This is a genomic window from Solirubrobacter soli DSM 22325 (assembly GCF_000423665.1).
In the GTDB taxonomy this organism is placed as follows: Bacteria; Actinomycetota; Thermoleophilia; order Solirubrobacterales; family Solirubrobacteraceae; genus Solirubrobacter; species Solirubrobacter soli.
In genome coordinates, this window is record NZ_KE384071.1 from 588,431 (window position 1) to 634,764 (window position 46,334).

The following is a 46,334-nucleotide window of genomic DNA, read 5'->3' on the forward strand; positions in this document are numbered from 1 at the left end:
TGGCGATGGCGCGCGACGGGACGGCGTTCGTGGCCGTCGCGCACTTCGACGGCGCGCACACCCGCGTCGGGGTCGCGCAGCACAGCGCCGGCGGTGGGTTCGGGGCGGTGCGCGACCTCTCTCCCGCCGGAGCCGATGCGAGCGATCCGCAGATCGCGGTGGACCGGCAGGGGAACGCGACGCTCGCGTACGTCGACGCGGGCGGCGTCGAGACACGCTTCCGGCCAGTCGGCGGTGACTGGGGCGCGGTGAACGGGCCGCTGTCGCCGGCGAGCGGGTTCGACATCAGCCTGGCCGTCGGCGACAACGGCGCGGCGGTCGTGGCGTGGTGGGCGCATCTCGCCGGGTCCGCGCTGCAGGTCCAGGCCGCCGTCCGCGCGCCGCGGGCGGCGAGCTTCGGCGCGATGCTGCCGCTGTCGATCAATGACGGCAGCACGCGCTGCCCGGGCACCCACGTCGCCATGGACGCGGCGGGCGACGCGGCCGCGATCTGGACGCGACGCACGACCGGCGGCAACTACATCGTCGAGACGGCGACGAAGGCGGCCGGCGCGGCGGCCTTCGCCCCGGTCAACGGCGAGGCGCGCTCGGCGACGAACGCCTTCTCCCCCTGCAACACCGCGATCGCGATGACGCCCGCGGGACGGGTCACCGCGCTGTGGGACGCGTCAGGGCCGGGGAACGACCTGGTCGCGAACGTCGCCTTCGCGGACCGGAGCGCCCCGTTCGCGTCGGGGGTCTGGACCGCGGCCGCGAAGCTGTCGATCGCGACCGACTCCTCCGGGCGGCCGGCGTTCTCGCTCGATGACGCGGGCAACATGGCGGCGACGTGGATCGATCGCGGGACGGGGCAGATCCTCTCCTCGGTCCGCACGGGCCTCGGTGGCTTCTCGGTCCCGAAGCCGTTGTCGGGTTCGACGGACACGGGAGACCATGCGGTCGGCTCGGGCGCCAACGGCGACGCGATCGCCGTGTGGGTCGCCGAGTCCAACGGCAGCGACGCGGTCTTCGCCGCGCGCCGCACGGGCGCGGCCGAGCTCGGCGGCGTGACCCCGGTGGCGACGTCGTCCCCCACCGGCGGGCGCCTCTTCTACCGCTCGCCGAACGTGGCAATCGACGATCAGGGCAACGCCTTCGCGGTCTGGCAGCGCGTCGACTCCGGCGACACGTCGGACACCTACAGCGCGCAGGTCGCCGCGTTCGACCCCGTGCCGCCGATGCTTGACGCGGTCGGCGTTCCCGCCGCCGCCACGGCGACGCAGGCGGTCGGCATGTCCGCGGCCGCGAGCGACCGGATGTCCAGCCCGGCGATCCACTTCGACTTCGGCGACGGCTCCGGCGCGGACGGCCCCACCGTGCAGCACGTCTATGCGGCGCCCGGTACCTACACGGTGACCGTCACCGCCACCGACCAGGCCGGGAACCACACGTCCGCGAGCACGACGATCGCCGTCGGCCCGGCGCCGGTCGTCGTGGTCCCCGGCCCGCCGGCCCCGGCGACACCCGCCACGCCCAGCGGTCCGCAGAACATCCTGGACGTCAGCGGCTTGAGCTGGGACCGCCTCAAGAACGGCGACACGCGGCTGACGAAGCTGGTGATCACGGGGCTGACGGGCCAGGAGACGGTCCGCCTCGCGTGCACGGGCAAGCACAAGGGCTGCCGCAAGTCGGCGACGCGGACGATCGGCAAGCACGGTGCCACGCTCACGCTGACCAAGTACGTGAAGGGCATGGAGCTCAAGCCCAAGGCGGTGCTGACCGTCACCGCCAGCCGGCCGGGCTTCATCACGCGGACGATCAGCTACACGATGATCAAGCACAGAGACCCGCGGAAGAGCACGCGCTGCACCGCCCCTGGAGCCAAGAAGGCGACGGCCTGCTGATCAGCGGACACGCGACGTCGCACGCACGTAGCCCGCCTTGGTCGCCGACGCGCGGCCCGAGTGCCGTGTCGTGATCGTCGCCGTGCCCGCGGCGTCGGTCACCCCATGCCGGCCGGCGAGCGTCACCCGCGCGCCCGCCACCGGGTCGCCGGCGTCGGTGACCGTGAGCTCGACCTTGCCGTGAGCACGCCTGGCCGCGAGCGACAGGCCGGGGCGCAGCCGGCTGTAGAAGGTCTGCACGCCGCGGCCGCCGGTCGGCTCGAAGCCCGCCAGCACGTCGAGGACGCCCGCCTGCGCGTTCGCCGCGAGCTTGTAGACGGTCGCCGTGCCGGGCAGCACGGGGATCGAGGTGGTCGCGCCCCAGCGCGTGTCCGTGCGGTCCGAGCGCCGCGCGAAGACCCGCCCGCGAGCGGTCCAGGTCACCCAGAGGCGACCGTCGGGCGTGGTGCTGATCGCGGGGACACGCAGGCCTTCGACGTCCTTGGCGACGGTCTTCGCGCCCGCGCCGACGCGCCAGACGAGCAGCGTTCTCGCCCCCGGGCCGCCGCCGGGGTACGCCGCGAAGACGCCGGAGGCGGTGGCGGCGAGGCCGATGCGCTGGTCGGGCGCCACGCTGTCGGCCGTGCCGGGCATGCGCATGGCGGAGCCGCTCGGCGCGCCCGTGGCCTGGTCGATCGCCTGCGCCCAGACCCCTTCGCGGCCGCTCGCGTTGCTGTACCAGGCGGCGTCGAGGACACTGCCGCTGAGTGCGAGGCTCGGCTCGTAGCCGCAGCAGTCCGCGCCTTGGAGGTTCGCGGCCGGCGTCGAGGGGTCGGCGCCGCGGTGCACGAACAGGCCGTAGGTCGTGCCCCAGGCGACGTAGGGGGTCGCGCCGTCCGCGCCGACGGCGCCGCCCACCGGGTCGGCGAAGCCCGCGCCGGTCGCGACATCGCCCGGCGTCAGCTCCCAGCTGTCCCCGTCGTCGTCCGAGGTCCAGCGGGCGAGGCTCTGGATCGGGTCCGCGGCGTCGATCGAGCGCTGCGCGGCCGCGTAGAGCTGCAGCTGGCCGCTCGCCGTGCGCACGAGCGTCGGGCTGCCGATGCCCGCCCACCCCTGGGCCAGCAGCTGCCCGCCACCGTCGACGACGCCGCCGGGCGAGATGATCGTGTGGTTGAGCTCGTAGCTCGTCGCGTCGGGTTGGCGACGCCACGCGACGTGCAGGCGGCCGTCGGGCGTGCGGGCGAGCCCGACCTCGTCGGTGTTGGACGCGCCGGCGTCAGTGACGGGCTCCCAACGCGCCTGGGCGGCGGCGGGCAGGACGAGCAGGGCGACGATCGCGGGGAGGAGGAAACGCATGAAGGGACAACCCGCTCGGGGCGTCCCGCATTACGCTCCGACGCGCCGGAACACGTAGACCGCGGCCTCGAGCTCAGGCGGGAGGACGAGGCGGCTGAGCTCCTCGTCGTGCGTCATCGCGAACGTCTCCTGCGCCTCGTACGCGTCCCCGTCGCCCGCGGCGAAGCGGTGCCGGCTGGAGACCACGACGTAGAGCTCGACGCTGTCGGTGCTGAAGACCTCGCGCTCGAAGGCGTTGCCGGCGGGCGGCCAGGAGCACACCACGGCGCGCGGGCGGCGGCGCCGCAGCGACTCGCGCGCGTCCTCCTTGATCACGGCGTCGGGGAACGCGACGTCCTTCCAGCTGTGGTCGTCGGTGGCGACGATGCTCGCTCCGGCCGCGGCGAGGAAGCGCGTGAGCGTCCCGTCGCCGGCGGCGATCTCGACGCACTCGCGGTCGCCGATCAGCGCCGCCATCCGCTCGATCAGCGGCTTGGAGTAGAAGCAGTAGATGCCCTTCGGGGCGACGAGCGGCATCAGGAAGCGGCGTTGCCAGAGCAGCGGCCAGAGCAGGCGGAAGCGGCGGAGCGCCACCGGCTTGCGCACCAGTCCCTGCTCGAACAGCAGCCACTGGGCGATGGTGCCGTTGATGCGGTTCAAGCGCACGTGCCCGTCCGTGACGCCGGTGGCGGCGGCCAGGCTGAGGCTGCGCGCGGCGAGCACCGCCATCCGGTGCCGGACGTCGCTATGCGCGTCGCGGCCGCGGCGTTCGCGTCGATTGGCGGCGCTCGTCGACTGGACGTACTCGCCGAGTGCGCGCGGCCCGCGTGGGACGACGGCCGCGAGGTCGTGCTGGACCGTGGACCAATCCTCCGGAAACGCCTCCTTGAGCGCGTCCAGCGAGGGCTCGCCGGCGAGCCAGGCGCGGACGTCGTCCGGGCGGCGCGTGCTCATGGCGCGGAACGCTAACGGTTTTCATTCGCCAGGACCGTAAGCGAGGGTGACGACGCGGCGCTCGCGCCGGGCTTGCTCGGCGGCGAAGGCGATCCGGTGGGACTCGAGGGTCTCCCGAGGCGTGGTGGGGATCATCGCCGGGTCGCCGGCCGCGACCGCGGCGAGGAAGTCGGCCATGACACCGTCGTCGCCACCGCCGTGGCCCGTGGGGATCTCGCCGTCGGAGTGGATGCCGCTGTGGTGGCGGGTCGTGGACTCGGTGAGGAAGTCGTAGACCTCGACCATGTTGCCGTCGCCGCGAAGTTCCCCGCGGGTGCCGAAGATGCGGGTCTCGCGGTCGCGCATGCGGGTGAAGCCGGTCATCGTGAGCGTCGCGGTGGCGCCGTTCTCGTACTGCAGCGAGACGACCTGGTGGTCGACGACGTCGTTGTCGCACGCCCACACGCAGCGGCCGTACGGTCCGTCGCGAAGCGCGCGGGCGATGTTCTCGCGCGTCGGCGGCCAGGCGACGACGTCGACCGGCCAGTCCGTCACGCCCCGTTCGAGGTAGAGCCGCTTCGCGGAGTACGCGCACGCCGGCTCGATGTCACACGCCACGCAACGGTCTCCCGCTCCCGCCGGGCGCTCCTCGCGGCGGAAGTGCATCAGCCCGCCGAAGGAGGACACGGCGACGCAGCGGCGGCCGACCAGGTACGACAGCCAGTCGAGGTCATGGCAGCACTTGGCCAGCAGCATCGGCGCGGCGTCGGCCTCGCGACGCCAGTTCCCGCGCACGTAGGAGTGCGCCTGATGCCAGAAGCCGACGGGCTCGAGGTGCTCGATGCTGACGATCTCGCCGATCGCGCCGCTGTCGAGGACCCGCTTCACCAAGCGCGTGTAGGCCGTGTAGCGCAACACGTGGGCGACCGCGGCGACGACGCCCGCCCGCTCGACGGCTTCGACGATCCGCGCGCAGTCCTCCTCGCTCGTCGCCAGCGGCTTCTCGATCAGTAGCGCGTAGCCGGCGTCTGCGCACGCGATCGCCGGCTCGGTGTGATCGCGGTCGGGCGTCGCGATGACGACGGCGTCGGCGAGCTTCGGTCGCGCCAGCGCTTCGCGCCAGTCCGCGAAGCGGTGCTCGACGGCGTGCCGCGAGCGGTACGCCTCGCGCGGCTCCGCGACCGCGACCACCTCCGCCTCGTCGGGATGGCGGCGCGCGTAGTCGGCGAACGCGCTCCCGCGCGATCCGGCACCGACGATCAACAGGGTGACGGGCATGGCTACGTGACCGCCGCGCCGATGAAGGCGAGCGTGTCCTGTTCGAGGCGCGTCTTCTCGGCGTCCGGAAGCGATTGCAGTGGACCGCGGAGCAGGACCGCGAGCCCGTGGACGGCGGCCCAGATCGGGTACTCGATGTCCGGGCGCCGGTCCGCCGCGAGGACGCCCGCGTCGACGAGGTGGTCGAGAGCCGCTCGCAGGTACTCCAGCGGCGTCGCGCGCGCCGGATGGTCGGGTGCCGCGAATGCCGTGTCGAAGAGACCCGGCTCGGTGCGCGCGAACTCCAGGTAGGCGTCGCCGACCGCCTGGAGCTCCAGCGGAGCGCCCGCGCGGCTCATACGCTCCGCGAGCATGCCGATCGCCTCGTCGCGGACCGCGGCGAGGAGCGCATCGCGGTCCGCGAAATGGCGGTAGGCGGCGTTCGGGACGACGCCGACCATGCGGGTCACCTCGCGCAGCACGACCGCGTCCGGGCCGCCCGAGCGCGCCAGTTCGACGCCGGCGTCGACCAGCGCGGACCGAACCGTGCCACGCGGCCGCGGACCTTTGCGCCCTTCTCCTGGCATTCGCGCGAAGCATAGTGGACAGCGTCCACATCGGTGCGTATAGTGGACAGTGTCCACAAGGAGACGCACATGACGACCATCCCGTACGCCACCGGCCGCGCCCGCGCCGACATCGAGCGCGCCTTGGGCAACCGGCTCGAGACGCTGCAACCGTCCGACCTCGCCCTGCTCGAGGACTTCCACAGCCTCGGCCGGCTCGCCACGGTCGCGCTCGTCGAGCTCGCGCAGGTCAGCGCGAGCGACCGCGTGCTCGACGCCGGCACGGGCATCGGCGGAACCGCGCGGCTGATCGCCGCCGAGCGCGGCGCCCACGTCACCGCCGTCGACATCACGCCCGAGTACTGCGACGTCGCCGCGTGGCTCAACGACGCGGTCGGCCTCGGCGACAGGATCGACGTCCGCACCGCCGACGTGACCGCACTCCCGTTCGAGGACGCGTCCTTCGACGTGATCTTCAGCCAGCACGTCCAGATGAACATCGCGGACAAGCACCGGCTCTACGCCGAGGCGCGCCGCGTCCTCGCACCCGGTGGGCGGCTCGCGCTCTGGGACGTGACCGCCGGCCCAGGCGGCCCGATCCACCTGCCCGTGCCGTGGGCGACGGCCCCCGAGCAGAGCCACCTCGTCACCCCCGAGCAGCTCAACGCGCTGCTCACCGACGCGGGCTTCGCGCCCACCCACTTCAACGACCTCACCGAACCGGCCGGAGCGGCGATGCGCGAGCTCTTCGCCCGCGACCAACCGCCGCTCGGCCTGCACGTGTTCCTCCCGGACTTCCCGACCAAGGCGGCGAACCTCGGACGCAACCTCGCCGAGAACCGCGCGCGGCTCATCCAGGCCGTGTGTGACGTGGCGCACACGCAACGCTCTGGAATGTGAGGGCCGGGCCGGGCGTCAAACAGGGGGAAACCCCATGACGAGCCCCCGCCGCACCCTCCCGTGACCCCTGACGGAGGGCCTTCCCCCGGGCGGCTCGAGCGACTTCCAGGAGCACGAATGAATCCACGACGTTCGATTGGCCGCGGCATGCTCGCGGGTACGGTGCTGGTCGCCGGCTTCGCGGCGGTCTCGACCGCGTCCGCGAGCGCGGCGGTGACGGCGACGTTCAGCAACGGCACGCTGAGCGTCACCGGCGACGCCCTCGACAACAACATCCAGCTGTCGCGCAACGCGGCGGGCCAGATCCTCGTCAACGGCGGTGCCGTGGCCGTGATCGGCGGCACGCCGACCGTGGCCAACACGACGCTGATGCAGGTCTTCGGGCTCGACGGCAACGACACGCTCTCGCTCAGCGAGGTCAACGGCGCGCTGCCGAAGGCGAACCTCTTCGGTGGAGCCGGCAACGACGTCCTCACCGGCGGCTCCGGTAACGACCAGCTCTTCGGGCAGGCGGGCAATGACACGCTGCTCGGCAAGGGCGGCAACGACTTCCTGTTCGGCGGCAACGACAACGACACGCTGACCGGCGGCGACGCGGACGACCAGGTCTTCGGCCAGAGCGGCAACGACCGGATGATCTGGAACCCGGGCGACGACACCGACCTCAACGAGGGCGGCGACGGTACCGACACGGTCGAGGTCAACGGCGGCAACGGCGCCGAGCAGTTCACGACCACGGCCAACGGGACGCGGGTGCGCTTCGACCGGGTCAACCCGGCGCCGTTCTCGATCGACATCGGCACCTCCGAGCAGCTCACGGTCAACGCCAACGGCGGCGACGACCAGTTCTCGGCGACCGGCAACCTCGCCGCGCTGATCAAGATCACCGTCGACGGTGGTACCGGCAACGACACCCTGCTCGGCTCCAACGGCGTCGACTTCCTGCTCGGCGGCGACGGCAACGACTTCATCGACGGCAACCAGGGCAACGACACCGCCCTGATGGGCGCCGGCGACGACACGTTCCAGTGGGATCCGGGCGACGGCTCAGACATCGTCGAGGGCCAGGACGGCACCGACCGCATGCTGTTCAACGGCGCCAACATCAACGAGCGCTTCGACGTCTCCGCCAACGGCGGCCGCGTGCGCTTCACGCGTGACGTCGCGAACATCGTGATGGACCTCAATGACGTCGAGACCGTCGACGTCAAGGCGCTCGGCGGCGCGGACACGCTCACCGTCAACGACCTCTCCGGCACCGACGTCACGAACGTCGTCTCAGACCTCGGCGGCAATGACGGTGCCGCGGACAACGTGATCACCAACGCCACCAATGGCGACGACGTCGCCGTCGTCGCGGGCAACGCGACCACCACGCAGGTGCTCGGCCTCGCGTCCCTGGTGACCGTCAACGGCGGCATCGCGGGCATCGACCGCGTCACGGTCAACGCCCTCGCCGGCGACGACGTCGTGGACGCCTCCAGCCTCCCGGCGAACGCGCTCCTGCTGACCGTCAACGGCGGGGCGGGCGACGACGTCATCCTCGGCGGCGCCGGCAACGACACGCTCAACGGCAACGACGGCGACGACGTCATCATCGGCGGCGCCGGCCAGGACGTCATCGACGGCGGGGCCGGCGGCAACGTCGTCATCCAGCTCCGCGCCACGACCGACAAGGTCGCGGCGGCCAAGACGGCCGGTCAGTCCTGGCTGAACCAACACGCCAAGACCGTCAACGGCAAGGTCGTGCTGCAGAACTCGGGCGAGACGTTCAAGCTGCCGCGCGCGAAGATGTCGCAGCTGACCCGCGCCGTCTAGGAGCCTGCTGACGAATACCGGTTCGCCCGCTGCGGCACATCCGCAGCGCCTCGCGCCGCCCACGCTGCTCACGGCCTAGAAGGCCGCATCGCGAGCGCGTGCGTCCCGAGCCACTGGCGGCTGCACCACATCGGTCGGACCGACCATTCGTCAACAGACTCCTGAAGTTCGGGGTGCGCTCCCGATTGTCGAATCGGGAGCGCACCCGTAGCGTCGGTGGACGATGCGCACCCTCGTCCAGCGCCGACCCGACGAGCAGACCGTTCCGACGCCGCGCCCGCAGGAGCCGGTGCCGGAGCTCTCGAACGCCGCCCTCGCGCGGCGTTTGCAGCGTGAGGTGGCGGAGGAACAGCCGATCACCGCACCCGGCGTGACGGGGATGCAGCAGTGGCATGAGCGCGGCCTCGCCCACTACAACGCCGGCCGCTTCCAGAAGGCGCTCGAGGCGTTCGCCGAGGCCTACAAGCTGAACCCGATCTCGACGCTCCTCCACGACCAGGCGACGTGCCTGGAGCGGATGGGCCGCAACGACGAGGCCGCCGCGATGTACGAGCGCTACCTCGCCAACGGCCCGCTGACGAGCGACGTCGCCAAGATCAAGGCGCGCATCCGCAAGCTGCGCGGCGAGATGATCCCCGAGGGCGAGGACGACGACGAGCCCGCGATCGTCGCCAAGGGCAGGGACGGCGCGATCGCCTGGTTCGACCGCGGCCAATCGGCGTTCATGGCCAAGCGCTACGCCCGCGCCGCCGAGTGCTTCCGCCGCGCGTTCGCGCTCGAGCCGCTCGCCGCGTTCATCTACAACGAGGGCTCGGCGCTGGAGAAGGGCGGGCACCCCGCGGCCGCTGCCAACGCGTACGAGCACTACCTGATCGAAGACCCTGAGGCCAAGGACGCCGCGGAGGTCATCGCGAAGATCCAGGCGCTCCGCGGGCAGGTTCCCGCGAAGACCGAGGACTCGCTGATGGACCCGGAGGACGAGGCGAGCCAGGCGCCGGGCGCGACGAGTGCGCACGAGTGGTACGACCGGGGCGCGGTCGCCTACCGGCTCGGCGACTTCAAGCGCGCCTACGACTGCTTCGTCCACGCATACGACCACCAGCCGTTCCCGGCGTTCGTCTACAACCAGGCGGCGGCGCTGGACAAGCTCGGCAACGCCGACGCCGCGGTGCAGGCCTACGAGCGCTACCTCGCGCTGGACCCGAAGGCCAAGGACGCGGGGAAGGTGCGCGCGCGGATCCAGCGGTTGCGCGAAGGGCCGGCGGGGACGGAGATCAAGCCGCCCACGTAGCCTTCCGGGCGTATGCCCGCACCGATCGCTCACGGTCGCCGCCGCTTCAGCGGGCGTGACCCCGAGGAGGAGCACCGCGCCTCCACCCCGCTGGAGCTGCTCTTCGACCTGACGATCGTCGTCGCCTTCGGCACCGCGGCCGACGAGCTCGCCCACTTCATCGCCGACGGGCACGCGTGGGAAGGGGTCGGCGGCTTCGCCTTCGCCTGCTTCGCGGTGATCTGGGCGTGGGTGAACTACTCGTGGTTCGCGTCCGCCTATGACACCGACGACTGGCTGTTCCGGCTGGCGACGATGGTGCAGATGGTGGGCGTGATCGTGCTCTCGCTCGGCTTGCCGCAGATGTTCGAGTCGATCGACCACGGGGGGACGCTCGACAACGGCGTGATGGTGTCGGGCTACGTGGTGATGCGGGTGGCGGCGCTGTTCCTTTGGTGGCAGGTGTCGCGTCACGACCCGCCGCACGCGGTCGCCGCGCGGACCTACATGACCACGATCGGTGTGGCGCAGCTCGGGTGGATCGCGCTCGTGTTCGTCGACCTGCCGATCGTGACGACGTTCGCGCTGATGGTCCCGCTGTTCGTGATCGAGCTCGCCGGGCCGTACATCGCCGAGCGCAAGGCCCAGACCCCGTGGCACGTCGAGCACATCGTCGAGCGCTACGGGCTGCTGGTGATCATCACGCTGGGCGAGGTGATCATCGGCACGGTCGCGGCGCTCAACGCGCTCGTGCACGGCGAGCACGGCTGGACGCTCGACGCGGCGCTGCTCGCGGTCGCGGGCGTCGGGCTCGCGTTCGGCTGCTGGTGGGTGTACTTCGCGCTGCCGTGGTACGAGACCGTGCGCAACCGCGACCGCATCTTCCGCTTCGCCCACGGGCACTTCCTGATCTTCGGCTCGCTCGCGGCGCTCGGCGCCGGCGTGCACGTCGCGGCGTTCGCGTTGGAGGGCGAGGCGGAGATCTCCGACGTCGGCGTCGTGCTCAGCGTGACGCTCCCGGTGGCGCTCTACACGCTCGCGCTCTACGTGCTCTATTCCGTGCTCGCGCGGACCGCGGATCCGTTCCACCTGCTCCTGCTCGGCCTGACGGCGGCGGTGTTCGTGCTCACCGTCGTGCTGGCGGCGGCGGGCGCGAGCGTGGCGGTCTGCCTGCTCGTGCTGATGTTGGCGCCCGTGGTGACGATCGTCGGCTATGAGACCGTCGGCCACCGGCACGTCGCCGAGGCGGTCGAACGGCTGTAATTGGGCGTCGTGCCGCGTCCTTTCGCCCAGGTCGACGTCTTCACGTCGACGCCCTATCGGGGGAACCCCGTCGCCGTCGTGCTCGACGCCGACGGGCTCACCACGGAGCAGATGCAGCGCTTCGCGCACTGGACGAACCTGTCCGAGACGACGTTCGTCCTGCCCTCCGAGATCGCCGACTATCGCGTGCGGATCTTCACCCCGGTCAGCGAGCTGCCGTTTGCCGGGCATCCGACCCTCGGCACCTGCCACGCCTGGCTCGGCGGGCGCTCGGCCGACCGCGTCGTGCAGGAGTGCGGCTCGGGGCTGATCGAGATCCGCCGCACCGAGCATGGGCTCGCGTTCGCGGCCCCGCCGCTGCTGCGCAGCGGGCCGGTCGAGGAGCTGCTGATCGAGCACGTGGCGTCGGTGCTGCGGATCGAGCGGGCCGACATCGTCGACGCGTCGTGGGCGGACAACGGACCCGGGTGGGTGGCGGTCCTGCTGCGCTCGGCCGAGGAGGTGCTGGCGCTGCGGCCCGGCTTCGTCGACCTCGACGTGGGCGTCGCCGGGTTCCATGACGACGGCGTGCTCGAGGTGCGGGCGTTCTTCCCGAAGGACGGCTCGACGGTCGAGGACCCGGTCACCGGCTCGCTGAACGCGTCGCTGGCGGGTTGGCTGCTCGAGAGCGGGCGGGTGGCCGCGCCGTACCTCGCCCACCAGGGGACCGCGCTCGGGCGTGCGGGGCGCGTGTTCGTGTCGCAGTCCGACGGCGAGATCTGGGTCGCGGGCGGGACCGTCACCTGCGTCTCGGGCGAGGTCGAGCTCTGACCCGCGTCACGGTGCAGATCCCCAGCTATGCGCGCACGCAATGGCTGGGCGAGACGATCGCGTCCGCGCTCGCGCAGACGTTCACGGACATCGCCGTCGAGGTGCATGACGACGCGACGCCGGACGACTCGGTCGAGCGCGTCGTCGCGCAGTTCGACGACCCGCGGCTGAAGTACGTCCGCTACGAGGACAACGCCGGGATCGTCGGGAACTTCACGCGGTCGCTGCTGGGGGCGCGGACCGAGTACGTGATCCAACTCGGCGACGACGACGTCGCGGCACCGTCGTTGGTCGAACGCACGGTGGCCGCGCTCGACCGCTACCCGAGCGCGGGGATGGTGCACTCGCGGTTCTCGCTGATCGACGCCGCGGGGGACGTGTTGGTGGCGTCCGAGGACTGGCTCGGCACGCCGTCACCGCCGCTCGAGCCCGGCTCGGTGTTCATCGAGCGCTCGATGCTGCACGGCTCGCGCGTCTGCACGTCAACGGCGCTGATCCGGCGCTCGGCGGTGCCGGCCGACGGCTTCCGCCAGCGCGACCACCCGCCGTTCGACTTCGCGTTCTGGCTGCGGATGGCGAAGTCATGGGACATCGCGTGGCTCGACGAGACGCTGTGCGCCTATCGCGTGCATGGCAAGAGCTTCACGTCGGGGCTGAGCGACGTCACCGACCACGGCTACATGCAGGCCGAGCGGATGATGCGCGAGGTGCACCGCGTCAAGGTCGAGCAGGCCGAGGGGCGGCGCGACTGGGTGCGGTTGGCCGACCGCGGGATGCGCATCGAGATGGTCTACCGCGTGCGTGAGCGGACGCTGCCGGAGCGGCACTTCGTCCCCACGTTCCGCGGGCTGGGGAGCGCCGCGCGGCGCGAGCCGTCGCTGCTGCGCGAGCCGACGGCGTGGGGGCTGCTGGCGGGCAGCCTCGTCGGGCAGCGCTGGGTCGACCGGCTAAAAGGTCGCGCGTAGGACCGCGAACGCCTCGGCGTACGTGACGCCGATCTCCGCGCCGCGGATCGTCGCCAGCGCGCGCACGCTGTCGAGGCTGCGGATGTGCGGGGTGGGGCGCAGCATCGTCTTGTAGCGGCGAACGGACTCGAGCTTGATGTCGATGTGGTCCGTGATGTCGGTGAAGGCGGCGAAGCGCGGGAGCGGCTCGGCCGCCCACTGGATCTTCGTCATCTCGTACGCGAGGACGTTCGGCGTGAGGTGATTGCCGAACTGCTGGGCGATCGGCCGCGCGGCGGCGTGCGCGGCGTAGAAGACGGCCTGGTGGTCCTGGTCGTAGTCGGGCAGCGCGGGGAGCAGGAGCAGCTCAGGCTTGTGCTCGATCAGGACCTTCTCGAAGCGGTCGACGAGCTCGCGGCGCGGAAGCGTGTCGAGCTTCTCGATCAGGTCCTGGCCCTTGTAGGCGATCTCGTACGTCGTGTTGACGCCGAACAGGCTGATGACGTCGTCGATCTCGTCGATGCGCTGCTGGAGCGTCGTCTCGCCGTCGACCCCGTAGTGGTGGAACCCGTCGACGGCGAGGTAGACCACGTGGATGCGCGAGCCCTGCTCGGCGAGCTTGGCCATGAGCCCGGAGCAGCCCATGGCCTCATCGTCCGCGTGCGGCGCGAGGACGACCGCGGATTTCGGGAGGTTAGACCCGAACACCCGGGTCGAGCGGAACCGCTTGGGCCTCGCGGGCGTCGTCGCGCACGCGGTAGTAGAGGGCGGTCTCGTCGATCAGCTCGTCGAGGGTGATCGCGGGCGCCCAACCGACCGAGGCGGCCGCGTCCAGGACGGGCAGCTTCTGGATCGACTCGGCCTCCTCGTAGAGCGGGCCGTGGATCAGGCGGGCGTCGGTGTGCTCGATCGCGCTCGCGCTCGCGAGCCGCTGCACGATCCGCTCCGCCAGGTTCCACACGGTGATCGTGTTGAGCGGGTTGCCGACGTTGAAGATGGGCTTCTGCGAGTCGAACGCCGCGTCCGCGTGGTCGGTGATGAAGCGGGCGAGGTCGGACGCGCTGAGGAACGCGCGCTCCTGGCCGCCGCCGGCGAAGACGGTCAGCGGGCGGCCGGCGAGGGCCTGCTGGACGAAGGTCGGCATCACGAAGCCACCCGCGCGCGACTGGCGCGGGCCGACGACGTTGAACGGGCGGATGACGAAACCCCTGAGCCCGCGATGACGGCTGTTGATCGTCGCGGCCTCGGTCAGCGTCTTGGCGATCGCGTACTCGAGGCGGGCGTTGTAGTGGGTGGGGACGATGATGTCGTCGCCCTCGGCGAGCATGCCGCTGCGGCCGTAGACCTCGGCGCTCGAGAACGAGATGAGCGCGACGTCGTGGGCGACGCACTCCTCGATCACTTCCTGGGTGACGGCGACGATGTCCGCGCCGAGCGAGCCCTGGTAGCGGAGGATCCCCGCCGGGCCGACGTGGCTCGCCGCGTGGACGACCAGATCGGTGTCCGCGAACGTCCCGCCCTGCTGGAGGTACTCGTGAATCGACACGCGGTGAACCGCCGCCACGTGCTCGTACTCGCGGCCATCCGTGACCGCGGCGACCATCGAGTCGATGATCGTGACCTGCCGGCCCGCCGCCAGCAAGGCATCCACGACGTGTGAGCCGATGAAGCCCAACCCGCCCGTGACTACCACTCGTTGCATCCGTGCTCCCGCCATTTAGCTATTTCGTAGCACCAACAAGGTGAGAAGGCAATGTGCTCGCATGGCGTTTGGACACTCATTCGAGGTCTCCCCGATGGTCCGCACGCGTACACCCACGTTAGGCCGCAATTCTGACTGACGCCACGATCGACAGGACGTCTGCCAGTGCGCTGACAACGTGCGTTGCGCCGGCGTCGTAGAGCGGGCGGGGATCGCCGTCCCGGTCGATGCCGATCCGCACCGGCACGCCGTGATCCGCTCCGAGCCGCATGTCCTGCGGGCTGTCGCCGACGGTGACCGCGGCGCGCGTCCACTCGTCCTCCGGCGTGGCCTCGTTGAAGCGGTCGTAGTGCGCGTTGCCCTTGCTGCAGGTGTCGTCGGAGCCGAGCACCACGGTGAAGTCCCACCCATGACGGTCGACGACCCGCTTGGCCCGCTCCGGGCTGCTGCCGGTCGAGAGCATCAGCTGCGCGCCCTGCGCCGCGAGCTCGCGCAGCGTCGTGTCCGCGTCCGGGTAGGCGACCGGCGGCGCGTGCAGGTTGAACTCGTCGAGGACCTTCAGGAAGCGCGAGGTGGCGGCGATCGCGGCGCGGGCGTTGAGGCCGAGCGCGTCGAAGATCTCCCGCGCGGGCCGCCCCGGAAGGCCGTCCAGCGTCGCCGCCAGGAGCTCACGCGCGATCCCGTAATGATCCGCGACCACCGTGAACGCCTTGCGCACCGCGTCCGAGTGCACCAGCGTGTCGTCGAGGTCGAAGATGACGTACCGCGCGTCCATCGACCTCTGTAATCGGCCGCGGGCGCCTCGCCTTTGACATCCCCCTCCCCCTTAGGCGTCGACCAGCGCGCTGTAGGTCGCCCCCGGGTCGCCGCCCATCGCGCCGAAGCGCTCGAGCAGTCGCAGCCGGTCCAGCCACGCCGGCTCGCTCCCCTCGAGCGTCGCGCGATGGCTGCTCCACCGCCATTCGTGCGGCTCCCGGCACAAGCCGGCCTCGACGGGATTGCGTGCGATGTACCGCACGACCGTCCACAACTGCTCGTCGTGGGGTGGTTATGGGGCGAGGCGTTTCTCGAACCAGTGGTCCTGGTACTTGGCCGGGGTGTTGGTCGGTGGGGCGAGTTCGGTGAAGCCGCAGGAGGCGTAGAAGGAGCGGGCCTCGACGAGGTCGGTGCGGGTGTCGAGGAACAGGCGTGGGAGGCGCTCTTCGCGTGCCCAGGCCTCGGCGGCGGCGAGCAGCGCGCGGCCGCCGCCGCCGCGGCGGTACTCGGGCGAGACGTAGAAGCGGGTGAGCTCGCCGGTCGGGTAGACGCCGAGGTGGCCGGCGGCGACGCCGTCCGCGCGCAGGACGAGGAAGACGCCGAGGCCGTTCGCCGGGTACTCCGCGAGCGTGAGGTCGATCTCGGCGTCGTCGGTCTCGCGGTGGAAGTAGCGGACGGTGAGCTCGGCGAAGTACTCGCGGATCAACGCGTGAACGTCGGGGGCTTCGGCGGGTTCGGGGCGGACGGTCCACATGGCGGCGTGAGGGTACGGTCTAGGACGTGAGTGAGGCTGAAACCCTTCCCCGCGGCGCACGGAAGGTTCGAACCGCGCTGCTCGAGCTCGGGCTCCCGGGCGACATCCACCGCCTGACCGACTCGACCCGCACGGCGCCGGAGGCGGCGGCCGCGGTCGGCTGCGAGCTGGGCGCGATCGTCAAGTCGCTCGTGATGCGCGGCGTGAACTCCGGGGCGCCCGTGCTGGCGCTCGTCTCCGGCGACAACCGCGCCGACGTGGCGCTGATCGAGGCCGCTGTCGACGAGCCCGTCGAGCGGCCGGACGCCACGTACGTGCGCGAGGTGACCGGGTACGCGATCGGCGGCATCCCGCCCGTCGGGCACCCGGAGCCCGTGCGCACCGTCATGGACGAGGACCTGTATCGCTTCGACACCGTGTGGGCCGCCGCCGGGCACCCGCACGCGGTCTTCCCGATCGCGCCCGCCGACCTGGCGAAGGCGGCCGACGCGCGCGTGCTCCATCTCGCGGAATGAGCGTCGCGCTGGTCACCGGCGGCAACCGCGGCATCGGCCTGGAGGTCTGCCGCCAGCTCGCCGGCCATGGGCACACCGTGATCCTCGGGTCACGGGACCGGGCCAAGGGCGAGGCGGTGGCGGGCGGGCTGCGCGTGGTGGCGCTCGACGTGTCCGACGACGCGAGCGTGCGGGCGGCGGCCGCCGAGATCGAGGAGCTCGACATCCTCGTCAACAACGCCGCGATCCTCTACGACACGTGGGCGCGCGGCGCCACCGCGGATCTCGCTGAGGTGCACGAGGCGCTGGAGACCAACCTCTTCGGCGCGTGGCGGACGACCCAGGCGTTCCTCCCCCACCTGCGCCGCAGCGCCCACCCACGCGTCGTCAACGTCTCCAGCGCGAGCGGCTCGCTGACCTCGATGAGCGGCGGCACGCCCGCCTACAGCGTGAGCAAGGCCGGCCTGAACGCGCTCACCCGCATCCTCGCGAGCGAACTCCCCGGTATGCGCGTCAACGCGGTGTGCCCCGGCTGGACCGACACCGACATGGGCCAGGGAGGACGCCCGGTCGAGCAGGGCGCGGCGAGCGTGGTCTGGGCGGCCGAGCTGCCGGATGACGGGCCGACCGGCGGGTTCTTCCGCGACGGGCGCCCGCTGGCCTGGTGAGAACCACCGGGGGGCTGCCGCTCCCGAGACCCCGCTTTTAGCCCTCGCCGCCGCCGGTGATCGGCGGTGACGGGGTGCTGCGGTTCTGCTGCGGTCGCGGCGTCGGCTCAGGCGCGCAGCGGCGATAGGTGCGGGCGACCGCGAAGCGTTCGCCGCCGGTCGTCTCCCCGCTCACGCTCACTCGGCCCTGGTGCGGGACGCGGACGGTCACGCTCGCCTCCTGCGTGACGCCGGTGAGGTGGACGACCTCGCGCCCGCTCGCTCGCACGTGCACCGGGCTGAGGATGCCGCCGGACGGCGGCACGATCCGCACCGTCACACGCGTGCCGGTGAGGCAGCCGCGCTGCATCTCGATCTGCAGGTCGTCGTCGCCGCCCTGCGCGAGCGCCGTGGCCCCGAGCCCGAGGACTGAGCCAGCTGCCACCAGGATCGCGAGACGCCGACGCACATGAGGACCGTACTCCACTCGGACGACGGTCGTCTAGCCTGGCGTCCGGGGTGTCGGACTCGTTCGCTGTCTATGCCGCCCGGCGAGCGCTGGCGGTCGTCGTGGTGTCGGTGACGCTGTGCGCGGTCACGTTCGTGATGTTGCACCTGCTTACGCCGGAGAGCTTCACGGACCCGCGCCCGCTGCACGTCGAGCTCCTCGCCTACTTGCGCGACGTGTTCCTGAAGGCGGACTTCGGGATCTCGACGCAGCGCCCGTTCCTCCCGGTGCGCTCGATGCTCGAGGACGCGCTGCCGGCCGACCTCTCGCTGCTGATCGGCGCGATGTTCGTCGGCTCCGTGCTGGGGATCGTGAGCGGGACGTTCTGCGCGCGCCACCCCGGAACCGTCCTCGCCCGCGCGCTGCAGGCGCTCGCCGCGCTCGCCCTGTGCGCGCCGGTCTACTTCGTCGGCTTTCTCGTGATCCTGCTGTTCGCCCCGAGCGTCGGCGCGCCCGTCCCGATCCCGCTCGTCACCGTGAACTCCTACCAAGGCCTCGGAGACGACCCGATCGCCTGGCTGCACGCGCTGATCGTCCCGTGGTTCGTCGCCGGCCTCCCGCTCGCCGCCCAGTGCCTGCGGATGGTCCGCGCGACCCTGCCCGACGTGATGACCGAGGACTACGTCCGCACCGCGACCGCGAAGGGCCTGACCCCGCGACGGATCACCTTCATCCACACGCTGCCGGTCGCCCTGCCGCCGACCATCGCGATGATCGGCAGCTACATCCCGATCATGCTCGCCAACGTGATCCTCATCGAGGCCGTGTTCGGGATCCCCGGCATCTACCGGCTGATCCCGAACGCACTCGACGGCCGCAACTTCCCCGTGCTGATGGCGATCGTCATCGTCCCGTCGATCCTCGTCGTCGTCGCGAACGCGATCGCCGACATCGTCCAGGCCGCACTCGACCCCCGGGTGAGGGCCTAAGACTCCGCCTCTTCGCGCGTCGGCTTCGGCGCGTGCATCCCCGTCGGGAGCGCGACGGCCGGGGTGCGAGCGACGGTCAGCGCCGCGATGATGAACCGGCCCGCGAGCGGGAACGGGCGGCCCGGCGGCGGTGGGGCGAGGTGCTCGCGATAGAGGTCGAGGAGCTCAAGGACCGCGGCGCAGACGTCGGCGTGCGGGGCGTCCTCGCCCACGGCGCACGCGAGTCGCGCCAGGGCCAGAGGCTCGTCCGGGTCGCCGCCGCCGAACGCGCGGCCGATCGCCGAGACCAGGTGCGTGACGACGCGGTCCAGCAGGGGATGGAGCGCGGCCTCGGAGGCGCCCGGCGCCTCACCCACCCACAGCGGGTCCTGCCCCGTGACGAGCCGCTCCGTCTGGCCGCCCATGATCGAGTGCAGCGCCTCGACACCCACGCCCGCCTGCAGCGCCGTGCGAGCGTGCGTCCACGCGGCGATCACCGGCAGCCCGTACGGCGAGTCCGACGCCCAGACGATGTGCGACGGATCGACCAAGGAGAACAGCGCGATGTGGTCGGCCGGGTTCCACCAGGCGGTGTCGATGAAGACGTTCGGGTGGTCGGGCAACACGTGCCACAGCCACGCGAGGTCGCTGATCGCGGCGTGGGCGAGGATCAGCCTGGCGTCCGGGAACTCGGTCGCCAGCTCGACCGTGTTCTGCCCCAGGGCGGGAATGCCGCGCCCCGCGTGGATCAGGATCGGCACCTTCCGCTCGTGCGCGACGGCGACGATCTCCCGCACACCCGGCTCGTGCAGCGTGAACCGCTCCGCCCGCGGGTGCAGCTTGATCCCCACCGCGCCCGCGTCCAGGCAGCGCACCGCCTCGGCCGCCGGCGAGTGGCGCGGGTCGAGCCGGCAGAACGACACCAACCGTCCGTCGGACGCGAGCGCCGCCTCGATCGAGGCATCGTTCGGCCCGGGGTAGCCGGACGGCTCGTGCATCGGGAACACGACCGCGCGGGCGTCGGCGCGGGTCATGACCTCGACGAGCTCGGCGGGGGTCTGCTTCATCCCGTCGGGGTCGTTCTGCCCGATGTGGGTGTGGGCGTCGAACAGGTCGAACGGCCCATGCGAGGTCTGGATGCTGTCCCAGTAGGGACGGAGGATCGCGTCGATGTCCAACATATGGGGCTTGGACCCTACCGGCGCCGCGCGATACTGCGCGGATGCCACTCCGCCACGAGCGCGTCCGCATCGAGACGGCGCGTCATGAGATCGAGGGGACGCTGCAGCTGCCGCACGAGGGCTTCCGTTCCCGCATGACCGACTTCCTGAACACGCACAGCGACGACTTCCTCGCGCTGACCGATGCGCAGGTCTCGTACCTGGACGGCAGTCGCGCGTCCGAGCAGCACGAGTACCTCGCCCTGGCCACGCGTCAGGTGATCCTCGTGGTCGAGCTCGGCCAGGTGGGCACCGTCGAGGAGCCGCAACCCGTCATCTTCACGGCGTCAGCGCCGCCGCCAGGCGCCTGACGGCCTCCTCCAGCAGCCCGGGCGTCGTCCCGACGTTCAGCCGGGCGAACCCGCGGCCCGGCTCGCCGAAGTCGATCCCTCGCGAGAGCGCGACCCGCCCACGCTCGAGGAACACGGCGGCCGGGTCGTCGCCCAGTCCCGCCTCGCGGCAGTCGAGCCACGCGAGGAAGCTCGCCTGCGCCGGAACCGCCCGCAACGGCGCCGGCAGCAGCGTCCGCAGCAGCGCGTGGTTGGAGCGCAACACGGCCAGCGTGTCGTCCAGCCACGCGTCGCCGTCGCGGAAGCCCGCCTCGGCACCCACCGCGCCGAGATAGCCGGCGCGCCAGTACATCTCGCCCGGCAACCGTGAGACCTCCTCGCCCACGATCAGCCCGAGCTTCAGCCCCGCCAGGTTGAACGCCTTGGAGGCCGCGGTGACGGTGAACCCGCGCGCGCCCGGCACGGTCAGCCACGGCACATAGCCGTCCCACGCCAGCGGTCCGTGGATCTCGTCCGAGATCACCCACGCGTCATGTGCGTTCGCCACATCGCGCAACCCGGCCAACTCCTCCAGCGGCAGCACCCGTCCCGTCGGGTTGTGCGGGTTGCAGAGCAGCAACGCCCGCGCGCCCGCCGCGAACGCGCGGTCGATCCCGACCAGGTCCAGCGCGCCGTCGGGGAGCAGCGGCACGCGCACCACGGACCGCTCCGCATGCGCGATGTCCGCGTAGTACGGCGGATAGACCGGCGGGGTGACGATGACCGCGTCGCCGGGCGAAGTGATCACCCGCAGCACCTCCTCGACGCCCACCATCACATCGGTGCACGCGACGACCTGCGCGACGTCCACCTTCCAGCCGAGCCGCCGCTCCGCGAAGCCCGCGAACGCCTCCAGCAGCCCGTCGTGCCGCGCGCCGAGGTAGCCGCAGTCGTCGTTGTGCACGGCCTCCAGCAGCGCCGTCTTGACCGGCGGTGCGAGGTCGAAGTCCATCTCCGCCACCCACGCGGGCAGCACGTCGGCGGGGTAGGTGGAGTACTTGGCGCTGTGACGGGCTAGGAGACCGTCCACGTGTCCCCGGCGCCGAGCACGCCGTCCAGCGTCGCGTCGTCCGCGCCAGCCCGGGCGAGCGCCAGCTCGTGGGTCAGATCCTGGCCCGAGACCGGCCGCCGGACGTCACGGAAGATCCCGATCGGCGTCGGCCCGTCCGGGGACGAGGAGAGGCGGGAGAGCTCGAACGCGAACGACGGGTCGTCGCGGTGCGCGTCGTGCACGACCGGAGCGCCATCGCCCCCGATCCGCAGCACGCCGTCCTCCCCCCGGGTCACCCCGCGGATGACCTCGCCGTGCTCGAGGTAGATGCGGTTGACCTCGCCCTTCTTCTTGTCGCGCAGCGCGTCGAACGCACCGTCGTTGAAGACCGGGCAGTTCTGGTAGATCTCGACCAGCGCCGCGCCGTCGTGGGCCGCCGCCGCCCGCAGGACGGCGGGCAGGTGGACCTTGTCGGTGTCGATCGTGCGCGCCACGAACGTCGCCTCGGCGCCGAGCGCCAACGAGACCGGGTTGAACGGGGAGTCGATCGACCCGAACGGCGTCGACTTGGTCACCTTCCCGAGCTCCGACGTCGGGGACGCCTGGCCCTTCGTGAGGCCGTAGATCTGGTTGTTGAAGAGCAGGATCTTGACCGGCACGTTGCGGCGCAGCGCGTGGATCAGGTGGTTGCCGCCGATCGACAAGGCGTCGCCGTCGCCGGTGACGACCCAGATCGACAGGTCCTCCCGCGCAGCCGCCAAGCCGGTCGCCAGCGCCGGACCACGGCCGTGGATGCCGTGCATCCCGTACGTGTCCATGTAGTACGCGAACCGGCCCGCGCACCCGATCCCGGACACGAACACGACCCGCTCGGGCGGGATCCCCAGCTCGGGGAAGAATGCCTGCACCGCCGCGAGCACCGCGTAGTCCCCGCAGCCCGGGCACCAGCGCGTCTCCTGGTCGGACTGGAAGTCCGCCTTGGTCAGCTCAGTCGCTGCCATATCTGGTCCTCCATCTCCGAGGGCAGCAGGGGCTGGCCCTGCACCTTCGCGTACGACTCGACGTCGACGAGGTACTTGGCGCGCAGCTCGTGCGCGAGCTGGCCGCTGTTCATCTCCGGCACGAGCACCCGCTCGTACGCGCGCAGGACCTCGCCCAGGTTCGCCGGCATCGGGTTGAGGTGATGGAGGTGCGCCGTGGCGACCCGCCCGCCACGTTCACGCACCCGCCGCGCCCCCGCGCGGATCGTCCCGAACGACGAGCCCCAGCCGAGCACCAGCAGGTCGGCGTCGGCCTCGCCGTGCACCTCGACGTCCGGCACTTCGATCCCCGCCACCTTCGCCGCGCGCAGGTCGGTCATGCGCTGGTGGTTGGGACCGTCGTAGGAGATCGCCCCGGTCTTGTCGGCCTTCTCGAGCCCGCCGATCCGGTGGGCGAGCCCGGGCGTGCCGGGAATCGCCCACGGGCGCGCCAGCCGGTCGTCGCGCGCGTAGGGCTCGAACTTGCCATCGCAGTCGGTGCGGAAGCGCGGGTTGATCGGCGTCAGGTCCGCGGCCGCCGGGATCTTCCACGGCTCGCTCGAGTTGGCGACGAAGAGATCGCTCAAGAGGATCACGGGAGTGCGGTAGGTGATCGCCACCCGCACGGCCTCATAGACCATGTCGAAGCACTGGCCCGGCGAGGAGGAGGCGAAGACGGGGAGCGGCGACTCGCCGTGGCGCCCGTACAACGCCTGCAGCAGGTCCGACTGCTCGGTCTTGGTCGGCATGCCCGTGGAGGGACCCGCCCGCTGCACGTCGATGATCACCATCGGCAGCTCGAGCATCACCGCTAGCCCGATCGTCTCGGTCTTCAGGTCGAGGCCCGGACCGGAGGTGCACGTGACGCCGAGGGCGCCGCCGAACGCCGCGCCCAGCGCCATCGACGCCGCCGCGATCTCGTCCTCGGCCTGGATCGTCCGCACCCCGAGGTCCTGCCGCCGCGAGAGCGAGTGCAGGAGGTCCGACGCGGGCGTGATCGGATAGGCGCCGAACACCAGCGGCAGCCCCGACTTGATCGACGCGGCCACGAGCCCGAGCGCCGTCGCCTCGGTCCCGTTGATGTTGCGATAGGTGCCGGGCGCGACGTCGGCGTTGGGGTGGACCTTGACCTGGACGTCGATCAGCTCGGACGTCTCACCGAAGCTCCAGCCGGCCCGGAACGCGGCCAGGTTCGCGGCGTGCACCGGCCCGCTGAACTTGGCGCCGATCCACTTCTCCGTGACGTCCGTGGGACGGTCATAGAGCCATGAGAGGACGCCGAGGGCGAACAGGTTCTTCGCCTTCTGGGCGTCCCGCGAGGAGACGCCTTCGAGCCCTTCGACCGCCCGCGCGGTCAGCGAGCTCATCGGCACCCGCTTGACCGTGAACTGGTCGAGCAGGCCGTTGTCCAGCGGCGACTCCGTGTACCCCGCCTTCTGCACCGCGCGCACCGAGAACGCGTCCTCGTTGACGAGGATCGTCGCGCCGCGGCGCATCAGCGGCAGGTTGGCCTTCAGCGCGGCGGGATTCATCGCCACCAGCACGTCCGGCGCGTCGCCGGGCGTGAGGATGTCGCGCGACGCGAAGTGGATCTGGAACGCCGACACCCCCGCGACCGTGCCGGCGGGCGCGCGGATCTCCGCCGGGAAGTCCGGCAGCGTCGCGAGATCGTTCCCGAACACCGCGGTCGCGTCCGTGAAGCGGCTCCCGGCGAGCTGCATCCCGTCGCCGGAGTCTCCTGCCATTCGCACGACGACCCGTTCGCGCGTCTCTGTGGCCTTCACACCCTGACTTATGCCTATGCGGTCGGACGGTTTCAATGCGCTGCCTGTTGATGAACCTACACGCTCCGCAGGCGCCAGGGATTACCTAGGCGTTGCAGTTGGTTCACTTCCTGTCGTGAAGACCGCGGTCGAGTTGAGAGCGGCGTTTGCCGCACGTGAGGTGTCCCCCGTCGAGATCGTCGACGCCGCCGCCGAGCACGCCGAGCTCGGCGCGTTCGTGACGCTCACGCTCGAGCGCGCCCGCGAGGAGGCCAAGCGCGCCGAGCAGGCGTACGCCGATGGCACGGCGCGCCCGCTCGAAGGGCTCACGCTCGCGGTCAAGGACCTCTACGACACGCAAGGCGTCGAGACCACGTACGGGTCGAAGATCTTCAAGGGCCACGTGCCGAAGGCGGACGCGTCCGCCGTCGCCCGCGCGCGGGCGGCGGGGGCGATCGTCGTCGGCAAGACGCTCACCCACGAGTTCGCGTGGGGGATCACGTCCAACAACCCGCACTTCCCGCCGTGCCGGAACCCGTGGGACCCGGAGCGGATTCCCGGCGGGTCGTCGGGCGGGAGCGCGGTCGCCGTCGCGACCGGCCAGGCCGCGCTCGCGCTCGGCACGGACACCGGCGGCTCGATCCGGATCCCGGCCGCGTTCTGCGGCGTGTCCGGCCTGAAGCCGACCTACAACCGGATCTCCGTGGCGGGCGTGTTCCCGCTCGCCCGCTCGCTCGACCATGCCGGGCCGATGGCGCGCACACCCGAGGACGTGCGCCTGCTGTTCGAGGCGCTGACCGGCGCCCGCGCCACCTCCGCCGGCGAGCCGCGGGTCGCCATCGCGCCGGCGCTGCATCTGCACCCGCTCTCGCCGGCGATCCAGGCCGCGTTCGACCGCGCCGTCAGCGCCATGGGCGCGTTCGAGCTCCCGTTCGACGAGGCCGAGCGCATCTACCCCGCCTACGCGGCACTGCAGAACGTCGAGGCCGCGCACACGCACGCGGCGACGTTCCCGTCGCGCCGCGACGAGTACGGCGTGGACGTCGCGGCGCGGATCGACCGCGCGCGCACCAACACCCTCACCGACTACCTCGAGGCCACGGTCGCCCGCGAGCGCCTGCGGGCGGGGTTCGCCAGGCTCTTCGCCGACGCCGACCTGCTGCTCTCACCGATCCACGCGGTCCCGCCGGAGCCGCGCACGGCCGACAGCGCCGCCCAGACGCTGCGCGACGCCGTCCTGCCGTTCACGGTCCCGCAGAACATGACCGGGCTTCCGGCCGCGGCGGTGCCGATCGGCTTCGACGACCTCGGCCTGCCGATCGGCGTGCAGCTCACCGGGCCCCCGCAGAGCGAGGGCCGGGTGCTCGCCGCCGCCGAGGCGCTGTTCGCGCGCACCAGCGCTATGCGAACTTCACCTTCACTGCCTTGATCTTGTTCTTGCCCCCGTCGGCCTGCAGGAGGTACGTCCCCTTCAAGCGCGGGTAGGTCTTGACCTTCACCCGCTTGCCCTTGCGCTTGACCGTCTTGGTGCCGGTCGCCTTGACCTTGAGCGCGAGCTTCTTGCCCTTGATCGTGCCGGTGGCGATCGTCACGCAGGCACGCGTGAGCTTGACCTTGTAGGTCGAGCGCTTCTTGGCGCCGATCTGCTTGCTGACCGAGAGACCCGGCTTGGCGACGCCGGCCTTGCGGGCGGCACCGCGCAGGCGGACGGTGAACGTGCGCGAGGTCTTCGGGTCGACGCACGTGGGCTTCGGAGCGGCCTGCGCCGCCGCCGCGTTGCAGCGCGCGATGAACGCGTCCAGCGCCGGGGCCTGCTCGGCGGGGAGCCCCGGGTCGGCGCGCCCGGCGCGGGCCTCGTCGCACGTCGCCGCGGCGACGCCTCCGGGCGCGACATGCACCGTCAGGTGCGTCGAGCCCATCGCCTCGCCGGCGCCGTCGACGAACTCGACGTCCGTCTCCGCGTCCGTGCCGGGGCTGAGCGCCGCGGTGTCGACGCGCACGCCGGCCGACCCCTGCGCGCCGGGCGCGAGGTCGATCGCAGCGCCGCTTGCCAGTGACACACCGGGCGGAGGAAGCACGAGCCGCGGTGTCACGCCGAACCCGGCCTGCCCGGCGTTGGACAGCACGAGCGGGATGCCGACGACGCCCGAGCCGGGATAGACCGTCACCTCGGTCGCGCCGGGGTTGAGCAGCGAGTACGTCGGCCACCAGACGCCATCCTTGATCGCCTGCGCGATCGTCGGTTCAGCCGTGCCCGGCTGACGGATGGCCGTCATCGCCGCATTGCGCGCGTCCCAGCCCTGCCCCACGCCCCAGAACTGCAGGTGTGTGTAGTCCTCGGACCCGTAGACGTAGTTGAGGTCCGGGCGCGTGCACGGGGTTTGATCGTCGACGCACGCGGGGCTCTGGAGATTCGTGTTCGTCGACCCGTCGCGAACCGGGCCGTCGCAGTTCCAGTCGATGCCGCCCCAGCTGTCCTTGTAGGTCAGATCGCCGTTCGGGCACCAGAACTTGACCTGCAGATGCGCGAACGGATCGGGATCGAGCCCGTCCTCCTCCGCGAGGTCGTGCGTGTCCAGCGTGGCGTGCTCGATCGGCGAGAACCCGATGATCCCGTTGATCTGGCTGTTGCTCTGCAGCCCGGTGTTGGAATAGAAGTAGTTCATGATCGACAGGTAGTTCGCCTTCTGGTTGGCGTGCTGACTGGCGGGGTCCTCACCGTGCGCCCGCCCACCATGGCCGAGGCCGAGGTTGTGGCCGAGCTCGTGCGCGAGCGTGACCGCCTCCTGCGTATCCGTGGCGACGGCCTCGACCGGGCGCGCGAGGTCCTTCTTGTCCGGCTTCCACTCCAGCGCCTTCTTGGCCATGATCAGGTCGTGGCCCGGGATGCCCCGGCTCCAGCCCGTCGTGCACCCGTCGCCCACGCAGTCGATCTCGTCGACGTAGAGCACGTAGTGAAAGACCCCGCGCCGTGCACGGGTGACGTTCGCCGTTCGGAACTCGTCGAGTTGGCGCCAGTTGGCGTCCCATTCGGGGAAGCGCGTGCCGTTGCGGATCGCGTTCGCGCGGCTGCGCGAGCCCCACGTCTCGCCCGTGTTGACGTTCATCAGGGCATTCGGGCCGGCGTCGATGTGCAGGTGGATCCCCTGCGCGGCGCCGTCGTTGGGCACCGGGAAGCTGTTGTACGAGCGCGCGGCCTTGTTCACGGCCGCGATCGACGGGTGCGCGTCGAAGCCGCCGCCCGCCGGGATCGGCCCGATCTTGCGCCCGTCCTTCGTCAGCCAGTCGACCTCGACGAACAGGTCCTTGCGCTTCGGATCGGCGCCCATGGCGGGCAGGTCGAGGTCGATCGTGCCGTCGCCGTCGGTGTCGGCGCCGTTGCGCTCCCAGTCGTCGGAGATGCCGTCGTGGTCGTCGTCGCGGTCGCCGACGCCGCGGGCGTCGGAGCAGATGCTGTCGACGAGGAAGAAGTTGCCCGTGTCGTGCACGACCACGTAGTCGATGTCGGGCGCGGGGCGCTTGATCCGCAGCTCGATCATCTTGCCGGTGTTGAGCGTCGTCGGCGTGGGGCCGGCCCGTTCGAGCAGGGTGCCGGAGCTGTCGTAGGCCTCGAGATAGACCGAGGTGTTCGCCGAGATGAGCAGGCTGAAGTCGCTCGCGTTGCCGACGGTCAGGTCGATCCGGCCGGCGCCCTGGCTCGTGCCCAGCCACGCCCAGTGCGTGCCCTGGCTGGTGTAGCTGCCGTTCGGGTACTTGCCGTTGTAGTTGTCCGTGGCGAAGTCGCCGACCCGCCACGTGAAGCCGTTGGTCGTCGTGAACTCGACGCCGGGGAAGCTCGCCGCCGAGAGATCGTCCTGGTCGTCGAAGGTCTCGAAGTCGATCCCGCCCGCGGTCGGGCAGTGATACGCGTCGGGGTTACCGATCGTCGTCACGCTGGGTGTGGCGGTGGCGGACGCCGGAACGCCCACTACAGCCACGAGGGCCAGCACCAATGCCAAACGCACCATCGACCGACGGGATTGCACAGCGGACCTCCATGCCGGGGGCAACTCTCCGCGCGGACGGCCGCGGTGGGCAGGACCCTACATGAAGGTTGCTGCGCGGTGGAGAAAGTTTCAGCGTGACAGCATCGGCGAAGGCGGAATCCGCGTCGTCCCGGTGACCTGCGGGATCCGCATCCCGACCTGATCCTCGAAGCACCAGCACCAGTCCTCGCCCGGCTCCAGCGAGCGGATGATCGGGTGCTCGAGCGACGCGTGCGCGGTCGCGTGCTTGTTGGGCGAGTCGTCGCAGCAGCCGACGTGGCCGCAGTGCAGGCAGATACGCAGGTGCAGCCAGACGCCACCGGTCTTGAGGCAGTCCTCGCAGCCGGCGACCTCCTCCGGCAGCTCGGTGATCTCGATCGTGTCCAGGTGCGTGCAACTCGTCATTTCTTCACTCCATCGAGGGGCAGCCAGACGTGGAAGACCGTGCCGCCGTCGCCTGTGTCGAACGTGATCGAGCCGCTGTGGCGCTGTTCGACGATGCGCCGCGCGGTGTCCAGCCCCATGCCCGTGCCGCTGCCCGGGGCTTTCGTGGTGAAGAAGGGATCGAAGATGTGCGAGCGCGCCTCGGCCGGGATGCCGGGTCCGTCGTCGGCGATGTCGACCTTGATGCAGCCGTTGTCGGGCCGCGTCGTGATCTGGATCTCGCCGGTCTCGCCGAGCGCGCCGATCGCGTTGTCGAGCAGGTTCGTCCAGACCTGGTTGAGCTCGGAGCCGTACATCATCAGCTGCGGCAGCGTCTTGTCGTAGTCGCGCTTGACCCTGATCTGCGTGTGCTTGAGCTTGTGGCCGAGCATGACCAGCGTGCTGTCGATGCCCTCGTGGACGTCGGCCTGCACGACCCCGCCGCGGTCCATGTACGCGTAGGTCTTGATCGCCTTGACCAGGCCGGACATGCGCTCGGTGGACTCGACGAGCTCGGTCGCGAGCTCGTGCGCGGTCAGCGACGCGGCGACCCACGCGAGCGTCTTGCCCGTCGCCGGACCGGCGACCGCCTGCACGCGGTCGACCCAGTCGGCGTCGAGCCCGGACAGCGCGAGCGGCTCGGCGAACTTCCAGGCGTCCTCGATGTCGCGGTCCTCGAGCGTCTCGAGCATCGCGTCCTCGGCGTCGGACGCGTCGAGGGCGTCGAGCGAGCCGCGCACCATGCACATGCCGAGCGCCTCCTGCTGGAGCCGCAGCAGCTTCTCCGCGTCGGTGCGCTCGATCCCGCTGTTGACGAACGCGTGCAGCGCGTGGTTGATGACCTCGACGGCGTCGACGAGGTCGGACGCCGCGCGGCGCGCGGCCGCGGCGGGGTTGTTGAGCTCGTGGGCGAGGCCCGCGGCCATCGTGCCGAGCGAGGTCAGCCGCTCGCGCGACGACTCGCGCTGGTTGAGTCCCCGCATCACCGGCCCGATCACGTGCATGACCTTGCGGTGCACCGTGTGGTCCTGGAGCGCGAGCTCGATGAAGCGGTCGCGGGGGACGATCGCCACGCGGCACGGGCCGTCGGCCTCGACCGTGATCGGGACGGGGCTCTCGGTGATCGCCGCGATCGCGCCGATCCACGTCGGCGCGGTGTTCGCGTTGCCCGGCTCGCGCCGGCCGTCGACGGTCATGAAGGCCTTCGTGCGCCCGGTGAACAGCAGCAGCGGGCCCGGCGAGGAGCCCTGCTCGAGCAGCACGTCGCCGTCGTCGGCGTCCCTGATCTCGATCGTCGCCGCCCAGGCGTCGAGGCGCTCGTCGGAGAGCTCCTCGAAGAGGTCCATGCCGCGGAGCTCCTCTCGAACGGTCATTCGGCGAGGTACTCGTGGATCAGGGACACGGCCATCGAGCCTTCGCCGACCGCGCTCGCGACGCGCTTGATCGAGCGCGCGCGCACGTCGCCGGCGACGAACACGCCGGGCACGGTGGTCTCGAGCACGTACGGGTCGCGCTTGAGCGGGAAGCCCGCGGCCTTGGCGTCCGCGCCGGCGAGGATGAAGCCGCGCTTGTCGCGGCCGACGACGCCCTCCAGCCAGTCGGTGCGCGGGGCGGCGCCGATGAACACGAACGTCGCGTCGACGTCCTCGTCGTGCTCGCCGTCGTCGTCGCGGATCCGCAACGAGTGCAGGTGGTCGTTCCCCTCGGCCGCCACGGCCTGCGCGTGCGTCCGCACGTCGATGTTCGGGATGTTCGCGATCTGCTCGATCAGGTAGTGCGACATCGACTTCTCGAGGCTGTCGCCGCGGACGAGCATCGTGACCTTGCCCGCGTAGCCGGAGAAGTGCACGGCGGCCTGGCCGGCGGAGTTCGCGCCGCCGATGATCACCACGTGCTGGTCCTTGCACGAGCGCGCCTCGGTCAGCGCCGCGCCGTAGTAGATGCCCTTGCCGGTGAAGGTCTCGAAGCCGGGGGCGGTCAGCTGGTTGTAGGAGACGCCGCTCGCCACCAGCACGCAGTTGGCGGAGAGCGTCCCACCGCCGGAGAGCTCGACGATCCGCCCGGCGCCCTCGACCCGCAGCGCGGTCGCGTCCTGGATCGAGAGCAGCTCGGCGCCGAGGCGGCGCGCCTGGTCGGTGGCGCGTCTCGCCAGATCCGAGCCGGAGAGACCTGCCGGGAAGCCGAGGTAGTTCTCGATGCGGCTGCTCGTTCCCGCCTGCCCGCCCGGAGCTTCGCGCTCGACCATCACGGTCTTCAAGCCCTCGGATGCGCCGTACACCGCCGCCGCGAGGCCCGCGGGCCCGCCACCGACGATCGCCAGGTCGTAGTGGTCGGACGCCGGCGCCGCGGACACGCCGAGGCGCTCCGCGAGCTCGAGGATCGTCGGGCGCTCGAGCATCGTCCCGTCCTCGAGCAGCGCGACCGGCAGCCGCTCGCCGTCGACGTCGGCGACGGTCAGCAACTCGCGCGCCTCGGCGTCGCGCTCGACGTCCAGCCAGCGCATCGGCACGCGGTTGCGGGCGAGGAAGTCGCGCAGGTCGTGGCTGTCGCGGCTGAAGCGGTGACCGATGACCCGCACGCCGCCGGACTCGAGCGCAGCGCCCGCCTCCCACGTCGTCAGCAGGTCCTCCACCACCGGATAGAGCTGCTCCTCCGGCGGGTCCCACGGCTTGAGCAGGTAGTAGTCGAGGTCGACCTCGTTGATCGCCTGGATCGCCGCCTCGGTGTCCGCGTAGGCCGTCAGCAGCACGCGCTTGGCGTCCGGCACGAGCTTGCGCGCCTCGACCAGGTACTCGGTGCCGGACATCACGGGCATGCGCTGATCGGCGACGAGCAGCGCGACCTGCTCGCCGCGGCTGACGAGTTCCTTGAGCGCCTTCAGCGCCTCGTCGCCGGATGTCGCGCGCACGATCCGGTAGCGCTCGCCGAACTGCCGGCGCAGGTCGCGGGCGACGGCCGCCAGGACGGCGGGCTCGTCGTCGACGCAGACGATCGCCGGACGGCGGCGGCGGGGCTCGGATGCCTCCATGCCAGAAACCCTAGATGACCTGGACCGGCGTCCCGATGGCCACGAAGTCGTAGACGAGCTTGGCCTCCGGCAGCGGGACGCGGGCGCAGCCGTGGGACGCGGGGTTCGCGGGAACGTCGGCGTAGCCGTGGATCGCCCATCCGCCCACCCAGTAGGCCGCGTACGGCAGCCAGGTCTTGTACGGCACCGACCAGGACTTGACCTCCTTGCGGTAGATCTTCCACTTGCCGGGCGGGGTGCCGATGTCGGGGCTGTCGCCGCCGATCCCGGTGGAGGTGTGGATCGCGCGCACGACGCGCCCGTTGTTGATCAGCAGCAGGACGCCGCGCGACCGGTAGATCTCGACCCGCTTGCCCTTGCTCGAGCGGTCGAGCGGAAGCGGGCGGCCGGCCTTGTCGAGCTTGCCCTGGGTCATCGGGCCGACGACGCCGTCGCGGGTCAGGCCGCTCCAGGCCTGGAAGGCGATCACCGCCTGCATCGTCCGGTAGTCCCACTTGCCGGTCACGGCGTCGTTCGGGAGGTAGCCGAGGCTCGCGAGCTTGGTCTGCACGGCCTTCGGGTCCGCGGGCGCCGCCGTCTTCTTCGTCGGCGGCTTGGGCATCGTGAACGGCTCGGGCCCGAAGTCCCCGCGGCTGTACGACTTCCCGTCGATCTCAACCTCGTCCTCGCCCGTCGCCGTGGCGGTGTAGACGACCTGCGCCAGCGACGCGTACTCGAGGTTGGGCGTGAAGTCGATGCTCGTGTCCTTGATCGTGAACGTCTCGCCGGCCGGGATCGTCGTGCCGTAGCCGGCCGGCGGGCCCTTGAGCAGCTCCTTGATGGCCGGCTCCATGCCGGCGGGGAGGTCGCGGGTCACGTAGGCGAGCTGCTCGCCCTTCGTGAAGTAGATGCGGGTGTCGTCCGCGCGGGCGACCGCCGGAGCGAGGAACACGACGACGGCAGCGAGCAGGGCGGCGCGGAACATGGCCCGGCAGTCTGGCGAGGAGCGGGCCGGCGTGCATCCGTCGCATGACTGCGGTCATGATGCAGCGCGTGCTCGACGCGATCGAAGCCGCGGTGGATGCCGCCACACACGGCGGCCACGGACGGCTCTTCCTCCTCCATGGGCGGCTCGACGAGGCGCTGAGCGGCTTCGCCCATCACCGCGGTGAGCTGCTCGTCGGCGCCTTCGGGCCGGGCGGCGACTTCGCGGACGCCGACCCGGACACGCTGGTCGCCGACGTCCAGGCGCTGCTCGACGGCGGGCGCACGGTCGTGCTCGGGCTGGCCGACATCGATCGCGCGTTCCCGCCGCTGCGCTGGCATGACGTGTTCCTCGCCCACACGCTGCCCGCGCTGGTCGCCGAGCACCGGCTGGTCGTCGTCGCCTCGTGCACGGTCGACGCCGTGCTCGAAGGGCTCGACGCCGAGCGGCTGACGCTCCCCGCCGGCCCTGTGGACGTCGCCGCCGCGGACGCGCCGCTGCGGGACGCGTTCGCGCACCTCGACGAGCCGACCGCCGCCGCGGGCGTCGCGCTCGCGGACCGGGTGCTGCGGACCGCGGCCTTGGAGGGCGAGGTCTTCACGGTCGCCGCGGTCGCGCGCGTGCTCGACGAGGACGCCGACCAGCTCACCGATTGGCTGGACGACCACCTGGACGACGTGCTGGAGGACATCGGCTTCACCTCCGGCCGCGAACGCCAGCTCGCGCGCTACCGGTTCCGCGCGCACGAGGTGTGGCGCGCCCTGCACGCCGATCCGCCCGGGCGACGCGTGGCGCGCCGCTACGCCGACGCGCTCGCCGACCTCTACGGGCCGGCCGCGGCGCCGGTCGCGCTGCGGATCTGGGAGCTGTCGGCGTCCGAGGACCCGCAGGACTATCTGCAGCTCGCCAACGGGGCCGCCACCGAGCACGATCACGTCCGGCTGCTCGAGGCCTCCCCCAACCTCGCATCGTTGCGCGCGGTCGTGTTCTCGCTGCCGAGCGACGAGCTGCTGCGCCATGCGCGGGTGCTCGCCGCCGGGGAGGGCTCGCCGGAGCTCTACGACGTGCTGGGCGTCGCCGCCGCGCGCGAGCAGTGGCTCGGGGACGCCGCGCGCTGCCAGGCACTCGCGCTCGACCTGGTGGACGACCCGTTCGCCGTCGTGCAGCGCTGCATCGGCCTGGCGGGCGCGCTGCTCGAGCTCGCGCGCTGGCAGACGGGCGGCGAGCCGCGGCTGGGGCTCTCGGTCGACTGGCTCGACGCGATCGTGGGTGAGCCGGAGCGGCTGCAGGAAGAGGCCTCGCTGCGGCTCGAACGCGCCGGGACGGCGCTCGAGCGCGTCGCGGAGGGTGACCGCGAGCACTGGCGCGCCCACCTTCAGCACGCGGTCGCGCAGCTGGACGCCGTGCGCGGCGACCACGAGGCGGCGCGGGCGGGCGAGGAGCACGCCCTCGAGCTGCTCGTCGCGTCGCCGTCGGACTGCAACCTGCCGATGCTCGCGCTGTTCGCGCTCGCCGATGCGCGCACGGAGCTCGCCGACCACGACGGTGCCCGCGAGGCCGCGCGCCAGGGCGTGCAGGTCGCGGTCGCGCGCTCGGAGCTCGGCGAGGCGGCCCGCGGGCTGGCGAAGGTCGGGCGGGCGGAGCTGGCGCTCGGCGACTCCGGCGCCGCGGCGCAGGTGCTCGCGTTCAGCCTCGTGATCGTGCGCGAGCTCGGGCTGCGCTGGGCCGAGCCCGGCCTGTGGGCGCAGCTGGCGGAGTGCCTTGACGGGGAGGCCGCGCAGACCTGCCTGACGATGGCGGGCGACGAGCGGGCGCCCGCCTTCCTTCGCGAGGTGACCGGCATCGATCGCGACGCGACCGAGGCGTTCCTCGGGTCCCTCGCCGGCGGCGGTTAAGGCACGGCGTGCGCCATGTCGCCCTGGATCTCGGGCAGCGTGAGCGCGCGGTTGTAGATGCGGATCTCGTCGATCGCGCCGGTGAAGAACTCTGAGCCGAGGACGTTGCCGCCGATGCGCAGCGGGCCACCGGACGCGCGCATCGTCCCGCTGAGCGGACGCGAGCCGACCTCGACGCCGTCGGCGAACAGCCGCAGCGTCGTCCGGTCCCACGTCGTCGTCAGATAGGTCCACGTGTTCAGCGCTGTGGTCGCCGAGCCGGTGACGGCGTAGTCGGCGGTCGTGTAGACGTGCCCGCTGGGCTTGCCGGTCCCGTCGCCCGCGTAGAGCCGGTAGACCATGCCGTCGGGCATCTCCTTCGCGAGCACCGTGCGCGCGATCGTGCCGAGCGCCGACGGCTTCACCCAGGCCGACATCGTGATCCCGGTGCGCAGGTCGAGCGAGTCGGCGTCGACCACGGTCATCCAGTCGTCGATCCCGTCGAAGCTCAGCGCGCGGCCGAACTTGCCGGCGACGATCCGGGAGGGACCGGCGGTGCGACCGGCGTTACCGGTGCCGGAGAGGTCCGCGACCGTGGTCCCGCTCGGCTCCTCGAACCCGTACGCGGCGATGAGACCGGTGGGGATCGGCGTGGGCGTGGGCGTCGCGGTCGGAGTCGGAGTGGGCGTCGCGGTCGGCGTGGGCGTGGGCGTCGGAGTCGGAGTCGGCGTTTCCGTGCGCGTGGGCGTCGGCGTTTCCGTCGGCGTTTCCATCGGCGTTTCCGTGGGCGTCGGCGTCGGCGTCGGCGTCGGCGTCGGCGTCGGCGTCGGCGTCGGCGTCGGCGTCGGCGGGATCGTGCACGTGACCGGGGCGGCCATGTCCGACTGAATCTCCGCGGCGCCCAGGGCGCGGTTGTAGACGCGGACCTCGTCGATCAGGCCGTTGAACCACTCGGGCCAGATCGCGTTGCCGCCGATCCGCAGGGCGCCGGTGCCGATGGCCGCCGCGCCGCTGACCGCCCTGCTGGAGACCTGGACGCCGTTGACGAACAGCCGCAGCGTCGTGCCGTCATAGGTGGTCGCGACGTGGGTCCAGACCCCGACCGGCAGCGTCGACGTGCTCTTGGTGCTCTGCTCGCCCGGCAGCGCGACGTACCCACCCGCCTGCGCGGTGTCCGTGTTCCCGTAGAGCGCGTAGCTGATCGCGCCGGTGCGCTCCTTGAGCAGGATCGTGCGCCAGCTCCCGGTCGACTGGGCGGGATCGACCCACGCGGACAACGTGAGGCCGGTCGTCAGGTCGAGCGAGGTCGCGTCCGGGATCGCGACGAGGTCGTTGACGCCGTCGAAGCTCAGCGCGCCGCCGAAGCGTCCGCCCGCGACCCGCGTCGCGCCCGACACCGTCCCGGCGTTGCCCGCGCCCGAGGCGTCGCTCACGGCGCTGCCCGACGTCTCGTCGAAGCCCCACGCGCCGACCAACCCGCTCGGCCGCGTGCACGACGGGGCATCGGTGACGGTGAACGTCACCCCGATCTTCGCATCGCCCGCGCTGGAGGAGATCGTCACCGTGCCGGTGCGCACGCCAGGCGAGAGGCCCACCGTCGACGGCGTCACCGACACCGTGCGCGGCGCGGTCCCACCCGCCGGGTCGACCGTCAGCCACGGCACATCGGCGGAGGCCGTGAACGAGAGCGTGCCGCCGCCCGCGTTGGTCACGTTGATCGCCTTGGTCTCGACGGTCGCGGCACCCTGGACGGCGCTGAACGCGAGCGACGACGGCGCCGCGGCCAGCACCGGCGGCTGCGCGGGAGCGTCGACCGTGAAGGTCACGGGCACCGTCTTCGCCGCCGCGCCGGGTGCCGTCAGCGTGATCGTCGCGCTGTACGTCCCCGCGGCGAGGCCGGCGATCGACGGCGTCGCGGTGATCGTGTCCGCGCTGGTCGTGAGCGACAGCCACGCGGCGTCATCGGTCGCCGTCCAGCTCAGCGTCCCGCCGCCCACGTTGGCGATCGCGAGCGTCTTCGCCGCGGGACTCGCCCCACCGGCCGTGCCGGCGAACGCCAGCGACGAGGGCGAGACGCCGATCGCGGGCGCGGCCGTCACGGTGACCGTGACCGCGATGACGCGGGTCGCCCCGCCCCCGGCCACGGTGACGTTCGCGGTGTACGTGCCCGGTGCCAGGCCGGCGGTGTTCGGGCTGACGACGACCGTCCCGGCGTCCGTCCCGCTCGCGGGGGCGACCTTCAGCCACGCGGTGTCGCTCGACGCCGTCCACGGCAGCGAGCCGCCGCCGGAGTTGGCGACGTCGAGCGCCTGCGGGTTCGGCAGCGCGCCGCCCTGCACGGCGGTGAAGGCGAGCGAGCCCGGCGCGACCGCCAAGGCCGGCGCCTCCGGGTCGGTCACGCACGTCACCGGGCGGGTCATGTCGACGCGGACCTCGGAGCCCGAGAGCGCCCGGTCGTAGACGCGCAGGTCGTCGAGGCGGCCGGCGAACCACTCGCTCCAGATCGTGTTGCCGCCGAAGCGCAGGGCGCCGTCGGACTCGGTGATCAGGCCCTCGACGGGAACCGCCGAGACCTCGTCGCCGTTGACGTAGAGCGTCAGCGTCTCGCCGTCGTAGGTGGCGGCGAGGTGGGACCACATCCCGGTGGGCAGCGCCGCGCCCTGAGCGCGGTTCTCGCCCCCGGTCGACATGTTCACGCTCGTCCCCTCGCCGTCGTGCGCGTACAGCGCCCACGACAGGTCGCCCGGCTGCTCCTTGAGCATCACGGTGCGCCACGAGGAGCTGAGCGACGCCGGGTTGACCCACCCCTCGAGCGTCATCCCGTCGCGCAGGTCGAGCGACGGCGAGTCCGGCACCGTGACCAGGTCGCTGCTGCCGTCGAAGCTGAGCGCCGACCCGAAGCGGCCGTCGGTCACGCGCGTGGCGCCCGAGATCGTGCCGAGGTTGCCGTGACCCGAGGTGTCGTAGACGACCTCGCCCGACGGCTCGTCGAAGCCCCACGCGCCGACGAGGCCGTCGCGCACCGGGCACGCCGTCTCGCCATAGCGGACCGTGTAGGTGCCGCCGGAGCCGGCCACGAAGGAATGGGTGGAGGCACCGCCGTCGGACCACGAGGCGAAGTCGTAGGAGAAGCCGTCGACGAGCTGCGTCGGCGGCGCCGCGACACCCACCGTCGAGCCCTGCGCGACACGCCGCGTGAACGGCGTCGTCTCCGCCTCGCCCCCGACCGCGACGGTCAGGCCGGACGGGACGCTGTCGATCGTCAGGTCCACGGTCTTCGGATCGATCCGCACCGAGTCCTTGCCACGGAGGCCGTTGGCGACGTCGGTCCCGGTCAGGCTGAGCGTGATGTAGGACGGGTACTCGTGGTCCGGGTACTTGAACGTGCCCGCGCGCACCCCGGTGAAGTCCTGCAGGTGGTGGACGTGGCAGCTCGTGGCGACGATCGCCGAGCAGTGGTGCAGGTCGACGGTCCACACGAGCGCGCTCGCGGGCAGTTCCTTGCCGTCCGCCCCCGTGGCCGTGCCGGAGAAGTCGATCGCGTCGCCGACGGCGTACGTCGTCCCCGCGGCGGGACCCGCGATCCTGGCCGTCGGCGGCGTGCCCACGGTGATCTCGGTGGTCTCGGTGTCCTCCAGGCCGGACGGGTCGCTGACGCGCAGGCGCACCGTGACGCTGCCCTCGCTCGCGTAGGTGTTGCTCGGTGTGGGCGACGTGCTGTCGTCGTATGCGCCGTCGCCGTCGAGGTCCCACGCGTAGGTGAGCGGGTCGTCGTTGGGGTCGCTGGAGTCCGTGGCGTCGAAGCGCACGGTCAGCGGAGCGGCGCCGGAGGACGGCGTCGCGGTGAACGCGGCGGTCGGCGCCTGGTTGGGGTTGATCGCGCGGATCCGGCGGATCGTGCCCGTGCCGACGTCGGCGTAGTAGAGGTCCCCGCTCGGGCCGACCTCGAGGTCGACCGGGAACTGCGCGCCGTCGGCGAAGACCTGCACCGTCGCCGGGTTCGGCGTGCCGTCGGCGTTCGGGAACATCACCCAGATGCACATCCGCGCGTAGTCGGCGAAGAACATCGCGCCCTTGTAGGCGCTGGGGAACGTGTTGCCGTCGTAGAACGTCACGCCGGAGATCGACGAGGTACCGACCGAGCAGTCCTCGTCGGCGACCTTGGAGGCGTGGTTGTACGTGTACAGCGGGGCGACCACGTCACCGCTGGCGTACAGGCTCTTGCACAGGTTCAGGCCGATCGCCTCGTAGCCGCTCTGGCGCCCGTTGCCCTCGTAGCAGGGCCAGCCGTAGTTGCGGACCTTCGACGTGTCCGGGACGCGATCGAGCTCCTCCCACGCGAGCCAGCCGACGTCGCCGACGTAGGCGTCGTTCGTGCCCGGCCGGAACGCGAAGCGGAACGGGTTGCGGAAGCCGTACGCGACGATCCGGCGCGCGTTGATGTCGCCCGTGCCCGGGTTGTCCGGGAGCGGGTCGCCGGTGTCCGGGTCCAGGCGCAGCAGGGCGCCACTGAGGCCCGTCGGGTCGCCGGTCGTGCGGACGTCCTGGGAGCGCAGCGCGCCGCCCTCGGCGGTGGGCGGCGTCTGGGCGCCGCCGACGCCCGCGGGCGGGTCGCCGCACGGGTTGACCGGCGCGCCCTCCTGGCCGTAGTCGGCGAAGACGTAGCTGGCGCCGTCGCCCGCGGTCGCGTAGAGCGCGCCGTCGGCGCCGAAGTGCAGGTCGCCGAGCGAGTGGCTGGAGAACTGCTGGCACCACTGGTCGGTGATGAGCGGGTGCTCGGAGCCGTCCGGCAGGATCTTCGACAGGCGGCCGCTGACGACGCAGCCGTCGACGTCGGCGCCGGGCGGGTCCGGGCAGTTGTCGTTCCAGCGCGGCGCGGTCTGCCCGATCGGCGCGTCGTACGTGTAGAGCACGTAGAGGTACGGGCGGCCGGTGGTGAAGCCCGGGTCGAGCGTCATCCCGAGCAGCCCGCGGTCCCCGAAGAAGGCGACCTGGTCGCGCAGGTCGGCGTAGATCGACGGCGTCGTGTCCTCGACGCCGTCGTAGACCTTGATCACGCCGTCGAGCTGGGCGACGAAGACGCGCCCGTCGGGCGCGAACGCGATCTGCGACGGCGCGGTGAGGTCGTCGAACGCGACCTCCTCGACGAAGTCGTCGGGGACCTTCGCTCCGGCGGCCAGCGATTGCGCGGCAAAGGGGTCGGAAGTGACGACGTCGGCGGCCCGCGCCGGCGAGGCGGCGAGCAGCAGCGTCAGACCGACCAGGCAGGCGAGGAGGGAGCGCACCGCGCGGAGAGGCTAGGTGGGCCTGTTGGTCCCTACAACAGGACCAAGGTCTAGAAATGCAACCGATTCACTGACTGGGGAAGAAGGACTCCACGCGCAGTTCCTGGAGCGTGATGTCCTGCGGCGTCCCGACCGTCGTGACAAGTGAGAAATAGCTGAGTTCGCGGCCGGCCTTGGCGAAGCGGATCGGCAGCAGCGGGAGCGGTGTGCGCGCGAAGTCCGGGGTGCGCCAGTGGGCGGGGATGCCATCGTCGGCGAGCACCTCGTCGAGCAGGCGGCGGGTGACGAGGTCCGGTACGCCGCCGATCGCCTCGCGATGCACGCGTTGGACGAGCGCCTCGCCGGTCTCGTCCCAGTTGGCGACGTGGGGGCGCAGCGGACCGAACATCAGGCGCACGATGTTCCGTTCCGCGGTGGCGCCGTCGAGCAGCCAGCCGAAGAGCTCGTCCGCCGCCGGGTTGGCGCGCAGCAGGTTCCAGTGGCGGTCCATGACGACCGCCGGGTGTGGCAGGTGGGTGAGCATCGTGTTGAGCGCGTCGTTGACGGCTGTCATGGAAATGTCATCGAGCCCGGTCTCGCGGTACTGCGGCGCGTACCCGGCCGCGAGCAGGACCTGGTTGCGCTCGCGCAGCGGGACGTCGAGCGCGCGGGTGAGCGTGAGGACCATCTCGCGGCTCGGGTTCGCGCGGCCGCTCTCGACGAACGAGACGTGCCGCGGCGTCACGCCCGCCTCGTGGGCGAGCGCGAGCTGGCTCATCCGGCGCTCCGCGCGCCAGTGCTGCAACAGGACTCCGACGGGGCTGGCCACCGCGCAAGCCTCTCATCCGCGGTGGGGCGACGCACTTCCCCGGGAGGGAATTGTTCCGCGTCCTCGATCGCTTGAGCCTGTGCCGCCATGAGCACATTCACGATCCACCCCGGTTCGAGCGAGACCCTGTCGGCGCTCGAGCGCAACATCGGGTTCATCCCGAACCTCGCGGCCGCGATCGGCGCCTCGCCGACCGCGATCTCCGGCTTCGTCGGCCTCCAGACCGCGCTGCGCGGCTCGACGCTGAGCGGCCTGGAACGCGAGATCGTCGGCGTCACCGTGAGCCGCTTCAACGACTGCGCGTACTCGCTCGCGGCGCATTCGAAGTTCGCGCGGTCCAGCGGCGGCTCCGCGGAGCTCGTGGCCGCGCTGGTCGACGGGTCGCCGCTGGCGGACGAGCGGCACGAGGCGCTGCGGGCGTTCGCCATCGCGCTGCTCGAGCAGCGCGGTCACGTGTCCACCGACCTCGAGCCCGAGACCGCGCTCGAGGTGATCGCCCAGGTCGCCTACACGACGTTCGCCAACTACGCCGCCGACGTGTCGGGGGCGGCGATCGACGACGCGTTCCGCGCGTAGCCGATCCGCAGCGCGGCGGTCAGCTCGACCAGCTCGGCGAAGCGGCGCGGGTCGCGGCCGGTCAGCTCCTGCACGCGTGTGAGGCGGTAGTGGACGGTGTTGGGGTGGACGCCGAGCGCGGCGGCGGTGCGCGCGACGTTCAGGTCGGCCGCCGCATAGGCGTGCAGGGTCTCCGCGAGGTTCCCGAGCTGGTCCAGGCCGCGCGGGAGCAGACGGTGCGCGGTGTCGTCGGCGGCCTCGGTGAGGTAGTCGAACAGGCCGATCTCCTCCAGCGCCGCCACGGGCGCGGCGTGCCGGAGCGCGCGCCGCGCCTCGCCGTAGCCGCGGGTCAGCTCCTCCAGCCGTGGGCAGGTGGAGCTGACCCCGGCGCGGAGGCGCAGCTCGTGGTTGCGCTCCAGCAGGTGCGCGGTGCGCTCGAGCGCGCCGCGCAGCTCGCGCGGGCCGCGGCGGACGTAGACGGGCGCGATCGCGACGACCTCGTCGAGGTCGGCGACGACGAAGTCGCATTCGCGGGCGAGCGCGCGCAGGACGAGCCGGTCCGCCGGCGTGGCCACGACGACGACGTGCGCGCTCGCGGGGCGCAGCCCGAGCGCCTCGGCGCGGGCGTCGTCAGGCGGCTGGCCGGCGAGCAGGCGGTCGAGCAGGTCGCGGCGGGCGCGCTCGGTCTCCGATGCCAGCGCGTGGCTCTCGCGCAGGTAGGCCTCCGCGACCGCGACGCTGATCGCGTGGGTGTAGCGGAACGTGAACGCGGTCAGGTCCTGCGCGGCGCGCATGCCCTCCGGCGAGTCTCCGGCCTTCTCGACGATCGCCTCCCACACCGTGCGCTGGCCGATCAGGTACGCCTCCAGCAGCGCGTCGAGGCCGAGCAGGTCGCGGGCGCGGCGGGCGCCGCGCTCGCGGACGAAGTCGAGCTCGGCGCCGGCCGGAGGCGCGCAGGCGCGCGCGGCCTTCAGGAACGCGTGCACGTGGGCGACGCTGTGCTCGAGCACCTCGGCGACGAACGCCGGGTCGCGCACGCTCGCGAACTCCTCCACCTCGGCGCGGACGCCGACCAGCATCCGCCGCGCGATCGCCTCCGCGTCGAGCTCCATCGCGTCCAGGACACGATTGTGCAGGTCCACCAAAGACGCGGCCACGATCCTGGCGATTCCTCCGTAGAGCGGCCTCCGGGTCGTGCATACCGTACAGCGCCATGGCCCATCCAATCGTGTGGTTCGAAGTGATCGGGAAGGACGCCGAGGCCCTCAGCCGGTTCTACGGGGACCTGTTCGACTGGAAGATGGATGCCGTGCCGGGCGGCTACTACATGGCCACGCCGGAGGGTGCCGAACGACCCACGGGCGGCGTCGGCGCGGACCCGTCAGGCGGCGCCGGCCACGTCACCTTCTACGCCCAGTGCGACGACCTGCAGGCGATGCTCGACAAGGCGTCGTCGCTCGGTGGGACGACGATCATGCCGCCCAGCGAGCCGATGGAGGGAACCACGATCGCGCTGTTCGCCGACCCGGAGGGTCACGTCGTCGGCTTGGTGAAGTCCGACAACGGCTAAGGGCGGCGGCGGCCGTCGGCGCCGATCACCCACCAGTTGCCGCCGTTGAGGAAGACGTTGTGGCACCGGACCTCGCCCTTGCCCTCGTGGGCGTAGTAGTAGAGCGGGCGTCCGCGGTAGGTGACCTGGCGCCGGCTGCCGCGGCGGATCGAGCCGAGCAATGAGGCCTTGACGCCCTTGCCGGCGACGGGCTTGCCGGACGTGTAGACGGGCGGCCAGGCCTCGGCGCAGGCGCCCTTGCAGTTGGTCTTGTTGCGGCCGTCCTTCTCGAAGACGTAGATCGCCTGGCGGTTCGGGCCCCACAGCATCGTGCCGAACTTCGACGAGGCCGCGGTGATCTTTGTGCCGGCCGCCTCGGCGGGCGCGGCGATCGTCAGCAGCGCGATCAGGGCCAGGAGTGCTCGCATGGTTTCTGAGCGTCGCATGAAGATCTTGCGACGGTCTTACAGGTGGACAAACGGAGCCGCGTTCGTTTCGTACACGTGGATAAGGACGTGCTCCGCCGGGCCGGACAGGGTTCCGGGCGGAGAGTCCGTCCACAGCTGGGAGTCATATGAAGCTCGTTATCGGGATCGTCCGTCCCGAGAAGACGAACGAGGTGCTGGAAGCCCTCTACCGCGCCGAGGTGCGGGGGTTCACGATGAGCAGGGTGCAGGGGCACGGCGGGGAGCTCGACCGTGTCGAGACCTACCGCGGGACGAGCGTGCGGGTCGGGCTCACCGAGAAGGTGCGCTTCGAGATCGCGGTGTCCGACGAGTTCGTCGAGCCGACGCTCGACGCGTTGTGCTCGGGCGGGCACACCGGCGAGGTGGGAGACGGGAAGATCTTCGTGCTCGACCTCGAGCAGGTCGTGCGCATCCGGACCTCTGAGACGGACAACGCGGCGGTGACGCCGGTGGGCGCCTGATGATCGACAAGGGCGATACCGCCTGGATGCTGATGGCGACCGCGCTGGTGCTGCTGATGACGCCGGCGCTCGGGCTCTTCTACGCCGGCCTGGTGCGGTCCAAGAACACGCTCAACACGTTCATGATGTGCGTCGCCGCGCTGGCGGTGGCGACGATCACGTGGGCGCTGATCGGGTACTCGCTGGCGTTCGACTCAGGGAACGGGTTCGTGGGCGGACTCGGCCACGCGTTCCTTTCCGGGGTTGGCTTCGAGCCGCGCGAGGGGACGACGATCCCGTCGCTGGTGTTCTTCGCGTTCCAGGCGACGTTCTGCATCATCACGACGGCGCTCGTGGCGGGCGCGGTGGTCGAGCGGATGCGGTTCGGGCCGTTCCTGGTCTTCAGCGCGCTGTGGTCGGTGCTCGTCTACAGCGTGCTGGCGCACTGGGCGTGGGGCGGCGGGTGGTTGCAGACGCAGGGGACGCTCGACTTCGCCGGCGGCGTCCCGGTCGAGATGGGCTCGGGCTTCTCCGCTCTGGCCGCGGCGCTGGTGGTCGGCGCGCGGCGCGACTACGGGCGCCAGGCGTTCCTCCCGCACAACTCGATGTTCGTCCTGCTCGGCGCGGGGCTGCTGTGGTTCGGGTGGTTCGGGTTCAACGGCGGGTCGGGTTTCGGGGCGGGCGACGCGAGCGTGCTCGCGTTCGTCAACACGCTGCTGACGCCCGGCTGCGCCCTGGCGACCTGGTTCGTCCTGGATCTCCTGCGGTCGCGCCAGGTGACGGCGATCGGGGCGGCGACGGCGATCGTCGTCGGCTGCGTGGGGATCACGCCCGCGGCGGGGTTCGTCTCGCCGCTGTGGGCGATGGTGCTCGGCGTGGTCGCGGCGCTGCCGAGCTATGCGGTGATCATGCTGCGGCCGCGGTTCCGGATCGACGAGACGTTGGATGTGCTCGCCGCGCATGGCGTCGCGGGCCTGACGGGGATCGTGTTCATCGGGTTCTTCGCGCAGAAGGCGTGGAACGGGGTCGCGGACGGGCTGTTCTACGGCGATCCCACGCAGCTGCTCGAACAGCTGGTGGCGATCGTCGCGACGCCCGCCTACGCGTTCGGCGCGACGTTCGCGCTGCTGAAGCTGATCGCGGTGTTCGCCCCGCTGCGCGCGGACGCCGAGGAGGAGGCGCTCGGGATGGACCTCGTCGCCCACGGCGAGGAGGCCTACGCGTCGGGCGAGGGCGCGATCCTGGTCGAGATCCCCGAGCCGAAGCCGCGGTCGCGACGCGAGCGCGCCCTCGTGTTGGAAAATTGACCGCCTGGCACTGGCACCGCTGATCGGCCGCCGGGACGAGCTCGCCTCGATCGAGCAGGTGATCGAGACGGCCTCGGGCGGCCACAGCGGCGTGTTGGTGGTGCGCGGCGTGCCGGGCGTCGGCAAGACCACGCTGCTCGACGCCGCGGTGTCGGCCGCGCACGGGTTTCGCGTCCTGCGGGCGGAGGGCGTGGAGGCCGAGTCGGAGCTCGCCTTCGCGGGCCTGCACCAGCTCCTGCGCCCGCTGTCGGAGCTGCTCGACCGGCTTCCGGGCGCGCAACGGAGCGCCCTGGCCTTCGGCGGCGACGCCGACCGGTTCGTCGTCGCCGCGGCCACGCTGCAACTGCTCGCCGAGGCCGCCGAGGAGCAGCCGCTGCTGGTCGTCGTCGACGACCTCCAGTGGCTCGATCGCCCGTCGGCCGAGGCGCTCGGCTTCGTGGCGCGGCGTCTGGACGCCGAGCCGATCGCGTTGCTGCTCGCGTTCCGCGACAGCTTCCCCATCCCGCCGGGCCTCGCCCGGTTCCCCTCGTTGACGCTCGGCGGGTTGTCGCGTGAAGACGCCCGCGCGGTGCTCGACGGCGGTGTCCGGTTGACGCCCGCGGAACGCGACCGCGTCCTCGATGCCGCCGAGGGCATCCCGCTCGCATTGTTGGAGCTGCCGCGCGGACCCCTCGCGGAGATGGGCTCGGTCGAACGCGGCTTCGCGGGGCGTTTGGCGGAACTGCCAGAGGCGACGCGGGCGGCGGTGCTGCTGGCGGCGGCCGACGACGACCCGGAGGGCCGCACGGCGCTGCGCGCGCTGGCGACGGGCGGCGACGCGCGACGCCTCTCCGCGGGCGACCTCGGCGCCGCCGAGGTCGCCGGACTCGTGCGGGTCGGCGACGGGCGGGTCGTGTTCCGGCATCCGCTCGTGCGCTCGGCGGCGTACAGCGCAGCGACATTCGAGCAGCGCCGGCGCGCGCACGCGGCACTCGCCGACGCGCTCACGGCCAACGCGGACGCGGACCGCCGCGCATGGCACCGCGCGAGCGCCGCCGCGGCGCCCGACGCGCAGGTCGCGGAGGAGCTCGTCCACTCGGCCGAGCGTGCCCGCGCGCGCGGCGGCCACGCGGCGGCGGCCGCGACCCTCGAGCGCGCCGCACGCCTCACCGAGGACGACGCGCTGCGCGCCCAGCGCCTCGTCGCCGCCGCCGACAGCGCCCGCTACGCCGGCGACGTCACCCACGCCGAGGAGCTCGCCGGCGAGGCGCTGCGGTTGGCGGGAGCGATGACGCGCGGGCCGGGCGCGAGCGGCGTGGGCGGCGCGAGCGGAGCGGCCGGCGTGGGCGGCCCCGCCGGCGTGGGCGGCCCCGCCGGCGTGGGCGGCCCCGCCGGCGTGGGCGGCCCCGCCGGCGTGGGCGGCCCCGCCGGCGCGAGCGGCCCCGCCGGCGTGGGCGGCGCCAGCGGCGGCGAGAGCCCGAGCGACGCGGCCGGCGCGGGCGACGCGAGCGGGCGCGCCGACTCGCTCGACGTGGTCGTCGCGCACGCCACGGCGATTCGCGGGGCGATCCGGGCGCATCG

Annotated in this window: 41 protein-coding genes (1 of these 41 cut by a window edge); 18 read left to right on the plus strand and 23 right to left on the minus strand. The window is 71.9% G+C overall.

The annotated features are described in order from the left end of the window. Positions 1-1,883, plus strand: partial view of a PKD domain-containing protein gene (locus G569_RS0138595; protein WP_211233198.1) — the 3' portion only. It extends 145 nt beyond the left edge of the window; 1,883 of the gene's 2,028 nt are visible here — the last part of the coding sequence; its start codon lies off the left edge, out of view; it ends in the stop codon at positions 1,881-1,883. On the opposite strand, the gene G569_RS0138600 is transcribed toward G569_RS0138595, so the two are convergent. The 4 genes from G569_RS0138600 to G569_RS0138615 are packed head-to-tail and all read right to left on the minus strand — an operon-like array spanning position 1,884 to position 5,974. Further along, positions 1,884-3,218 (minus strand): hypothetical protein, encoded by a 1,335-nt coding sequence (locus G569_RS0138600; protein ID WP_028067359.1) that lies wholly within the window; start codon positions 3,216-3,218, stop codon positions 1,884-1,886. Positions 3,219-3,248: 30 nt separating this feature from the next. Then, positions 3,249-4,151, minus strand: a complete 903-nt coding sequence (locus tag G569_RS55260) for a hypothetical protein (protein WP_053227647.1) — start codon at positions 4,149-4,151, stop codon at positions 3,249-3,251. Positions 4,152-4,172: 21 nt separating this feature from the next. Then, positions 4,173-5,408, minus strand: a complete 1,236-nt coding sequence (locus tag G569_RS0138610; protein ID WP_037501925.1) for a Gfo/Idh/MocA family protein — start codon at positions 5,406-5,408, stop codon at positions 4,173-4,175. 2 nt (positions 5,409-5,410) lie between these two features. Beyond that, complete coding sequence (locus G569_RS0138615; RefSeq protein ID WP_028067361.1) at positions 5,411-5,974, minus strand: TetR/AcrR family transcriptional regulator; 564 nt, start codon at positions 5,972-5,974, stop codon at positions 5,411-5,413. Between the two features lie 69 nt (positions 5,975-6,043). Here G569_RS0138615 and G569_RS55265 point away from each other — a divergent pair, with 69 nt between their 5' ends. From G569_RS55265 to G569_RS0138645, 6 genes are all read left to right on the plus strand, one after another. After that, positions 6,044-6,853 (plus strand): class I SAM-dependent methyltransferase, encoded by an 810-nt coding sequence (locus tag G569_RS55265; protein ID WP_053227660.1) that lies wholly within the window; start codon positions 6,044-6,046, stop codon positions 6,851-6,853. Positions 6,854-7,000: 147 nt separating this feature from the next. Next, complete coding sequence (locus G569_RS55270) at positions 7,001-8,671, plus strand: calcium-binding protein (RefSeq protein WP_053227648.1); 1,671 nt, start codon at positions 7,001-7,003, stop codon at positions 8,669-8,671. 223 nt (positions 8,672-8,894) lie between these two features. Continuing rightward, the gene (locus tag G569_RS0138630) at positions 8,895-9,962 is read left to right on the plus strand and encodes a tetratricopeptide repeat protein (RefSeq protein WP_028067362.1); all 1,068 of its coding nucleotides are present in this window, start codon (positions 8,895-8,897) and stop codon (positions 9,960-9,962) included. 12 nt (positions 9,963-9,974) lie between these two features. After that, positions 9,975-11,204, plus strand: a complete 1,230-nt coding sequence (locus tag G569_RS0138635) for a low temperature requirement protein A (protein WP_037501929.1) — start codon at positions 9,975-9,977, stop codon at positions 11,202-11,204. Between the two features lie 9 nt (positions 11,205-11,213). Then, a complete protein-coding gene (locus G569_RS0138640; protein WP_028067364.1) occupies positions 11,214-12,014 on the plus strand; it encodes a PhzF family phenazine biosynthesis protein in 801 nt (266 codons plus the stop codon). An 11-nt stretch (positions 12,015-12,025) separates the two neighbouring features. Beyond that, positions 12,026-12,979, plus strand: coding sequence for a glycosyltransferase family 2 protein (locus tag G569_RS0138645; protein ID WP_028067365.1), 954 nt, complete (start codon positions 12,026-12,028; stop codon positions 12,977-12,979). On the opposite strand, the gene G569_RS0138650 is transcribed toward G569_RS0138645, so the two are convergent. From G569_RS0138650 to G569_RS0138670, 5 genes are all read right to left on the minus strand, one after another. After that, positions 12,962-13,666 carry a PIG-L deacetylase family protein gene (locus G569_RS0138650; RefSeq protein ID WP_306765388.1) on the minus strand — a complete coding sequence of 235 codons (705 nt, stop codon included), beginning with the start codon at positions 13,664-13,666 and terminating at the stop codon, positions 12,962-12,964. The two genes, G569_RS0138645 and G569_RS0138650, sit on opposite strands and share 18 nt — an antisense overlap. Beyond that, positions 13,653-14,660, minus strand: coding sequence for an NAD-dependent epimerase/dehydratase family protein (locus G569_RS0138655; protein WP_169542345.1), 1,008 nt, complete (start codon positions 14,658-14,660; stop codon positions 13,653-13,655). Before G569_RS0138655 ends, G569_RS0138650 begins: the two co-directional genes overlap by 14 nt. A 118-nt stretch (positions 14,661-14,778) precedes the next feature. After that, on the minus strand, positions 14,779-15,435 hold the full coding sequence (locus G569_RS0138660; RefSeq protein WP_028067368.1) for an HAD family hydrolase: 657 nt from the start codon (positions 15,433-15,435) through the stop codon (positions 14,779-14,781). A gap of 51 nt (positions 15,436-15,486) precedes the next feature. Next, entirely contained in the window at positions 15,487-15,678 is a 192-nt protein-coding gene (locus G569_RS0138665) for a hypothetical protein (RefSeq protein WP_028067369.1), read from the minus strand. Between the two features lie 30 nt (positions 15,679-15,708). Continuing rightward, on the minus strand, positions 15,709-16,170 hold the full coding sequence (locus G569_RS0138670) for a GNAT family N-acetyltransferase (protein WP_028067370.1): 462 nt from the start codon (positions 16,168-16,170) through the stop codon (positions 15,709-15,711). Positions 16,171-16,196: 26 nt separating this feature from the next. On the opposite strand from G569_RS0138670, the gene G569_RS0138675 reads away from it, so the two are divergent. Both G569_RS0138675 and G569_RS0138680 read left to right on the plus strand, forming a co-directional pair. After that, positions 16,197-16,685, plus strand: a complete 489-nt coding sequence (locus tag G569_RS0138675) for a YbaK/EbsC family protein (RefSeq protein ID WP_028067371.1) — start codon at positions 16,197-16,199, stop codon at positions 16,683-16,685. Then, entirely contained in the window at positions 16,682-17,332 is a 651-nt protein-coding gene (locus G569_RS0138680) for an SDR family oxidoreductase (RefSeq protein ID WP_028067372.1), read from the plus strand. The genes G569_RS0138675 and G569_RS0138680 overlap by 4 nt, the downstream gene beginning before the upstream one ends. Before the next feature lie 37 nt (positions 17,333-17,369). Here G569_RS0138680 and G569_RS0138685 read toward each other — a convergent pair whose 3' ends face one another. After that, the gene (locus G569_RS0138685; protein WP_028067373.1) at positions 17,370-17,780 is read right to left on the minus strand and encodes a hypothetical protein; all 411 of its coding nucleotides are present in this window, start codon (positions 17,778-17,780) and stop codon (positions 17,370-17,372) included. A 50-nt stretch (positions 17,781-17,830) separates the two neighbouring features. On the opposite strand from G569_RS0138685, the gene G569_RS0138690 reads away from it, so the two are divergent. After that, complete coding sequence (locus G569_RS0138690; protein ID WP_028067374.1) at positions 17,831-18,748, plus strand: ABC transporter permease; 918 nt, start codon at positions 17,831-17,833, stop codon at positions 18,746-18,748. Here the strand turns inward: G569_RS0138690 and G569_RS0138695 are convergent. Continuing rightward, complete coding sequence (locus tag G569_RS0138695; RefSeq protein ID WP_028067375.1) at positions 18,745-19,908, minus strand: amidohydrolase family protein; 1,164 nt, start codon at positions 19,906-19,908, stop codon at positions 18,745-18,747. The genes G569_RS0138690 and G569_RS0138695 overlap by 4 nt on opposite strands. Before the next feature lie 41 nt (positions 19,909-19,949). Between G569_RS0138695 and G569_RS0138700 the strand changes: the two genes are divergently transcribed. Then, on the plus strand, positions 19,950-20,258 hold the full coding sequence (locus G569_RS0138700) for a DUF6812 domain-containing protein (protein WP_028067376.1): 309 nt from the start codon (positions 19,950-19,952) through the stop codon (positions 20,256-20,258). On the opposite strand, the gene G569_RS0138705 is transcribed toward G569_RS0138700, so the two are convergent. Genes G569_RS0138705 through G569_RS55275 form a run of 3 tightly spaced genes read right to left on the minus strand, consistent with a single transcriptional unit; the run spans position 20,227 to position 24,031 of the window. After that, positions 20,227-21,306: a MalY/PatB family protein gene (locus G569_RS0138705; RefSeq protein ID WP_028067377.1), complete on the minus strand. Its 1,080-nt coding sequence runs from the start codon at positions 21,304-21,306 to the stop codon at positions 20,227-20,229. The two genes, G569_RS0138700 and G569_RS0138705, sit on opposite strands and share 32 nt — an antisense overlap. Next, the gene (locus tag G569_RS0138710) at positions 21,291-22,268 is read right to left on the minus strand and encodes a 2-oxoacid:ferredoxin oxidoreductase subunit beta (RefSeq protein ID WP_028067378.1); all 978 of its coding nucleotides are present in this window, start codon (positions 22,266-22,268) and stop codon (positions 21,291-21,293) included. The genes G569_RS0138705 and G569_RS0138710 overlap by 16 nt, the downstream gene beginning before the upstream one ends. Beyond that, complete coding sequence (locus G569_RS55275; protein ID WP_053227649.1) at positions 22,250-24,031, minus strand: 2-oxoacid:acceptor oxidoreductase subunit alpha; 1,782 nt, start codon at positions 24,029-24,031, stop codon at positions 22,250-22,252. Before G569_RS55275 ends, G569_RS0138710 begins: the two co-directional genes overlap by 19 nt. A gap of 154 nt (positions 24,032-24,185) precedes the next feature. Here G569_RS55275 and G569_RS55280 point away from each other — a divergent pair, with 154 nt between their 5' ends. Continuing rightward, entirely contained in the window at positions 24,186-25,478 is a 1,293-nt protein-coding gene (locus G569_RS55280) for an amidase (protein ID WP_064750546.1), read from the plus strand. On the opposite strand, the gene G569_RS0138725 is transcribed toward G569_RS55280, so the two are convergent. From G569_RS0138725 to G569_RS59975, 5 genes are all read right to left on the minus strand, one after another. Beyond that, complete coding sequence (locus G569_RS0138725; RefSeq protein ID WP_169542346.1) at positions 25,450-28,056, minus strand: reprolysin-like metallopeptidase; 2,607 nt, start codon at positions 28,054-28,056, stop codon at positions 25,450-25,452. The two genes, G569_RS55280 and G569_RS0138725, sit on opposite strands and share 29 nt — an antisense overlap. A gap of 108 nt (positions 28,057-28,164) precedes the next feature. Continuing rightward, positions 28,165-28,479, minus strand: coding sequence for a UBP-type zinc finger domain-containing protein (locus G569_RS0138730; RefSeq protein WP_028067380.1), 315 nt, complete (start codon positions 28,477-28,479; stop codon positions 28,165-28,167). After that, positions 28,476-29,843, minus strand: a complete 1,368-nt coding sequence (locus G569_RS0138735) for a sensor histidine kinase (RefSeq protein WP_245602681.1) — start codon at positions 29,841-29,843, stop codon at positions 28,476-28,478. Before G569_RS0138735 ends, G569_RS0138730 begins: the two co-directional genes overlap by 4 nt. A gap of 23 nt (positions 29,844-29,866) precedes the next feature. Then, on the minus strand, positions 29,867-31,525 hold the full coding sequence (locus tag G569_RS0138740) for an NAD(P)/FAD-dependent oxidoreductase (protein WP_028067382.1): 1,659 nt from the start codon (positions 31,523-31,525) through the stop codon (positions 29,867-29,869). A 10-nt stretch (positions 31,526-31,535) separates the two neighbouring features. After that, a complete protein-coding gene (locus G569_RS59975; protein ID WP_053227651.1) occupies positions 31,536-32,489 on the minus strand; it encodes a L,D-transpeptidase family protein in 954 nt (317 codons plus the stop codon). A gap of 44 nt (positions 32,490-32,533) precedes the next feature. Between G569_RS59975 and G569_RS0138750 the strand changes: the two genes are divergently transcribed. Then, entirely contained in the window at positions 32,534-34,384 is a 1,851-nt protein-coding gene (locus G569_RS0138750) for a hypothetical protein (RefSeq protein WP_157592602.1), read from the plus strand. On the opposite strand, the gene G569_RS64980 is transcribed toward G569_RS0138750, so the two are convergent. Both G569_RS64980 and G569_RS55295 read right to left on the minus strand, forming a co-directional pair. Continuing rightward, a complete protein-coding gene (locus G569_RS64980; protein WP_064750547.1) occupies positions 34,381-39,648 on the minus strand; it encodes a LamG-like jellyroll fold domain-containing protein in 5,268 nt (1,755 codons plus the stop codon). The genes G569_RS0138750 and G569_RS64980 overlap by 4 nt on opposite strands. Before the next feature lie 67 nt (positions 39,649-39,715). Beyond that, a complete protein-coding gene (locus G569_RS55295) occupies positions 39,716-40,456 on the minus strand; it encodes a helix-turn-helix transcriptional regulator (protein ID WP_211233200.1) in 741 nt (246 codons plus the stop codon). Positions 40,457-40,543: 87 nt separating this feature from the next. On the opposite strand from G569_RS55295, the gene G569_RS55300 reads away from it, so the two are divergent. Beyond that, positions 40,544-41,032, plus strand: coding sequence for a carboxymuconolactone decarboxylase family protein (locus G569_RS55300; RefSeq protein ID WP_053227652.1), 489 nt, complete (start codon positions 40,544-40,546; stop codon positions 41,030-41,032). On the opposite strand, the gene G569_RS0138770 is transcribed toward G569_RS55300, so the two are convergent. Further along, positions 40,981-42,168 carry a PucR family transcriptional regulator gene (locus G569_RS0138770; RefSeq protein WP_157592603.1) on the minus strand — a complete coding sequence of 396 codons (1,188 nt, stop codon included), beginning with the start codon at positions 42,166-42,168 and terminating at the stop codon, positions 40,981-40,983. The genes G569_RS55300 and G569_RS0138770 overlap by 52 nt on opposite strands. A 56-nt stretch (positions 42,169-42,224) precedes the next feature. On the opposite strand from G569_RS0138770, the gene G569_RS0138775 reads away from it, so the two are divergent. Beyond that, on the plus strand, positions 42,225-42,581 hold the full coding sequence (locus G569_RS0138775; RefSeq protein ID WP_028067385.1) for a VOC family protein: 357 nt from the start codon (positions 42,225-42,227) through the stop codon (positions 42,579-42,581). Here G569_RS0138775 and G569_RS0138780 read toward each other — a convergent pair. Continuing rightward, on the minus strand, positions 42,578-42,988 hold the full coding sequence (locus G569_RS0138780) for a COG4315 family predicted lipoprotein (RefSeq protein WP_084286196.1): 411 nt from the start codon (positions 42,986-42,988) through the stop codon (positions 42,578-42,580). The two genes, G569_RS0138775 and G569_RS0138780, sit on opposite strands and share 4 nt — an antisense overlap. 146 nt (positions 42,989-43,134) lie before the next feature. On the opposite strand from G569_RS0138780, the gene G569_RS0138785 reads away from it, so the two are divergent. The 3 genes from G569_RS0138785 to G569_RS64985 all read left to right on the plus strand — a co-directional run. Further along, complete coding sequence (locus G569_RS0138785; RefSeq protein ID WP_028067387.1) at positions 43,135-43,488, plus strand: P-II family nitrogen regulator; 354 nt, start codon at positions 43,135-43,137, stop codon at positions 43,486-43,488. After that, positions 43,488-44,774 (plus strand): ammonium transporter, encoded by a 1,287-nt coding sequence (locus tag G569_RS55305; RefSeq protein ID WP_037501942.1) that lies wholly within the window; start codon positions 43,488-43,490, stop codon positions 44,772-44,774. The genes G569_RS0138785 and G569_RS55305 overlap by 1 nt, the downstream gene beginning before the upstream one ends. 58 nt (positions 44,775-44,832) lie before the next feature. After that, positions 44,833-46,334 (plus strand): AAA family ATPase (locus tag G569_RS64985; protein ID WP_157592604.1); only part of this gene is annotated, 1,502 nt, incomplete at its 3' end.

Bases quoted from the DNA above. Each gene is read 5' to 3' on its own strand.
- G569_RS0138730 (WP_028067380.1), bottom strand. From the start codon at position 28,479: ATGACGAGTTGCACGCACCTGGACACGATCGAGATCACCGAGCTGCCG.
- G569_RS0138680 (WP_028067372.1), top strand. From the start codon at position 16,682: ATGAGCGTCGCGCTGGTCACCGGCGGCAACCGCGGCATCGGCCTGGAG.
- G569_RS0138615 (WP_028067361.1), bottom strand. From the start codon at position 5,974: ATGCCAGGAGAAGGGCGCAAAGGTCCGCGGCCGCGTGGCACGGTTCGG.
- G569_RS0138780 (WP_084286196.1), bottom strand. From the start codon at position 42,988: ATGCGAGCACTCCTGGCCCTGATCGCGCTGCTGACGATCGCCGCGCCC.
- G569_RS0138775 (WP_028067385.1), top strand. From the start codon at position 42,225: ATGGCCCATCCAATCGTGTGGTTCGAAGTGATCGGGAAGGACGCCGAG.
- G569_RS0138785 (WP_028067387.1), top strand. From the start codon at position 43,135: ATGAAGCTCGTTATCGGGATCGTCCGTCCCGAGAAGACGAACGAGGTG.
- G569_RS55260 (WP_053227647.1), bottom strand. From the start codon at position 4,151: ATGAGCACGCGCCGCCCGGACGACGTCCGCGCCTGGCTCGCCGGCGAG.
- G569_RS55300 (WP_053227652.1), top strand. From the start codon at position 40,544: ATGAGCACATTCACGATCCACCCCGGTTCGAGCGAGACCCTGTCGGCG.
- G569_RS0138725 (WP_169542346.1), bottom strand. From the start codon at position 28,056: ATGGTGCGTTTGGCATTGGTGCTGGCCCTCGTGGCTGTAGTGGGCGTT.
- G569_RS0138740 (WP_028067382.1), bottom strand. From the start codon at position 31,525: ATGGAGGCATCCGAGCCCCGCCGCCGCCGTCCGGCGATCGTCTGCGTC.
- G569_RS0138695 (WP_028067375.1), bottom strand. From the start codon at position 19,908: ATGTTGGACATCGACGCGATCCTCCGTCCCTACTGGGACAGCATCCAG.
- G569_RS0138655 (WP_169542345.1), bottom strand. From the start codon at position 14,660: ATGCAACGAGTGGTAGTCACGGGCGGGTTGGGCTTCATCGGCTCACAC.
- G569_RS59975 (WP_053227651.1), bottom strand. From the start codon at position 32,489: ATGTTCCGCGCCGCCCTGCTCGCTGCCGTCGTCGTGTTCCTCGCTCCG.
- G569_RS0138700 (WP_028067376.1), top strand. From the start codon at position 19,950: ATGCCACTCCGCCACGAGCGCGTCCGCATCGAGACGGCGCGTCATGAG.
- G569_RS0138635 (WP_037501929.1), top strand. From the start codon at position 9,975: ATGCCCGCACCGATCGCTCACGGTCGCCGCCGCTTCAGCGGGCGTGAC.
- G569_RS55305 (WP_037501942.1), top strand. From the start codon at position 43,488: ATGATCGACAAGGGCGATACCGCCTGGATGCTGATGGCGACCGCGCTG.
- G569_RS0138630 (WP_028067362.1), top strand. From the start codon at position 8,895: ATGCGCACCCTCGTCCAGCGCCGACCCGACGAGCAGACCGTTCCGACG.
- G569_RS0138600 (WP_028067359.1), bottom strand. From the start codon at position 3,218: ATGCGTTTCCTCCTCCCCGCGATCGTCGCCCTGCTCGTCCTGCCCGCC.
- G569_RS55275 (WP_053227649.1), bottom strand. From the start codon at position 24,031: ATGGCAGGAGACTCCGGCGACGGGATGCAGCTCGCCGGGAGCCGCTTC.
- G569_RS0138660 (WP_028067368.1), bottom strand. From the start codon at position 15,435: ATGGACGCGCGGTACGTCATCTTCGACCTCGACGACACGCTGGTGCAC.
- G569_RS0138610 (WP_037501925.1), bottom strand. From the start codon at position 5,408: ATGCCCGTCACCCTGTTGATCGTCGGTGCCGGATCGCGCGGGAGCGCG.
- G569_RS0138750 (WP_157592602.1), top strand. From the start codon at position 32,534: ATGACTGCGGTCATGATGCAGCGCGTGCTCGACGCGATCGAAGCCGCG.
- G569_RS0138710 (WP_028067378.1), bottom strand. From the start codon at position 22,268: ATGGCAGCGACTGAGCTGACCAAGGCGGACTTCCAGTCCGACCAGGAG.
- G569_RS55270 (WP_053227648.1), top strand. From the start codon at position 7,001: ATGCTCGCGGGTACGGTGCTGGTCGCCGGCTTCGCGGCGGTCTCGACC.
- G569_RS0138735 (WP_245602681.1), bottom strand. From the start codon at position 29,843: ATGGACCTCTTCGAGGAGCTCTCCGACGAGCGCCTCGACGCCTGGGCG.
- G569_RS0138670 (WP_028067370.1), bottom strand. From the start codon at position 16,170: ATGTGGACCGTCCGCCCCGAACCCGCCGAAGCCCCCGACGTTCACGCG.
- G569_RS55265 (WP_053227660.1), top strand. From the start codon at position 6,044: ATGACGACCATCCCGTACGCCACCGGCCGCGCCCGCGCCGACATCGAG.